The organism is Corynebacterium sp. KPL4035 (assembly GCF_037908325.1).
Lineage (GTDB): Bacteria > Actinomycetota > Actinomycetes > Mycobacteriales > Mycobacteriaceae > Corynebacterium > Corynebacterium kefirresidentii.
The window spans coordinates 169977-219141 of record NZ_JBBMGF010000004.1; the positions used below are offsets into that span (position 1 = coordinate 169977).

General features: G+C 59.0%; 50 protein-coding genes (1 of these 50 running past the window's edge). 31 read left to right on the plus strand and 19 right to left on the minus strand.

Translation table 11 applies throughout. The features are described from left to right. On the plus strand, positions 1 to 203 hold the 3' end of the coding sequence (locus tag WMP96_RS05775; RefSeq protein WP_239205074.1) for a hypothetical protein. Its footprint begins 334 nt before the window's first position; 203 of the gene's 537 nt are visible here — the last part of the coding sequence; its start codon lies off the left edge, out of view; the stop codon is at positions 201 to 203. On the opposite strand, the gene WMP96_RS05780 is transcribed toward WMP96_RS05775, so the two are convergent. The 3 genes from WMP96_RS05780 to WMP96_RS05795 form a co-directional block, all read right to left on the minus strand. After that, positions 200 to 1219, minus strand: coding sequence for an LLM class flavin-dependent oxidoreductase (locus WMP96_RS05780; RefSeq protein ID WP_340432336.1), 1020 nt, complete (start codon positions 1217 to 1219; stop codon positions 200 to 202). The genes WMP96_RS05775 and WMP96_RS05780 overlap by 4 nt on opposite strands. Positions 1220 to 1960: 741 nt before the next feature. Then, positions 1961 to 2782, minus strand: a complete 822-nt coding sequence (locus tag WMP96_RS05790) for a hypothetical protein (protein WP_301715954.1) — start codon at positions 2780 to 2782, stop codon at positions 1961 to 1963. Further along, positions 2782 to 3342: a hypothetical protein gene (locus tag WMP96_RS05795; RefSeq protein ID WP_239205080.1), complete on the minus strand. Its 561-nt coding sequence runs from the start codon at positions 3340 to 3342 to the stop codon at positions 2782 to 2784. Before WMP96_RS05795 ends, WMP96_RS05790 begins: the two co-directional genes overlap by 1 nt. A 133-nt stretch (positions 3343 to 3475) precedes the next feature. Between WMP96_RS05795 and WMP96_RS05800 the strand changes: the two genes are divergently transcribed. After that, positions 3476 to 4309 (plus strand): DUF1266 domain-containing protein, encoded by an 834-nt coding sequence (locus WMP96_RS05800; protein ID WP_340432339.1) that lies wholly within the window; start codon positions 3476 to 3478, stop codon positions 4307 to 4309. Between the two features lie 301 nt (positions 4310 to 4610). Here WMP96_RS05800 and brnQ read toward each other — a convergent pair whose 3' ends face one another. The 3 genes from brnQ to WMP96_RS05815 all read right to left on the minus strand — a co-directional run bounded on the left by brnQ (position 4611) and on the right by WMP96_RS05815 (position 9316). Then, complete coding sequence (brnQ, locus tag WMP96_RS05805) at positions 4611 to 5999, minus strand: branched-chain amino acid transport system II carrier protein (RefSeq protein ID WP_340432340.1); 1389 nt, start codon at positions 5997 to 5999, stop codon at positions 4611 to 4613. Between the two features lie 205 nt (positions 6000 to 6204). Beyond that, positions 6205 to 7335 carry a MalY/PatB family protein gene (locus WMP96_RS05810; protein WP_239205086.1) on the minus strand — a complete coding sequence of 377 codons (1131 nt, stop codon included), beginning with the start codon at positions 7333 to 7335 and terminating at the stop codon, positions 6205 to 6207. A gap of 91 nt (positions 7336 to 7426) precedes the next feature. Beyond that, a complete protein-coding gene (locus WMP96_RS05815; RefSeq protein WP_239205088.1) occupies positions 7427 to 9316 on the minus strand; it encodes an ABC transporter ATP-binding protein in 1890 nt (629 codons plus the stop codon). A gap of 181 nt (positions 9317 to 9497) precedes the next feature. Here WMP96_RS05815 and WMP96_RS05820 point away from each other — a divergent pair, with 181 nt between their 5' ends. Together WMP96_RS05820 and idi are read left to right on the plus strand one after the other, a co-directional pair. Continuing rightward, positions 9498 to 10046, plus strand: a complete 549-nt coding sequence (locus tag WMP96_RS05820) for a hypothetical protein (RefSeq protein WP_239205090.1) — start codon at positions 9498 to 9500, stop codon at positions 10044 to 10046. Further along, complete coding sequence (idi, locus tag WMP96_RS05825; protein WP_301715951.1) at positions 10043 to 10579, plus strand: isopentenyl-diphosphate Delta-isomerase; 537 nt, start codon at positions 10043 to 10045, stop codon at positions 10577 to 10579. The genes WMP96_RS05820 and idi overlap by 4 nt, the downstream gene beginning before the upstream one ends. On the opposite strand, the gene WMP96_RS05830 is transcribed toward idi, so the two are convergent. Beyond that, a complete protein-coding gene (locus WMP96_RS05830) occupies positions 10580 to 11878 on the minus strand; it encodes a carboxylesterase family protein (RefSeq protein WP_301715950.1) in 1299 nt (432 codons plus the stop codon). 38 nt (positions 11879 to 11916) lie between these two features. Between WMP96_RS05830 and WMP96_RS05835 the strand changes: the two genes are divergently transcribed. Further along, complete coding sequence (locus WMP96_RS05835) at positions 11917 to 12132, plus strand: hypothetical protein (RefSeq protein WP_049361586.1); 216 nt, start codon at positions 11917 to 11919, stop codon at positions 12130 to 12132. Further along, positions 12125 to 12364, plus strand: coding sequence for a hypothetical protein (locus WMP96_RS05840; RefSeq protein ID WP_301715949.1), 240 nt, complete (start codon positions 12125 to 12127; stop codon positions 12362 to 12364). Before WMP96_RS05835 ends, WMP96_RS05840 begins: the two co-directional genes overlap by 8 nt. 50 nt (positions 12365 to 12414) lie before the next feature. On the opposite strand, the gene malQ is transcribed toward WMP96_RS05840, so the two are convergent. After that, positions 12415 to 14538 carry a 4-alpha-glucanotransferase gene (gene malQ / locus WMP96_RS05845; protein WP_301715948.1) on the minus strand — a complete coding sequence of 708 codons (2124 nt, stop codon included), beginning with the start codon at positions 14536 to 14538 and terminating at the stop codon, positions 12415 to 12417. A gap of 94 nt (positions 14539 to 14632) precedes the next feature. Here malQ and WMP96_RS05850 point away from each other — a divergent pair, with 94 nt between their 5' ends. From WMP96_RS05850 to WMP96_RS05865, 4 genes are all read left to right on the plus strand, one after another. Then, on the plus strand, positions 14633 to 16465 hold the full coding sequence (locus tag WMP96_RS05850; protein ID WP_239205100.1) for an AMP-dependent synthetase/ligase: 1833 nt from the start codon (positions 14633 to 14635) through the stop codon (positions 16463 to 16465). A 251-nt stretch (positions 16466 to 16716) separates the two neighbouring features. After that, complete coding sequence (locus WMP96_RS05855; protein ID WP_301715947.1) at positions 16717 to 17397, plus strand: hypothetical protein; 681 nt, start codon at positions 16717 to 16719, stop codon at positions 17395 to 17397. Positions 17398 to 17762: 365 nt separating this feature from the next. Then, the gene (locus tag WMP96_RS05860) at positions 17763 to 18230 is read left to right on the plus strand and encodes a hypothetical protein (RefSeq protein WP_340432350.1); all 468 of its coding nucleotides are present in this window, start codon (positions 17763 to 17765) and stop codon (positions 18228 to 18230) included. 191 nt (positions 18231 to 18421) lie between these two features. Continuing rightward, positions 18422 to 19330, plus strand: coding sequence for a hypothetical protein (locus WMP96_RS05865; protein WP_340432353.1), 909 nt, complete (start codon positions 18422 to 18424; stop codon positions 19328 to 19330). Positions 19331 to 19571: 241 nt separating this feature from the next. Here the strand turns inward: WMP96_RS05865 and WMP96_RS05870 are convergent, their stop codons facing one another. The 3 genes from WMP96_RS05870 to WMP96_RS05880 form a co-directional block, all read right to left on the minus strand. Next, entirely contained in the window at positions 19572 to 20444 is an 873-nt protein-coding gene (locus tag WMP96_RS05870; RefSeq protein ID WP_301715945.1) for a hypothetical protein, read from the minus strand. 220 nt (positions 20445 to 20664) lie between these two features. Further along, positions 20665 to 21723: a CNNM domain-containing protein gene (locus tag WMP96_RS05875; protein WP_239205106.1), complete on the minus strand. Its 1059-nt coding sequence runs from the start codon at positions 21721 to 21723 to the stop codon at positions 20665 to 20667. Beyond that, positions 21723 to 23117, minus strand: coding sequence for a hemolysin family protein (locus WMP96_RS05880; protein ID WP_301715944.1), 1395 nt, complete (start codon positions 23115 to 23117; stop codon positions 21723 to 21725). The genes WMP96_RS05875 and WMP96_RS05880 overlap by 1 nt, the downstream gene beginning before the upstream one ends. Before the next feature lie 147 nt (positions 23118 to 23264). Between WMP96_RS05880 and hemW the strand changes: the two genes are divergently transcribed. The 8 genes from hemW (at position 23265) to WMP96_RS05920 (ending at position 31306) form a co-directional block, all read left to right on the plus strand. Next, the gene (hemW, locus tag WMP96_RS05885; protein WP_301715943.1) at positions 23265 to 24404 is read left to right on the plus strand and encodes a radical SAM family heme chaperone HemW; all 1140 of its coding nucleotides are present in this window, start codon (positions 23265 to 23267) and stop codon (positions 24402 to 24404) included. Between the two features lie 59 nt (positions 24405 to 24463). Next, positions 24464 to 25513, plus strand: a complete 1050-nt coding sequence (gene hrcA, locus WMP96_RS05890) for a heat-inducible transcriptional repressor HrcA (protein ID WP_049361576.1) — start codon at positions 24464 to 24466, stop codon at positions 25511 to 25513. 69 nt (positions 25514 to 25582) lie between these two features. Continuing rightward, complete coding sequence (dnaJ, locus tag WMP96_RS05895; RefSeq protein ID WP_200288779.1) at positions 25583 to 26734, plus strand: molecular chaperone DnaJ; 1152 nt, start codon at positions 25583 to 25585, stop codon at positions 26732 to 26734. Next, on the plus strand, positions 26734 to 27495 hold the full coding sequence (locus tag WMP96_RS05900) for a 16S rRNA (uracil(1498)-N(3))-methyltransferase (protein ID WP_301715942.1): 762 nt from the start codon (positions 26734 to 26736) through the stop codon (positions 27493 to 27495). Before dnaJ ends, WMP96_RS05900 begins: the two co-directional genes overlap by 1 nt. Positions 27496 to 27518: 23 nt before the next feature. Next, positions 27519 to 28499 (plus strand): PhoH family protein, encoded by a 981-nt coding sequence (locus tag WMP96_RS05905; protein WP_239205116.1) that lies wholly within the window; start codon positions 27519 to 27521, stop codon positions 28497 to 28499. Continuing rightward, entirely contained in the window at positions 28496 to 29113 is a 618-nt protein-coding gene (gene ybeY, locus WMP96_RS05910) for an rRNA maturation RNase YbeY (protein ID WP_200288782.1), read from the plus strand. The genes WMP96_RS05905 and ybeY overlap by 4 nt, the downstream gene beginning before the upstream one ends. Positions 29114 to 29164: 51 nt before the next feature. Then, positions 29165 to 30013 carry a pyridoxal kinase PdxY gene (gene pdxY / locus WMP96_RS05915; RefSeq protein WP_200288783.1) on the plus strand — a complete coding sequence of 283 codons (849 nt, stop codon included), beginning with the start codon at positions 29165 to 29167 and terminating at the stop codon, positions 30011 to 30013. A 276-nt stretch (positions 30014 to 30289) separates the two neighbouring features. After that, the gene (locus WMP96_RS05920) at positions 30290 to 31306 is read left to right on the plus strand and encodes a formamidase (protein ID WP_200288784.1); all 1017 of its coding nucleotides are present in this window, start codon (positions 30290 to 30292) and stop codon (positions 31304 to 31306) included. Between the two features lie 84 nt (positions 31307 to 31390). On the opposite strand, the gene WMP96_RS05925 is transcribed toward WMP96_RS05920, so the two are convergent. Beyond that, the gene (locus tag WMP96_RS05925) at positions 31391 to 31771 is read right to left on the minus strand and encodes a hypothetical protein (RefSeq protein WP_200288785.1); all 381 of its coding nucleotides are present in this window, start codon (positions 31769 to 31771) and stop codon (positions 31391 to 31393) included. Here WMP96_RS05925 and WMP96_RS05930 point away from each other — a divergent pair. The 4 genes from WMP96_RS05930 to WMP96_RS05945 all read left to right on the plus strand — a co-directional run bounded on the left by WMP96_RS05930 (position 31770) and on the right by WMP96_RS05945 (position 34625). Further along, positions 31770 to 31916: a hypothetical protein gene (locus WMP96_RS05930; protein WP_234288166.1), complete on the plus strand. Its 147-nt coding sequence runs from the start codon at positions 31770 to 31772 to the stop codon at positions 31914 to 31916. The genes WMP96_RS05925 and WMP96_RS05930 overlap by 2 nt on opposite strands. Positions 31917 to 32098: 182 nt before the next feature. Beyond that, the gene (gene era / locus WMP96_RS05935; protein ID WP_301715941.1) at positions 32099 to 33136 is read left to right on the plus strand and encodes a GTPase Era; all 1038 of its coding nucleotides are present in this window, start codon (positions 32099 to 32101) and stop codon (positions 33134 to 33136) included. Positions 33137 to 33142: 6 nt separating this feature from the next. Beyond that, positions 33143 to 33859, plus strand: coding sequence for a DNA repair protein RecO (recO, locus tag WMP96_RS05940; RefSeq protein ID WP_301715940.1), 717 nt, complete (start codon positions 33143 to 33145; stop codon positions 33857 to 33859). 10 nt (positions 33860 to 33869) lie between these two features. Next, positions 33870 to 34625: an isoprenyl transferase gene (locus tag WMP96_RS05945; protein WP_200288787.1), complete on the plus strand. Its 756-nt coding sequence runs from the start codon at positions 33870 to 33872 to the stop codon at positions 34623 to 34625. A gap of 26 nt (positions 34626 to 34651) precedes the next feature. Here WMP96_RS05945 and WMP96_RS05950 read toward each other — a convergent pair whose 3' ends face one another. Continuing rightward, positions 34652 to 34846, minus strand: a complete 195-nt coding sequence (locus WMP96_RS05950) for a helix-turn-helix transcriptional regulator (RefSeq protein ID WP_301715939.1) — start codon at positions 34844 to 34846, stop codon at positions 34652 to 34654. 3 nt (positions 34847 to 34849) lie between these two features. Further along, a complete protein-coding gene (locus tag WMP96_RS05955; protein WP_239205124.1) occupies positions 34850 to 35299 on the minus strand; it encodes a hypothetical protein in 450 nt (149 codons plus the stop codon). A gap of 138 nt (positions 35300 to 35437) precedes the next feature. Here WMP96_RS05955 and WMP96_RS05960 point away from each other — a divergent pair, with 138 nt between their 5' ends. Then, a complete protein-coding gene (locus WMP96_RS05960; RefSeq protein ID WP_239205126.1) occupies positions 35438 to 36100 on the plus strand; it encodes a CPBP family intramembrane glutamic endopeptidase in 663 nt (220 codons plus the stop codon). Positions 36101 to 36210: 110 nt separating this feature from the next. Here WMP96_RS05960 and WMP96_RS05965 read toward each other — a convergent pair whose 3' ends face one another. Continuing rightward, positions 36211 to 36630: a Fur family transcriptional regulator gene (locus WMP96_RS05965; RefSeq protein ID WP_049361563.1), complete on the minus strand. Its 420-nt coding sequence runs from the start codon at positions 36628 to 36630 to the stop codon at positions 36211 to 36213. A 70-nt stretch (positions 36631 to 36700) separates the two neighbouring features. Beyond that, the gene (locus tag WMP96_RS05970) at positions 36701 to 36991 is read right to left on the minus strand and encodes an ArsR/SmtB family transcription factor (RefSeq protein ID WP_049361562.1); all 291 of its coding nucleotides are present in this window, start codon (positions 36989 to 36991) and stop codon (positions 36701 to 36703) included. A gap of 184 nt (positions 36992 to 37175) precedes the next feature. Between WMP96_RS05970 and WMP96_RS05975 the strand changes: the two genes are divergently transcribed. The 3 genes from WMP96_RS05975 to WMP96_RS05985 are packed head-to-tail and all read left to right on the plus strand — an operon-like array spanning position 37176 to position 39513. Then, positions 37176 to 38555, plus strand: a complete 1380-nt coding sequence (locus WMP96_RS05975; protein ID WP_301715938.1) for a glycine--tRNA ligase — start codon at positions 37176 to 37178, stop codon at positions 38553 to 38555. Positions 38556 to 38557: 2 nt separating this feature from the next. Further along, positions 38558 to 39067: a hypothetical protein gene (locus WMP96_RS05980; protein ID WP_301715937.1), complete on the plus strand. Its 510-nt coding sequence runs from the start codon at positions 38558 to 38560 to the stop codon at positions 39065 to 39067. Next, positions 39067 to 39513, plus strand: coding sequence for a hypothetical protein (locus WMP96_RS05985; protein ID WP_340432375.1), 447 nt, complete (start codon positions 39067 to 39069; stop codon positions 39511 to 39513). Before WMP96_RS05980 ends, WMP96_RS05985 begins: the two co-directional genes overlap by 1 nt. A gap of 60 nt (positions 39514 to 39573) precedes the next feature. Here the strand turns inward: WMP96_RS05985 and WMP96_RS05990 are convergent, their stop codons facing one another. Then, a complete protein-coding gene (locus tag WMP96_RS05990) occupies positions 39574 to 41598 on the minus strand; it encodes a TPM domain-containing protein (RefSeq protein ID WP_301715935.1) in 2025 nt (674 codons plus the stop codon). Between the two features lie 54 nt (positions 41599 to 41652). Between WMP96_RS05990 and WMP96_RS05995 the strand changes: the two genes are divergently transcribed. The 4 genes from WMP96_RS05995 to WMP96_RS06005 all read left to right on the plus strand — a co-directional run bounded on the left by WMP96_RS05995 (position 41653) and on the right by WMP96_RS06005 (position 46118). Then, positions 41653 to 42240, plus strand: a complete 588-nt coding sequence (locus WMP96_RS05995; RefSeq protein WP_301715934.1) for a YdcF family protein — start codon at positions 41653 to 41655, stop codon at positions 42238 to 42240. A 202-nt stretch (positions 42241 to 42442) separates the two neighbouring features. After that, the gene (locus tag WMP96_RS11735) at positions 42443 to 43015 is read left to right on the plus strand and encodes an ABC transporter ATP-binding protein (protein WP_396130150.1); all 573 of its coding nucleotides are present in this window, start codon (positions 42443 to 42445) and stop codon (positions 43013 to 43015) included. Continuing rightward, the gene (locus WMP96_RS06000) at positions 43012 to 44775 is read left to right on the plus strand and encodes an FtsX-like permease family protein (RefSeq protein ID WP_301715933.1); all 1764 of its coding nucleotides are present in this window, start codon (positions 43012 to 43014) and stop codon (positions 44773 to 44775) included. The genes WMP96_RS11735 and WMP96_RS06000 overlap by 4 nt, the downstream gene beginning before the upstream one ends. Positions 44776 to 44825: 50 nt before the next feature. Continuing rightward, positions 44826 to 46118, plus strand: coding sequence for a deoxyguanosinetriphosphate triphosphohydrolase (locus WMP96_RS06005; RefSeq protein ID WP_239205140.1), 1293 nt, complete (start codon positions 44826 to 44828; stop codon positions 46116 to 46118). A 150-nt stretch (positions 46119 to 46268) separates the two neighbouring features. On the opposite strand, the gene WMP96_RS06010 is transcribed toward WMP96_RS06005, so the two are convergent. After that, entirely contained in the window at positions 46269 to 46502 is a 234-nt protein-coding gene (locus WMP96_RS06010; RefSeq protein WP_023021008.1) for a barstar family protein, read from the minus strand. 2 nt (positions 46503 to 46504) lie between these two features. After that, positions 46505 to 46966: a ribonuclease domain-containing protein gene (locus tag WMP96_RS06015; RefSeq protein WP_301715932.1), complete on the minus strand. Its 462-nt coding sequence runs from the start codon at positions 46964 to 46966 to the stop codon at positions 46505 to 46507. Between the two features lie 211 nt (positions 46967 to 47177). Here WMP96_RS06015 and dnaG point away from each other — a divergent pair, with 211 nt between their 5' ends. After that, positions 47178 to 49100, plus strand: coding sequence for a DNA primase (gene dnaG, locus WMP96_RS06020; RefSeq protein ID WP_301715931.1), 1923 nt, complete (start codon positions 47178 to 47180; stop codon positions 49098 to 49100). Positions 49101 to 49165: the final 65 nt, after the last annotated feature.

The window sequence follows — 49165 nt, forward strand, 5'->3', positions numbered from 1 at the left end:
TCTATTCGCTCGAGCCGGGCCAAAATTTCCTGGCCCTGATTCCGCGTGGGGTAGGCGTTTCTACCTTGGACGAAGCGCAGCAGTATTCGGTGCGACTGCCGGAACAGGCGAACCTGGGGCCGCGGGAGCTCGAGGGAAAACTCCGGGAACGGTTCCCCGAGGTCCCCATTGACCACCTAGGCCACCTAAGGGCCGAAGGCTAGCTCGGGGTGCCGGCTACGCGTGCCGGATCGAGCTGCCAGCCCTGCGCGAGCAGCTGCATATTCTTGATTACTTCCTCGTGTGAGCTGGACTGCAAGGAAACCATCAGCTCATCGGCCTTAGCGTGCTCTTGGAAGGTCTCGAGGTAGTTTGCCACCTCATCGGCAGTGCCGACGGCGGAATACTTCAGCATGTCTAGGATCTGCTGGCCCTGGTAAGAACCGATAATCTGCTCCACCTGCTCATCGGTGAGGTGCTTGCCGCGGCCGGCGAAGGCTTTGACGCGGTTGAAACACACGCGCTCGTATTCCTCCTGCGCCCGTTGGGTGGTCTCGGCGGCGGTGACGTTGACTCCGGCGATGAGGTAGGGCTTGCTGAAGCGCTCGGAAGGCTGGAAGTTCTCGCGGTAGTAGGTGGTAGCCTGCTCGAGGTGCTGCGGGGCAAAGTGAGAATCAAAGGCATAAGGCAGGCCGAGCTTGGCGGCTAGCGAAGCGCCAAACATGGACGAGCCCAAAATATAGATCGGCACGTTGGTATTAGCACCTGGAACAGCGCTGACCCCCGGGATATAAGACTTGCCCTCGAGATAGGAGTTGAGCTCTTTGACGTCTTCGGGGAAGCGTTCGGCAGAGTGGGAGTCGCGGCGCAGGGCGCGGCCCAGGGTATTCATATCCGTGCCGGGTGCGCGGCCTACGCCTAAGTCGATGCGCTTGGGATACATCTCCTCCAAAGTGCCGAATTGCTCGGCGATGACATAAGGGGAGTGATTGGGCAGCATCACTCCGCCGGAGCCTAAGCGAATGCGCTCAGTCTTTGCGCCGATATGGGCGATGAGCACGGCCGGGGAAGAAGACATGATGGACTTCATATTGTGGTGCTCGGTGTACCACATGCGAGAATAGCCCAGCTTTTCTGCTTCCTGTGCCAACTGCACGGAGCGGGCGATGGATTGTGCTGGGGTCTCGCCCTCATAAATGGTGCAGAAGTCCAAGACGGAAAGATGCGCGCGTTCGGTCACGGGGAGCCTTCCTTTTTGCTTTCGGTAAATCCTGTCTAAGTTCTCTTCTTCCAACGGTACGCGCCGCAGGACTATTCCGGGCGGGGCTATACCGCATCGCCGCCGGGACCTGTTGGCATAAAAATCCCCTCCGCCTCGGCACCGTGGTGAGGTGCGGAGGGGTGTGTTCCTATATAGGTTGTCGACTCCGTGGGTGGGGGCGTGAAGGGGTTTCTGCTTTGCCTTGTGGATGTTCTTTTCGGGCACCTTGAAGGGCTGATTGGGCTTGCTGCGCAATCGGCTTGAGGTGAGGTTCTGTTGGTTCTACGCTGCTGCGGCTTCCTGGATTATGGAGAAGACGTGGTAGGGCTCGCCGTTTCGCAGCATGGTGAAAAATTTTAGGCGTCGGCGTGCGAGTGCGATGACTTCAGCGTTGTGTCTTTTGCCTTCTTTGTCTTCATCGCTGGGGTTGGCTAGACAAGCTTGGTACTGGCATCCACATGGACTGTGAGACCTTTTGCCGCCTAGGCTGGGTCAGGTTCCTATTAGCAGTTTGAATATGTCGCCCCCGGATCATTTTCAAACGGGGACAGCATTAAGCCATACCGAAGCCAGTGACTAGTTCCACTGTCCTTTTTCGGACAGGTGAACGGAAAACATAGCCTGCCCAATCGGGTGGACAGGCTATGAATCTTCGGTGCCCCAAGGGGGAACTGCTAACAATGTAATGGGCTGTTCCTACGAGCGTGGGTAAGCATATTTCTACTTGGCCACGCCGAGGTTAACTAGCACTTTCTTTGCCACCTCAGGGTCGTTGCTTTGGATCGTGTACTCAACAATTCCCTGATTATCTGGGAGGATTTCCGCGACGGTCGTGAAAGACTCTAATTTTTGGGCCTTGAACGTTGATCCGCGCGTTGATTCTGCCGGAATCTCAACGGTATCGAGGATAGGCTTGCCGTCACGAACGGCGGCGGTGGCGGAAGGATCATCGGTAAAGAGTACGAAGCCGACCTCAGGTGCCTTCGCAGTATCCACGCCACAGTTAAAACCCTTCGCCATTGGAGCAGGTGAACCGTCCGCACCGTAATAGTTAAATTGCACGTCATAGTCCGTGCAGTACTTCGCGAAGTCAGCAATCGGTTCGGGAACTTGGTCAGCAGGAGTAAGGTCGCTCAGCGTGTCGCCCGTGGTATTTTCTCCGGTCTCTTTAGTAGCGCCATCGCCGGCGAAACCGGAATCAGCGGGTGCGTCAGCAGCGGGCTGTTCCGGAGGAGCGGACTCCTCGGATTTGGAACCAGAGAGCGCGTCTTTGGCTGCAAAATAGGCAATCGCTAACATCACGATGACGGCTATCACTACCGGAAGAAGCAATAGCTGCTTCTTGGTGCTGAGACCTGACGACCCGCCATTGCCGCGAGCGCCTGTCGCAGTCGCTGGAGACGCACCTTTACTTGGCAACGACCCGTGCTCGATGTATAAGCGATAGGTATACTCCGCTTTCGATGAGGAGCGCTTGATGTGTGACGTATCTTCTGCCCCATTAAGCCGGTCGGGCGAACCGGGGTATGCAAGTCGGTTCATTATTCAGTCCACCACCGTGAATCAATGTCGGAATATAGGGAACGCATCGACTCAACATGCTCTTCTAAGCTATTGCGATTGAGTCGATTCTTGTTTTCCTTCCATCGTTTGAAGAGGTCCGTGGAAGACACCGAGCGCGAGGCTTCCGTCCGTGCTTCCCTGCCTGCTGTCAGGGCCCACTGGGCAGCAAACTGCATACGCTCTGCCGCTTTTTCAGTGAAACCACTCCACACTTTGTACGTGGCGTAGAGCTGTGCCACGACGGCCCAACCGCCTTCGTAAGGCAGGGCAATGACGTTTCCGAGGTTGTCAAGCTCAAGAAATTCAAAATGAGATGGGTCTTTTTTGTTGCTGGATACTAGAATCCTTCGGTTGGTGACAAAAGCGGCACCGTCCACCCCACTGGCTTTCGTAGTGGCGGCTTCCAGCACGATCTCGTCGACACCAAGGCCTTCCACAACGGCCACGGCGGCAGCGCGCAAGATCTCGGAATCGCCGGCACGTTCAAGTGCAGCACCGAGGTCTGGTCGGTCGGTCAATGCGGTTTGGGGGTCTGTCATGCAATCGAGGTTAACAATCCAACTAAATTTGTGACTTGGGACTGTCAAATTAGCACATAAAATAACCCAAATATGGGGGTACTCTCGGAGGATCCACTGACTCTAGGTTAAATTCTCGGTACTTTGTTGGGTTATGAGCCCAACGTTCATGCCAGCAAAGTTTGATGATTCTACGCACTACATGCTTGCCAAATTCCCATGGCCGGAACCGGAGCCAAGTGCAGATGAGGTGCGCCGTCACTCATGGGGGATGGTGTATAAGGAAAATAAATCGTTTGCGACTCCGTTAGGGGGTAAGGAGATCGGCAAGGTGACGGCTGAGCAGTACAAAGAATTCCTTGAGCAAAGCTATGGGGTAACCGGTGTGCAAGAGGCTCATCAGGCTACTGATCATTTCCTCGCGGGTGGCCAGCATGTGGAAAATGATTTTCTATTACCGCTTGCTTACGCCGTGAAGGATGTTCCAGAACGCGAACTTGCGGCGGAAATCGAGGAAAAGGTCGAGTTTCTCAAAGATTTCTTCGCTGGAACGGGTGTAGATACGCGCGGCGCAGAACATAAGTTCCGTCATCTCGTTCGGTTATTGCGTTCGGAAAGCTTTGTCTCGGCAACAGCTCCGGCACTCCCCACGACTACTCGTGCATGGGACATTATCCGAGTTCACAACGTCGGTGGACCAGCAACGGAGTTGGGATGGATCTCGCCAGAAGAGTTTCTGCAGATTTCAGATAGGGCCGTGGCGGCGCTACAGCACCACTTCGTCTCGTGGGCCGACGTCGCCGCGAGCTTCTGGTGGGGAAGAATGATCTGGGCATGTGATGGCGAGCTCGACGTCGCCGCGGCGATGAAGAAACAAACAGAACGTTTCACCGAGCTACTCGCCAAAAGCAAATCGCCTTGGGTACGCGTGCCCTTGCATGGCAGCTCGACCGAGGAGCCATTTTCATCCTTAGACGAACTGCGCTAGCTTGTTGCCACTGTCTTGGGTGGCGGTAGCAGCCACCGGTGGCACGAGTTTGGCCCCGAGCTCAGAACCGGTCAGCGTCTCGACATCGGCGCCGAACGCGCGATGTAGCCGGCAACTACCAAGCGGACGCCGTGATTGTTAAACCTACTGTGAACGGGGCGCTCATAATCCAAACCCACTGAGGACATCAGCGGAGCACACTGTCCCCACACCCCGAGGCCGCGCGAAGCTGCTTAGGAATCTCCTCGACCGCGGGGTCTGGGTGCATGCGGCACAGTGGGGGTAGGGCAGGAATAAAAGACTAAGCCTCAGCGAGGGCGTCGGCCTCCGCCGGTGGGTTGGCAGCCTCGTGCTTCTCGCCTGCCTTGGTGGCGATATCGACAACGAGGCCGATGACTGCCGCGATGGCGGTAGGGACGATCCAGCCCAGGTCCACGGATTGGCCGGGTGCCCAGCTCAAGAGGGGATCGAGCGCGTCGGTACCCCAGCCCTGAGCTGCGATAACGGACAAGGCCGACCACAGCACCGATACCCACAGTGCCAAACGGTAGGTCCAATAAAAGACCACGGACTTTTTCACCACTGGCTGGATCAGGGTGAGGAAGATAAGGGAAATAGCTGGTGGATACAGGAAAGTAATGAAGGGCACTGCAATGGACAGCACCGTCTCCAGCCCCTGGAAGGCAAAGAGAATGGACAGTGCGGTAAAGAGACAGGCCCAGACGTGGTACTTGACCTTGGGCAGCAGCATTTCGAAGAAGGCAGAGGTGGAGGTGATAAGGCCCACCGCGGTGGTCATGCAGGCCAGGATGACGATGGCGGAGAAGACGACCTGGCCGATGGTGCCCATGGTGAGATTTGCGGCGTCGGCAAGCAGGGGTGCTCCTGACTCATAGGACTGGCCATTGGGAATGGTTTGGCCTACCCACGCCAAGCCCAGATAGATAGCGGCCAGCAAAGCGCCAGCAACCAGAGCGGCGGTGATGGTGCCATTGATCAAGGACTTCTTGGTCTTAAAGCCCTTGGAACGTAAAGCACCGACAATGATGATGGAAAAGGCCAGACCCGCAATGGCATCCATGGTGTTATAGCCCTCAAAAAGGCCGGTGACCATGGGGGAAGAAGTATAGTCCGCAGTAGGGGTCTGGGGATCGCGGGGATTGTTGAAAGCTGCCAAGGCGATGAGGATAACCAACAACGCCACCAAAGCCGGGGTGAGGAACTTACCCAAGGTATCGATAATGGAGTTCGGCTTCCAGGACAGTGCTAGGGCGATGAGGAAAAAGACCACATTGAAGATGCCATTGGCCATGGTTCCCTCCCAGCCCAGCAGTGGGGTGATGGCGGTTTCCATGGAAACGGCGCCGGTGCGCGGCAGGGCGTAGAACGCGCCGATGGCAAGGTAGGCCATTACAGAAAAGACGAGGCCGAAAAGCGCGCCGCCGTTGGAGCTCAGGTCGCGCACGGAGCGGCCCGAAATGGAGACGGCGACAATGGCTAGGACCGGAAGGAGCACGCCGGCGGCGAGGAAGCCGAGGACGGCAGGCCAAAAATTGGTGCCGGCCGAAACTCCCACCATGGGTGGGAAGATGAGGTTGCCGGCGCCGAAGAACATCGAAAACAGCATTAGCGACGCAATTACGATGGTGGCGACGGGCTTTGTAGTGCTTGACGCGACTGGGGTAGCCATGGTGGCTCCTTAATTTTCCATGTACAGCTAGAATGCGAGGAAGCTTTCCTTATTCCGCCGAGGGGTGATGGCGGGGTAGGGTGCGTCTACGCGGTCCGAGGTGGCGGGTCACGCCTGTTCGTGTAATGAGACATTACCGCCCACATGGTGAGAAATCAAAGTGTGGGGGTGACGCAGAATACATGGTTGACCCAGCCGGGCCGGCTTAATCGAGTGCGGCGAAGGCACGCTCCATGCGGTCGAGTGCCTCCTCCAAAATCTCGCGCGAGGTAGAGAAATTCAACCGCGCATGTCCCGGACCGCCGGTGCCAAAGGTATCGCCCTCATTGAGCGCGACCTTCGCATTCTCCCGCAGCCATTTGGCCGGCTGTGGATTGCCGCCGATGGCGGTATCAGCAAAGTCCAACCACAGCAGGTAGGTGGCCTCCGGCTTGCTGGTCTTTAAACCAGGGATGCGCTGTGGCAGCTCCTCCACCAACCAATCGCGGGTCTGCCGCAGGTACGCTATTTCTTCATCGAGGAAGTCGCCGCACTCGCGGTAGGCAGTCTCCGCAGCAAGCACACCCAAGGTGCCCGTGCCATCCTTGGCCACCCCAGTAAGGCCATTCCACGTGTGTACATCGGACGTATTGGAGAAAATAATCTGCGCGCACTTTAGCCCGGCAGTATTAAAAGCCTTGGAAGTAGCGGTTACCGTGATGGTGCGCTCGGCAGCCGCCGCGCTCAGCGACGCCACCGGGATATGCCGCCCCTCATAGACCAGCGGGGCATGGATTTCATCGGCCAGGATGCGGGCATCATATCTTTCCGCCAGTTCTACCAAGCCGGTGAGGTAGTCCTCGTCCAAGACACGGCCGAGTGGGTTATAAGGGTTGGCTAGCAAAATAGAGCCAGCGCCCTGCTGGAAGGCGCGCTCAATATCATCGAGCTCTAGGCTGGTCTCGATCTTTTCGCGGCCAGCGGTGCGCGGCAGCTCCAGCAGCGGAGGGTAGGAAGGCACTGGCACGATGACCGGGGAACCTTCGCGGGTAAAGTACTGCACTCCTAGCAAAAGACCCCGCACTACATCCCCAATCCAGAAAATGTGCTCCGGGTTGGGGCGCCAGCCATAGCGTGTGTCATAGAAATTAGCCACAGCCTCGCGCAGTCCTGAGGCCTTGGGTGCTGGGGTATAGCCGAAGGTTTCCCTATCCACCATTTCTTCCAACGCCTTCTTGATGGCGGGCGCGGTGGGGAAGTCGGACTCCGCAATCCACAGTGGCAACACATCTTCTTCGAAGACGGTCCACTTGCGGGTTCCGCGGGCTTGCAATTCTTCTAGGCTAGGAAACTCCATGGCCACAACCATAACGTGAAGCCCGCGGCCACCCCAGCGCATTTATGCGCTTTTATTCAACTGGCTTATCTTCCCTGAACGGTGCAGGCTCCTAGACATCTGCCTCCTCTTCCTCCTCGGATTCGGAGGCGTGGCCGGAGACAAAGCCATATTTTTTCAACCTGCGGCGGTCTGCGGCCGAGGTGGATTGAGTGAGTTTGAGCAGTTCAGCATAGATACCGCCGGACTGCGCCAGCTCGGCCGGCGAGCCCATCTCATCGATGCGGCCGCGGTCCAAGGTGATGATGGTATCGACGTCCGCAATGGTGGACAGCCGGTGGGCAATAATGAGCGTGGTGCGGTCCTTCATCAGCTCATCCAAGCCGGCCTGCACGGCGCGCTCGGACTTGGTATCAAGCGCCGAGGTGGCCTCGTCCAATACCAAAATGGGGGCGTCTTTCAGCATGGCGCGGGCAACGGAGACGCGCTGCTTCTGCCCACCGGAAAGCTTCAGACCGCGCTCACCAATAACGGTGTCATAGCCATCCGGGAAAGCCTGGATAAACTCATGGGCATTGGCGCGCTTGGCGACGTCCACGATTTCTTCCTCCGTGGCACCCGGCTTGCCGTAGGCGATATTTTCGCGAATGGTGCCGGAGAAAAGATAAGACTCCTGGAAGACCACGCCCACCGAGGCGCGCAGGCGCGAAGCAGTGAGATCGTCTACCCGGTGGCCTAGCACATCGAGGTGCCCCTCTGAGGGGTGGTATAGGCCCAAAAGCAGGTTCACCAAGGTCGACTTGCCGCCGCCGGACTCGCCCACGAGCGCTACCTTATGGCCCTCAGCGGCCGCGAAGGAAATATCCTCCACCACGGGTTTTCCCTCCTCATAGGCGAAGGAAACGTGCTCAAAGGAAAACACCGGCGCGCCGGGTGTAGGCTCCAGCGGGCGAACCGGCGTGAGATCCAGCTGCGGGGTATGCGAACCAGTGGTGGCGGCCACCAGTTCGCGCGGGGCGGTGGGCTCGAGCTCTTCTTCCATTACCTTGAAGTAGTCCTTCGAACCGGCTATTGCGCGCTGGGCGGTATCGACAATCCAGCTCATCATAAAGACCGGCTGCTTCGCACTGGAGACCATCTGCAGCAACATGACCATATCGCCCAAGGAAAAATGCCCCTCCAGCGTGCGCCAGAAGATAACGCCGTAGATACCTAGGAAGATAAACGCCATGGCCAGACCGCGGAAGGTATCCATCATGTGCCACCAGCGCGATTGCGGCTTAGTGGTATCCACCACGGTGCGGTAGCGCGTAGCAAAGTGGAAGAGCTCGCGGGTCTCGCTCACAAAGGACTTGGCCACCTTGACCTGGCCTATGACCTCGGCAAAGCGTCCATTAGCCTGGTCAATATTCTCATTTTTAATGGCCTCAAATTTCTGCCAGCGCTTCGAGGTCAGCGCCGTGAGCCACATATATACCGGGAAGAGGAGGGCCAGCAGGATGGCCAGCGGCCAGTAGAACCACGCGGTAATGGCTAATACCGCGAGGGTTTGAATGATCATCGTGAAGAAGTTATTGGCAAAGGACTGCACGAACTGCGTGATATTGGCAATCGAGCGATCCAACCGGGCGATAATCGTGCCGGTGACCTGGTTATCGTAATAGCCCTGCGGGAGGGCGAGCAGCTTGGCAAAGTAGCGGGTAGACAAAATCTCGCGCAGGCGCGAGACCATGACATCGCCGATGTAGCCACCAATATTGCGGAAGAGGGCATTGGCGGCGTCGGCAAGAAAAAGCGCCACAGCCAATAACAGCACTGTGCGCAGTGCATCGCCGGCCGGGGCGTCCGTCTGCAGCGCCTCTACGATCGTATCGGTAGCGTGGCGCGTCAAAAAGGGCGATATCAGTGCTAGGACTGCGGTGACCGTGGCAGCTAGTAGCACGCCCAAGTAATAGGGCCACAGGGCAGAAGCACTGCGAGTAATGCGCAAGATGGAATTCATAAAGCCACACTCAATTCAAAAAGGCGGGTAGTGCGCGATTTTAGGGGAGGAGAGATTTAAGCGACTGCCTAGTATGCCACATGCGGGGTTCACGAGAGTAAATGCCTAAGTTGCGAAAAGAGTAGGCTAAGGTACTTGTGCAGAAATACAACAATCTTCGCGTGCAAAGGATCCATCCACGGTGAAAAAATCTCACATACTCGGCGCAGGCGTGGTCAGCGCTCTCGCCGTGACCCTGACCGGATGTAGTGTTCTCCAGCCGGAAGAAACAGGGCTCGGGGACAATATCACCGTCTCCAGCTCCGAAGAAGCCCCGTACGAGGCCAAGGACACCGATGACAAAGAGGTCACTTCTAACCTTGCCGAGCCGGTAAAGGATAAGGGCTTGGGCGTGAGCTGGGAACTGCAGGGAGTGTATTCCGATAACAATTCCGGCGGCTCCGTAGTGACCATCCTGCTGAAGAATGAAAACGACGTTCCCTTGCCGGTCGACGCCTTTGAAGATCCCACCCTCGAACGCGCCGACGGCAATGGTGGCTGGGCCAAGATTAATTCCTTGCCCTATGACGAGCAGTCTGCCCCGGATGTGGAGCCACCAGGACTCGACCACCCGTTGGGAGCGGGTGCCTCGGTGAATCTGCAATACCGCTACGACGTCACTCCTGGCAACCTGTGGAATGCGCGCCTCCACGTAGGCAACGTGACCTGGGTAGGAGACCTTAATCTATGACGGAACTTGTAGTCTTGGCCTCTGCCGCGGGCGAACCCATCGGCACCGCTCCCAAGGCCGAAGTTCATACCTCCGATACCCCGCTGCACTTTGCCTTCTCCGCCTGGCTAACCTGCGGCGGCAAAGTGCTAGTCACGCGCCGCGCGCTGAGCAAACTCACCTGGCCTGGCGTGTGGACCAATGCTTTTTGCGGCCACCCCGCTCCCGGCGAGGAGAATACGGCTGCAGTACTGCGCCGCGCCTCCTTTGAGCTAGGCATCGCGCCTTCAGATCTATCCACCTCGCGGCTTATCCTGCCGGATTTTTCTTATCGCGCGGTGGATTCTTCAGGCACGGTAGAAAACGAAATCTGCCCGGTATATACCGTCGAGCTTGCCCCTGATGCGCAGTGGGAGCCCAATCCCGAGGAAGTAGATTCCTACCAGTGGGTCGAGCCGGCCCGGCTTTTTGCTGCCGCCGATGCCATGCCTGGCGTCTTTAGCCCGTGGATGATTGATGAGCTAGCGGACGAAAAGCTGCGTGCTGCGCTGTAATTACAGCTCCTCGTCGTTATAAAAGGCCGCGGCCACATAGTCCAAGGTGGCATAGGCTAGGCGACGCTCGCCCGTATCGAGGTCAAATTCCAGCACCTGGTGGTCATCGCCATATCTGGGGAATCCGGGCTCACCCGTGGTGGCAAAATGGCGTAGCCACTCGTTGAGCTCTTCGGCGGGGGCGTTGTTTTCCCCTTCGCTACCATTGCCGCCAAAAAGTGGGCCGAGCTCGGCGCAGTGCACTGCGGGGGCATTAGTGCGGGTAAATTCCATCATCCACGTAGGTCCTGGAGCATACTCGGCTACCTGGGCGGTCCAACGTCGCACTGCGGCATCACCGATGAGCCGGCCCATCGGCCGCTGCGGATCCACATAATGCGCCAGTTGCCGCCACTGCTTGAAGCGCCCCTGCGAAATCCCAAACTTGGGCGAAAGATAGCTGGTAATAAAGCCCGCCAAGGCCATCTTGTCAATGCGCTGGGCTGTGGGCATGTCATAGAACTCATCGCGGGTAGATGTCACGACGATAGGGATATCCGCCAGTTCTTCGGCCCGCAGTGGCGCGGGGCCCAAGGCGACATCGAAGCGATATTTCTTGCGGAATTTGGCATACCCTTTGGCCAGCGATTCTGGGTCCATTTTTTCTAGAGCCTGGCGCGTGACCGGCACGCCGAGAGCCTTGCGTAGGTCGGTGACGCGGTGCTCGAAGCGGTCGCGTGGGAATGCCGGCGAGAGCGCCAGCACGCGGCGGAAACCGCCCCGGAAGTGATCGCGGCGTGCGAGCCACAAGCTTATCGCCGCCCCAGCGGATTGGCCTACCAAAGTGATATTGGTTTTATCGCCACCAAAGGCCTCGATATTGTGCTGCAGCCATTCCAAAGCTAGGAGGCAGTCATCGATGCCGCGGTAGCGGTCCGCCTCATCGCCGTCAAAGCGTGCGAAACCAGCCAAACCGACCCGATAACCCACGTTGACCTGGATTACACCGTGACGGGCATTCTTAGTCCCCGAAAGCCGCGGATCCTCGTGCGATCCGTGCTCGTAGCGCCCGCCGTGAACATAGACCACCACAGGGCAGTCGTTGGCATCGGCAGGAGTGGTAATGGACAAAGCAATATCTTCTGGGTGCGGCTCGCGGGCATCCTGATCGACGCTGCGATCATATGGCTCGGCAGGAGAGTAGGGGCTGGGGATGTTGCAATAGCGCACCGAATGGAAATAGTGCAGGCCATCTCGGCGTACGCCGGTGATCCGGCCGGAAGCGGTGGCGACGGTAACAGGAATCTGGGCGCTCGACATGTCAGCCAGACTACCGCGAGCAAGTAGGATAAGTAGCCATGGAGTGGTTGACGAGCTTGGGCAGCACGCTATCGCAATTGTTGGTGCAGGCGCCCGTGTGGATTCAAATGGTCATCGTGGTGGCCATCGCCGTGCCGCTCATGGTGGTCGTAGCGTGGTGCCTGATGTGGGTGGTCGACTACATAGCCAACCGAGGCAAACGCATGATTTCCCAGCAACGCAGCCACAGCACTAAGGTAGACCACCATGGCTGAGGAAAATAACGAGCGCGCACGGCAAGAGCGCGCCGAGCTGCGCGCTAACCCCCGCGAGGGACTTTGGGACCCCGAAGCAAAGCGCGCCGGCCAGTCTTTCGCCTCGGCGGCCACGCCTGGTGCACAGCCCGTTAAACGCAAGCGCGCTCTGCCCAAATCCCGTGTCACGCTCACGTTGTGGACGATGATCGCGCTGGTGATAGTCGTCGCACTGATCGGCCTGTGGACCTAAACCTGCTCCACCCCACACCAGCGCCTAGGCCCGGCGTTAGGCCTTCCGCTTTATGCTTTCCGGCTGGTGGCCTCTAAGCGCTGGAAGAATTCCAGACTAGGAAGATCCTCAATGAGCAGGGGAGCGCCGTTGGTATCACATAGCGGCACGCACCAATTGGGATAAAGATCGTGCGTGGTACCCGGCTGATTTTGTGCGCGCACATCACCCACCATGTCCACCAAGCTGGTGCACGCAAGAGCCGAAGGTGTACCTACGATATAGCGATGCAGCGCTTCGCTTATATCCTCCTCCGCGCCGCGAGAAGCGCGCTCTGCCGGATCTACGAGGTAATCGCGCTGTGGCAAGAGACCACGGTCCGCCACGGCTTTGAGTACGCGGGCCTGCCACTCGATGTCATCGCGCTGCTCTTCTTCCACCGAGCGGGTAAGCACGCCTAGGTGCGCGCGTAGCGAGATATGATCGCCGCGCAGGTAGGCCAAGGTCGGCGGCAGATCGTGCGTATTGACTGAGGACAGCGCCAGCGGGCGGTACTTCTCCTGCGGCAGCGGGGAGTAATCATCATCGTCGTGTTCAAACCACACGATGGATGTACCCAGCACCGCCTTCTGGGCGAGCACGTCTTGTACCCACGGCTCTACCGTGCCGAGGTCTTCCCCAATGACCACCGCACCGGCGCGTTGCGCTTCCAGAGCCAAGATGCCCACCATGGCCTCAAAATCATAGGAGACATAGGTGCCCGTCAGCGGGCTGGCCATGCGCGGGATCCAGTACAGGCGGAAAAGCCCTAAGATGTGGTCCACGCGCACGCCGCCGGCATGGCGCAGCACGGTGGAAAGCATCTCGCGCCACGGGGCATAGCCGGCGGCGGCCAAGCGCTGCGGGTGCCACGGCGGCTGCGACCAATCCTGGCCTTGCTGGTTATAGTCATCCGGCGGAGCGCCTACCGAGCACTGCGGTGCCAAGTATTCGGTGAGATTTACCGCGTCGGCGCCACCCGGGTGCACGCCCACCGCCAGGTCAGTGACCAGGCCTAGGCGCATGCCGGCATCGAGCGCACGCTGTTGGGCGGCGGCCAGCTGCTCATCGCACAGGAACTGCAGCCAGGAATAAAAGCGCGTGAGCTTGTCCGTATCCAAGCCCTCGGCATGGCGCTGGCCCGATTGCGCTGCGGCGTCTTGCTGCGCGCACCAGGCAGCGAAATCGCGCAGGCCACGGCCCTCTTCGCGGGCGTAGCGCACGAAGGCCTCTTCGCGCTCCGGAGTGGGCTGGTAATTAAAAAGCTCGCGCAGCACCTGCAGCTTGGCCTCAAAAATGGTGTCGCGCTCAATCTCCTCCGCGCTGCGGTTGCGCTGGCGAAACTCTTCGGCCAGTTCGCGCACATCATCCTGCAGGTCCTCGGGCAGGAGCTGGAGTTCCGGGATGGATTCGATGTGCAGGTAGAGCGGGTTGATAAAACGCCGCGTGGTGGGCAGGTAAGGAGAATCCTCAATCGGCGGCAACGGCTCGGCCGCATGCAGCGGGTTGACCAGCAAAAAGTCCGCGTGCGGCGCGAGCGTTTCAGCCAGCTGCCCCAAATCCTGGAAATCACCTATTCCCCAAGAAGACTCCGAGCGCACCGAATAAAGCTGCGCCATCACGCCGCTAATCGGGTGCTCGACAAACTCATCGGCCGTGGTGAGGCGCGCCGGGGTAATACTCAGCGAGCAGGCATGCTTGCCGATGCCCTCTGACTCCAGCACCAGCTCGTGATAGCCCAGCGGCAGATCGCCAGGGATATGGAAGCTGGCCTCGCCCCATAGCGTGCCATCGACGTCTGCGTCTGGGGCGTCGTTGCGATCTTGGTAGACCTCGCGGGTGCCGCCTTTTTCCAATTCGATGTGTACGTTGGCGGCAGCGCCGGCGTGTACATGGACAACGAACCCGCGCTCCTGACCCTGGGGTGCGACGACGCAGTGGGGAAGGGGCTGGGAGGAGCGGGTGAGGTAGTCGTCGTAAAGCAGCTGCGTTAGCGCCGCATCGTCCGGATTGTCATCGATGGCCACGCCCAAAGCGCGCAGGGTATAGGTAATAGTGTCTTCAGCAACGTGGACGGGGAAACCAGACTGGGAGGTATAGCTGGTGGCCACGCCGTGGCGCTGAGCGAGTTCTTCAAGCAAGTCGCGGGTAGTCACAGGCCACATTGTGCCACGGGTGCAACGCGCCTGCTGCGAAACAGATTGGTACAGTAGGCGGAGATTAATAATTAGCTGTTCGAAAGGACACCGCGTGACCCTGCAAGAAGTGCATACCCCGGCGCAATTTACTATCGAGCCGGGCGAAACCTGCCTGACCGCCCTGATGGACACCGTGAAGAAGCGTCCGCACGGCGTCATGTTTACCCGCCCAGCAAATTACGAGTGGGTCAATGTAACGGGCAAAGAATTCATCGATGAGGTCTTTGAAGTAGCCCAAGGGCTTATCGCCCTTGGCGTGCAGCAGGGGGACCGCGTCGCTCTCATCTCTGCTACCCGCTATGAGTGGTCCCTTTTGGATTTTGCCATCTGGGCCGCGGGAGCCGCCTCCGTGCCGGTCTACCCATCTTCCTCCGCCTCCCAGGTGCGTTGGATTATTGAGGACTCCGGCGCAGTGCTGGCCATTACAGAAACCCGCGAGCACTCCGAACTGGTAGAAAACCTGGTTTTGCAAGAAGATGGCGAGCCCAACCTTAAGGGCTCTCCTTCGCAGCTGCGCCGCGTATTGGAAATCAACTCCTCTGCCATTGACACCCTCAAGTTCGAGGGCCGCGGCGTGGCCGCGGAGGAGGTCTACGCCCGCATCAAGGCCACTTCCACCGATGACCTGGCCTCCCTGGTTTATACCTCGGGTACCACCGGCCGCCCCAAGGGCTGCATCCTCACCCACCGCAATTGGCTGGCCCAGACCCGCGGCCTGTGCACCAATCCCATTGGTATCTTTGCCGTCCCGGGCAGCCATACCTTGACCTTCCTGCCACTGGCGCACGTCTTTGCCCGCGCGGTATCCATTGCGGTGGCCATGCGCGGTGCCTCCCAGAACCACTGGTCGGACTTTTCCACCATTTCCATCGAGTTCGCCCGCTCCCGCCCGAACGTCATTTTGGGTGTGCCGCGCGTCTTTGAAAAGGTGCGCAATTCTGCCGCTGCTAAGGCCGCCGATTCTGGCATCAAGACCCTGCTCTTTGAGCAGTCCGAAAAGGTCGCCATCGAATACTCCAAGGCTTTGGACAAGCCGGAGGGCCCGGATCGCCTGCTGAAGGCCAAGCACAAGGTCTTTGACAAGCTGGTCTATTCCACCATCCGTAAGGGCGTGGGCGGCAACGTGAACTACTGCATTACCGGCGGCTCCGCCATGGGCCATGACCTGCTGCACTGGTACCGCGGCATTGGTATCCCGGTCTATGAGGGCTACGGCCTCACCGAGGTCGCCGCCGCGGCCGCGGTGGACTTTGTGGACCAGTCCATCGGCACCGTCGGCCCGCCCATGGGTGGCGTGACCTTCCGCATCAATGATGAAGGCGAAATCTGCATCAAGGGCGATATCGTCTTCCACGGTTACTGGAATAACCCGGAGGCAACGGCCGAAGCCCTCGAGGATGGTTGGTACAACACCGGTGACTTGGGCGAGATTGATGAAGACGGCAAGCTCGTTATTACCGGCCGCAAGAAGGATCTGATTGTTACGGCCGGCGGCAAGAATGTTTCGCCCGGCCCAATGGAGGATATCCTGCGCGGGCACCCGCTTATCTCCCAGGCCATGGTGGTAGGCGATGGCAAGCCTTTTGTCGGCGTGCTGCTGACCCTGGATCCGGATATTTTGAAGCGCTGGAAGCTGGACCACAATATTCCGGAAAACCGCTCGATGCGTGAGCTAGCCACCGACCCCACCCTGCGCGCGGAGTTGCAGGACGCCATCAACCAAGTCAATGCCACCGTCTCCCACGCGGAGGGCATCAAGAAGTTCTACATCCTTGAGTCTGACCTTACTGAGGAAGAAAATGAGCTGACCCCCACCATGAAGGTCAAGCGCAACGTGGTAGCGCAGCGTTATGCCGCGGCCATTGAGCATTTGTACAAGCGCTAGTCTGCGCGATGGGTACACCCGAGGACATGTCCTCGGGTGTTTCTTTTTGCCCTGCTTGGCGACGCCCCTTGTGCAGCTCACCCCGCCGCCCTCTGCTCTGGGCGGGCGAACCTGCCATAAACCTGTGAATGGCTTCGGAGTGTCGCGCGCCCGTGGCGGTGGATCTCGCATAGAGTCGTGAAGCGTTACAGCAAACCTCAACCTCTACTAGAGGTTAGAAATGGGACCGTGGAAGGAGTGGCTCGAAGCCAATGCACAAAATCGCCGCCGAGCTGCGCCACCGCGAGCTTACGCAAGAGATTTATAATATCGGCGACGAAGTCGCAGAATATCTCGAGCACCTCATTGAAGCCATCGAGGATTGGGACGAAGAGCTGTGCATGGATTGCCTGGCTGAGCTGGGCGATATCGTCGAAGATGCTCGCGTTGATTCCGGCCGGTGTGTAGGCGAGCTGATGGGCCTGCGCCAAGCATTGGTTTCCGGCGTGCGCTCCGGCACGATTTCCGCCGCTTCTTCCGGTGTGAACGACGTGGAAGAGCCGGAACAACTCACCCCGCGCCTGCTGGATGAGCGATTCCCCATCTCCAAGCCCATTGTGGTGCACGAGCTGGCCCAGTCCCTGCGTTACCGTACCCAGGCCGTGGCGGATTACCTGCGCGAGGTAGTCGAGTACGTGCTTGCGCAAACCGACGCCGTGGCCCGCAACCTCGACATGGTCTCCCTGCCGCACCTGTACAAGCGCACCGGCGAGTCCGCCCTCATCGCGGTGCAAGCGTGGAAGCACACGGTGCTTGATACCCACCCGGCCTATGTGCGCACGATGCGAGGGCATAACCCGCCGCAGTTCTTGGAGGAGCGTGCCCGCGTAGCGGCGGTGGTGGAAAGGGTTCGCGCCAAGCGCGAGGCGGCTCGCCGGGCTACAACTGCATAAATTATTGAGGCTTCCTTGTTTTAGACAAGGGGATGTTCACGGCCACCGAGATTCCCTCTCTCGGTGGCCGTTGAAGTTTCCAGTGGATTTATGCGTGGATTTCCGGAGGGATCTGCCCCAATTCGGGTAGGCATTTAGGAGAATTTTAGGTTAACAGCCGTTTCAGATGGTCCACGTTATGCCTGTTCAGCTGGTTGGTCCTGTGGCCAGCCATGTTGTTGCTAGGTCACCCTTAAGATTTAAGTAGAAAATACTCTTAGTGCGCTGTAAGGTATTTTCCGTCCACGCGAACGCCGTGCCCTAGCATCATCCACACGCGGCGCGCGCAATTAAATTCTTCAACCATATCTACAGGGAGTCAAACCATGGGCGCACGCCGAACTTCTCGCCTCATTGCCAGCGCAGTGGCCGTAGCCACCTTCTCTTCGATTACCGTTGTTCCTACCGCCGTCGCTGCCGAGGACACTACCTTCGTCGAAGAAAAGACCACCGACGATACCGTAAGCCTCAATGGCATCGAATTCGATGAAGAAGGCAATCTGCTCGAGAAAAACAACGCCGGCGATAAGGCGATGAAAGAACTCGACGCGGAAGACGATGCCGCCGATTCCATCACCCCATATGCTGTAGATGGTGCCGAGGAAGCCACCGAGACTCCGGCCCCCGAGAAGCCTGCAAAGCCGACCTCTCTTGATGAGCTCGCACAGACCGAGGCCTCCAATGGCGACGTGAACGTCAAGGTGGTTAAAGACGAAAAGAAGGACCAGCTGGTCTGTGAGGTGACTGATGCCCCTGAAAGGAAGGCAACCTGCTCGACCTCAAGCTTGCCCTAACTAAGGCCTTCTACGATGGCGGCGAGAAGATTATCAAGACCGTCTGGGAAATCATCCCGGTAGTCGGTGACCTGGTTCCGGCCGATTTCATCGATAAGATTTCCGGTAAGACCTGGGATGGCATTGCCAAGCTGGTCAAGGAAGGCGAGAAAGACAAGACCGTTACCTGGGACCTTTCCCGTGCCCAGGGCATGGCCATCGGACGTATCGATAATGCCGATGCCGATGTTGATATGAACAACCCGGATGCCGCTAAGAAGACCGTATCCGGCCTGCTCAAGTTCGCAGACGGTACCTTTGGCAAGGGAACCAAGGTTATCTTGAAGCTCTTTAATGCAGCCGTTACCATCGCCGGCTTGGTTCCAGGTGCGAACGTCGCTGGCGACCTGAAGCTGAGCAAGGATCAGCAGAAGAGCATCGAAGACTCCCTGAACAATATCTCCACCGCAGCTTCCGATCTGGCGGCCGTTAATGCTCCGGCCGGCCAGCTGTGCTCCGATATGCTCAACGGCAAGAAGACCAAGGATCAGCCTGCCGAGGTCGATCCTTCCGAGGAACCTTCCTCCGAGGAAACCACTTCTGAGGCACCAGCATCCGAAGAAGCTACCTCTGAAGAGACCACCCCTTCCGAGTCCGCACAAGAAACCTCCACCGAAGAGACCTCTGCTGAGGAAACTTCCGCGGAAGAGCCGACTTCTGAAGAATCCGAAGAGTCCGAGGAGCCTACCACAGAAGAAACCACTCCTGAGGAGTCCACCGAGCCTTCTACCAGCGAGGCTGTCGTTGTTCCCGGCAAGGATGGCCAGGATGGCGTAGATGGCCAGGACGGCCGCGACGGCCGCGATGGCCGCGACGGCCGCGACGGTGAAGATGGCCAGGACGGCAAGGACGGCCGCGACGGCCGTGACGGACGCGATGGTCGCGACGGTATCAACGGCAAGGATGGTAAGGACGCAGACCTATCTTCCGTAGCCGGCTTCTCTTTCCTTGCGGCACTCGTAGGCGGCGGCACGGTACTGGGCATCCTGTCTGCCGTTGACTACCTCTACACCCACGGTATGCTGCCGAAGAACAGCGTCCCATGGCGCATCAACCAGTAAGACCATTCTCTTAGGTCTTTAGCTGGAATCGGTAAAGCCTCCACGAGCATGTTCTCGGGGAGGCTCTTTCGATCTGTAGTCATTGTTGCGTCGCATCCCGAGAAATATTCTCGCACCCTCCCTTCGCGCTCACCGGCGCGGCAGATTTCGTCGCGAAAGTGCTGCCGGTGAGCGCGAATGGCAGGGGAGGGAAAGATAGGGGAGAGGAAGTCAGATGTGGCGGCAGGTAGAAACCGCGGACTTAAGCGGAACGGGCGGCCTTCTGCCCAGCGGAGACGGTGGCGGTGAGGTCGGACAGAAAACGGTCGGGGTGGTCGACGAGCTGTCTCGGGGAATAACAAAGGACGGTGAATCCCGCCTTTCGTAGGAGCTGGTGACGCTCGCGTTGGTGGGGCAGCGCCTTCGCAGAGACGATGTCAACGAGATAGGCGTTGTTGATACACAGAGCGGTCGTGATGCCGGGAAGAGCTTTGAACTGTGCTTTGAAGAAAATAGGCCACGGGAAATCAGCCTCAATGATAAGGGCGCGGGCAAAGGACTCATACGGAGAACGGGAAAGCTCAGAGGCGTGGTGGATCACAGCGCGAACGATGCGGCTATTGCGCACCCTTCCCATGCCGGCGAATTCTTGAGTGAGTTCTTCCCGGCTTACCCCGGCGCGTAGCGCCGAGTCCGCAGCGATGAGGCCATCGCGGAAGCCGTGGTAGCGGGCGATATCGATAACCGCCCGGGCTTTGGAAACACAGCGGGTGCCGTCCACGAGGACAGGTTCAGGCAGGGAAGCCTTGCGGTAGATGCGCTCGGGGCGGCGGCGGTCTTTGTGGGGGAGCGTATTGGTGGGAAGTGCCATCTCAATCTGTTCCTCGGCCGTGGCGATGACCCACAGGCCATGTACTCGGGCGGCGGATTTGGAGATGAGTACTGCGGTATAGGCGCTGCGAGCGGCGGCGATGGCGCGCAGGCGCAGTTGGGACGGGAAATCGAGGCAATGATAGTGATCGCGCCGGACAGCGATGCGCGGTGCGAGCTTAAGGTAGGTGCCGTTTTTCAGGTCGGTCCAAAAGGTGGGGTGGTTGGCGCGGATGGAATCGATATTGGTCAGTGGTGTTGTCATGCCTTTAAGCAAAGGGCACGCTTCTGGCCGGCGCGAGGAAGTAACGGCCGGGCTTGTGGATAACGGGGAGGCTGCGATGGGCAAGTGCTCAAAGTGGCAGCTGAGGCAAGCCGTGGGCGAACTTGTCCACAAGGTGGAGAGGCTGCACTTACGCGAGGGCGGGAAATAGGAAAGCCCGCGCCGGCAAAAAGGGGCGGGCGCGGGCGGGGACGAGCGGGACTTAGACGGCCGGGGGAGGGGTGACCTTGTCTAGCTGCTCGGTAATCTGCGGCCACAGCTGGCCCATGATGTCATCCCAGGTAAGGATCCACACGGCATTGTCCTTATCGGCCTTACCCACCATGACGAGCTGCTCGTTGCGGGCCCGCATATGGTCCAAGGTCTTTTGCACGGTAGTAGAAGAAGACACGGACAGGGCGGGGCGGGAGAACTCGAGGACCGGGGTCTCCGGAGCTGCCAGCAAGGTATCGCGCACGTGGACTACGCGGGGAACGCGGGAGTCCTTAGGAAAGACCAGTACGCGCATGATGTTCTTGCGCACGACGAGGTCCTGGAGATCGTCCACGGTGGCGTCGGAAGGCAGGGGCACTACCTCGGAGCCATGGGCGCGGGCCATGGCGCCAACGGTGGAGTTTTCCAACTCGATGACATCGGAAATCTGGTTGGCGGAGTCATCATCCAATGCGCCGGTTTCGCGGGAATGCTCGACCAAGGTACGCAGGGTCTCGGCATCGTAGCCGGCCGCACCGGCACGATCGACGGGCTCTTCGCCCGCCATGGCCACGAGCTTATTGGCCATGACATTGATCCATTTCAGCAGCGGGCGGAAGATCCACACGAAGCCGCGCGCGGGAACTGCGATGACCTGCAGTGCGGTTTCAGGGTGTGCGATCGCCCAAGACTTCGGCGCCATCTCACCCAGCACTAGGTGAAGGAAGGTGACGACGAAGAGGGCGAGGATAAAGCTAGCGACATCGGCAATGCCCAGTGGTAGTCCCACAGCTTTTAGCGGGGCCATGAGCAGGTGGTGGACCCACGGTTTGGTCACAGCACCCAGCACGAAGGTAGCGGCGGTAATGCCCAGCTGCGCGCCGGCAAGCATGATGGTCAGTTCATTGAGCGAGCGCAGGCCGGCCCGGGCAGTACGGGAATTTTCCGCATACTCTTCCAAACGGTGACGGCGAGCGCCCATCAAGGAGAACTCGATAATCACAAAGAAGCCGGAAGCGGCGATGATAAGTAGGGTAACGAGGAGGTTAAACCACCAAGATTCGGTCATTATGCATCCTCCTTCTCATCGTCATCATCGGACTGGTCGGGGTAATCCTCCACCAGCTCGATGGCAAGGACGGAGGGCACGTGGCGGTCCACCTCTTGCACGCGCAGGCGGATAGAGCGCACGGGCGCCTCATCGTGGTCCACCCAATCATCGGGCTCGGCCTCGAGCTGAATGGCGTGTTCCTCACCGACCTCTGGCAACGCGCCGGAGTGGGCGATGACGAGGCCAGCGACGGTTTCGAAGTCGCCCTCAGGCAGGTCGTGGCCGATGGCGCGCTCGATTTCATCAATGGGCGTATCGCCATCTACCACCCAGTGGGAATCGTCCTGCTCGGTGATTTCCTCGGTTTCTGCGATATCGTGCTCATCGGTGACATCGCCCAAGATTTCCTCGGCCAAGTCCTCCATGGTCACGATGCCTACGAAGCCGCCGTATTCATCGATGACGCAGGCCATCTTTTGCTCGCTATCGCGCAGTTCTTCCACGACATCTGGTAGCGGCATCAGCTCGGGTACCACGACGGGGTCCTGCATGATGCTGGTGGCCTTGGTGGCGGCGGGAAGGTCGCTTCCCAGGACGTCGAAAAGATGCACCACGCCCACCGGGTTATGTTCGTCATCGATGATGGGGTAGCGGGTGTGCTCGGACGACATCATCTCGCGAACCTCCCCAAGGGTGGTGTCCGGGTCAATGACGTCCACGCGGGAGCGCGGGATCATGGCGTGCTCTACGTCGTGCTCAGGGAAGTCCAGCAGGCGGTCGAGCACCATATAGGTATTTTCATCCAGATCGCCAGCCTCATGGGAGGAATCCACGATGGATTCCAAGTCATCGGCGGTGGCGGAGGAGTCCACGTCTTCTACCGGTTCAATGCCAAAAACCTTGAGGATGGCATTGGAAGAGTACTCAAAGAAGTGGATGAGCCAGCCGAATAGCCGCAGGTAAAGCTGCGTGGAGGAGGCCAGCCAGCGCGCCGTCTTCATAGGAGCGGCGATGGTGTAGTTCTTGGGGAAAAGCTCCGCGAAGAGCATGGTTGCAATCGTGGAGATGAAAAGCGCCGCGATGGTGCCCACGGTAATAGACACTGCGCTCGGCACACCAACGCCGCCGAGCAGGACGCCCAGTCCTTGGCCCACGAGCGGCTCGGCCACATAGCCGATGAGCAGGCCGGTAATCGTAATACCAAGCTGCGCGCCGGAGAGCATGAAGGAGGTCTGCTGGGTAATAGCCAGCGCGCGCTGCGCCGTCTTATCCCCCTCAGCAGCCTGGGACCGCAGCTGTGTGCGGTCCACGGACATAAAAGAAAATTCCTGGGCCACGAAGTATGCATTCGCGACGATGATGAGGCCGATGACTACAAATCCGGCCAGGATCATCAAAATAGCCGATAACATGATTTACTCCCCACCGCCTAGAAGGAGGTAGGGACATCGACTGGGAGGTTCCACTGAGGGTGCCTTTCTACTTGGGAAGATGCAAACATACTACATGCTTAACCCCCCTTTCGGCCATTTTGTTCCCGCCCTATTAGGGTTTTATCCATGACTGAACCCTTCGGGCTGTATATCCACGTTCCTTTCTGCGCCACTCGTTGCGGGTATTGCGATTTCAACACCTATACCCCAGGAGAGCTCGGCAGCCCGCGCGATCTCACCGGGCCTTATCTGGATGCCTTGGACCGCGAGCTGGAGTTGGCGGCCGCGCGCGTAGGCCGCCCGGCCGAGACCGTCTTCATTGGCGGCGGCACGCCTTCTTTGCTGGGCGGGCAGGGGCTGACCCGGATCCTCAACACCGTCCGCTCCACCTTCGCCTTGGAACCAGGGGCGGAGGTCACCACCGAATCCAACCCGGAGTCCACCTCTCCCGAGTATTTTGCCCAGCTTGCCGACGCCGGCTATACCCGCATCAGCCTCGGCATGCAGTCCGCTTCCCGCGGCGTTCTCCAAGTCCTAGAACGCGCTCACACCCCCGGCCGCGCCTTCGCCGCCGCTCGCGAGGCCCGCGCCGCTGGCTTCGAGCACGTCAACCTGGACATGATTTATGGCACGCCCACCGAAACGGATGACAATGTACGCGAAACGCTAGACCGCGTATTAGACACCGGTGTGGACCACGTCAGCGCTTACTCACTCATCGTTGAAGACGGCACCCGCATGGCCCGCAAGGTCAACAAAGGCATCTTGCCCGCACCGGACGAGGACGTACTGGCCCGGCGCTACGAGATGATTTCTTCCACCCTCGAAGCGGAAGGATTTGAGTGGTACGAGGTCTCCAATTGGTCCAAGCCGGGTGGCGAGTGCGAGCACAACCGCATCTACTGGGTAGACGGCAATTGGTGGGGCGCAGGCCCCGGCGCCCACTCGCACTTAGGCAACGAGCGTTTCTTTAACGTCAAGCACCCCTCGCGCTATATCGACGCCCTTGGCCGCGGCGAGCTGCCCATTAAGGAAACCGAAACGCTCACTGAGGCCGACCGTCACATGGAAAAGATCATGCTCGGCCTGCGCCTGCGCGAGGGCATCCCGGAGACCTGGCTCGATGCCCACGCCGCTCCCGCCCTCGAGCGCTTTATAGGCCGCGGACTGCTCGAGCGTGCCGGCGAACGCGTACGCATCACCAAGCCCGGCCGCTTGCTGGCCGATGGCATCATCACCGATCTCCTCGTCGCCGAAGAATCCTAAACCTCGTCCCAGCTAAACTCGAAAGCACGTGAAAGAGCCAAGCGAATAGGAGTGACAACGTGTCTACCTCAACCGATGCCCGCCGCAAGGAAGTCCTGCGCGCCATCGTGGCGGACTATATTGCCTCCCAAGAACCGGTCGGTTCTAAAACGCTGCTGGAGCGCTACCAGTTAGGTGTTTCCTCGGCCACGATCCGCAATGACATGGCCGTGCTGGAATCACAGGGCCTTATCGCCCAACAGCACGCCAGCTCCGGCCGCGTGCCCACCCAGCAGGGCTACCGCCACTTTGTCGACTCCCTCCATGAGGTCAAGCCGCTTTCGACCCCGGAGCGCCGCGCGATGCTCAGTTTTTTGGAAGGTGGCGTGGACTTGGAAGACGTGCTGCGTCGCTCGGTGCAGCTATTGGCTCAGGTGACAAAGCAGGCGGCCGTCGTCCAGCTGCCCAACCTTAAGGTCTCGCGCGTAAAGCACTGCGAGGTTGTGGCGCTGTCCCCGGTGCGCCTGCTGCTGGTGCTTATTACCGATAACGGCCGCGTGGACCAGCGCAACGTGGAGCTCGATGAAATCATTGACCAGGATCAGACCTTCCGCCTGCGTGACATCGTCAATAGTGCGCTGGTGGGCAAGACGCTTAGCGACGCCTCCGTGGAACTTGCCCACCTCGTCGATGACGCTCCCTTGGATATCCGCCACCATGTGCTCAAGGTGGCCACCACGCTCATCGAGACCCTAGTGGAGCAGCCCTCCGACCGGCTGATTATGGCCGGGGCCTCCAACCTGACGCGCGTGGCCCGCGAATTCCCAGAAGGTTTACCCAAGATTATTGAAGCGTTGGAAGAACAGGTCGTCGTCCTCAAGCTCCTTGCCCGCGTGCCGGATCTAGGCAACGTCTCCGTGGTCATCGGCGAGGAAAACGAGGAAGACCAGTTGCGCCAAGCCTCCGTTGTGGCTACGGGCTACGGCCTTGGCACCGGCGATGAGGTGGCCACTCTCGGCGGCCTCGGTGTGGTGGGGCCTACCTTTATGGATTACTCGGGAACAATCTCTAAGGTCTCTGCCGTTGCACGGTATGTGAGCGAAATTTTGGCCGGCGAGCAGTGCGAGTAAACTAGCTGGCCGCGCATTATTTTTTCAAGTTAACCCCAACAAGACGAATTAGAAGGAATATCTCTTACAGTGGCTCGTGACTATTACGGCATCCTCGGTGTTGATAAAAACGCAACTGACCAGGAGATTAAGAAGGCTTACCGCAAAATGGCCCGCAAGTATCACCCGGATCTCAACCCGGATGATGAAACCGCGGCTGAGAAGTTCCGCGATGCCGCGCTGGCTCAGGAGGTCCTACTGGATCCGCAAAAGCGCCAGATCGTGGACATGGGCGGCGACCCCATGGAACAAGGCGGCGGTGGCGCCGGTGCGGGTGGATTTGGCGGCTTCGGTGGCGGCGGCCTCGGCGATATCTTCGCCGAGTTCTTTGGCGGCGGTGCTGGCGGCTCCCGCGGCCCGAAGTCCCGCGTCCAACCGGGCAATGATGCCCTGCTGCGCACTCGCATTACCTTGGAAGAGGCCTATACCGGCTTGAAGAAGAAGGTCACCGTGGATACCGCCGTGCTGTGTGATACCTGCGGCGGCACCGGCTCTGAGTCCAAGTCCAAGCCGGTTACCTGCGATAATTGCAATGGCATGGGCGAAATCCAGGAGATGCAGCGCAGCTTCTTGGGCAACGTGATGACCACCCGCCCGTGCCCGAAGTGCCAGGGCTTTGGCGAGGTCATCACCGATCCATGCAACCACTGCGCCGGCGACGGCCGCGTGAAGAAGCGTCGCGATATTACCGTTAATATCCCGGCCGGCATCAACGACGGCATGCGCATCCGCATGGCGTCCCAGGGCGAGGTCGGCCACGGCGGCGGCCCAGCCGGTGACCTCTATGTTGAGGTCCACACGGAGGAGCACCCCGTCTTCCAGCGCAATGCCGATGACTTGAACCTCACCGTGCGCGTGCCGATGATTGACGCCGCCTTGGGCACCAACTTCACCATCGACCAGCTCAATGGCGAAGAGCTCACCATCGATATCGAACCAGGCACCCAGCCGGGCGAGTCCATCAAGGTCGACGGTGCCGGCATGCCCCGCCTGCGCACCGATGGCTTTGGCAACCTCTTTGCCCATGTGGACGTCGTCGTGCCAAAGGACCTGGACCGCAAGACCCGCGAGTCCCTGGAGAAGATTCGCAACTCCCGCGACGAGGGCGCGCGCGTGCGCACCACCGGCGACGGTCAAGAGGAATCCTTCTTCAGCCGCATCCGCGATAAGTTCCGCCGCTAATGTCGCTCCCCGTCTTCATCCACCCGGACCTTTCCGCCGCGCGCACCGGCGAGGCCTTCAGCCTCTCCGGCCCGGAGGCCCGCCACGCCGTGACGGTCAAGCGCATGGGGGAGGGCGAGCGCCTCGAGCTTATCGACGGCACCGGTATCCGCCTCACCCTCACCATCACCGCCGCCACGGGCAAGGACTCCCTGGAGGGAATGGTCGAGTCCATCGCCACCACGCCTGAGCCCACCCCGCGGGTGACCGTGGTACAGGCCATCCCGAAATCCGAGCGAGCCGAGCTCGCCGTGGATCTGGCCACCCAGGCCGGCGCCGATGAGATTATCGCCTGGCAGGCAGACCGCTGCGTGGCCAAATGGGATGGCAAGAAGGCACCCAAAGCGGTGGCCAAGTGGCAGGCGGCCGCAGATTCTGCGGCCAAGCAATCCCGCCGCGCCCGCATCCCCCAGGTGCGCGGCCCGTTGACCACCCCGCAGCTCGTCCAAGAACTCAGCCGCGACCGTGCCGCCGGTGATGCGGCGGCTGCACCCACCGTGCTTGTCCTGCATGAGGAAGCTACTGCTTCCATCAAAGACGTGCCGCTAGCAGACGACGTCGTGGTGCTCGTAGGCCCCGAAGGCGGCATCGGTGACGCTGAGCTCGATCGTCTCAAGGAAGCCGGCGCCATGCCCATCAAGCTTGGCCCGGAAGTGCTGCGCACCGCCAGCGCGGCGATGGTGGCGCTAGCGGCAATCGGCATGCGCACCCAGCGGTGGTAGCCGGCGCTGGTAGCCTAAAGCACGTGCCTATCATCACGAAGAAATGTGAGCTAGATTCCGCCTACGTCAGCATCGTGCTGGGTAGCGCGGACGATAACTTGCGCGTGCTCAATAACCGCCTGGATGCGGACCTTTTTGCCCGCGGCAATGTCGTTACTATCACCGGTCCCGATTATGAGGTGGCCCGCGCCGCGAAGATCCTCGACGAGCTCGAAGCCATCGCCCGCCGTGGCCACGCCGTATCCACCGATACGGTCAAGCACACGATGGACATGGTGGCGGTAGAGGCGCCGCAGTCGGTTTCGGCGGCGCTGGCGGCGGACATCGTCAAGCGCCGTGGCAAGGCCGTCCGCCCAAAGACGGTGGGCCAGTCCGAATACGTGCAGGCCATCGACGATAATACGGTGGTCTTTGGCATCGGCCCGGCCGGTTCCGGCAAGACCTACCTCGCGGTAGCCAAGGCGGTGCAGGCTCTGCAAACCAAGCAGGTCTCGCGCATTATTCTCACCCGCCCGGCTGTGGAGGCAGGGGAGAAGCTGGGCTTTTTGCCGGGCACGCTCAATGACAAGATTGATCCGTACCTGCGCCCGCTATACGACGCCCTGCGGGACATGCTCGATCCAGAGATGATCCCTAAGCTCATGGAGGCCGGCATCATCGAGGTCGCCCCGCTAGCCTATATGCGCGGCCGCACATTGAACGATGCGTTTGTCATCCTTGATGAAGCTCAAAACACCACGCCCGCGCAGATGAAAATGTTCCTCACCCGCTTGGGCTTTGGCTCCAAGATCGTGGTCACCGGTGACATATCCCAGGTAGACCTCCCACATGGCCAGGTCTCCGGCCTGCGCATCGTGCGCCGCATCCTGCGCAACGTGGAGGATATTCACTTTGCGGACTTGGGAGCGAAAGACGTGGTGCGCCACCAGCTGGTCGGGCGCATCGTCAATGCCTATGAGACCTTTGATAATAAGAAAGCCGCAGAATACGAGGGAATGGAATGAGTATCGAGTTTCTCAATGAATCCGGCTTCGAGGGCGTCAACGAGGAGATGCTGATTGACGTCGCTTCTTATGCCTTCGGCGCCATGGACATCAACCCCGATGCCGAGTGCACAATTACCTGCGTGGATTTGAAGACTATCGAGGATCTCCACGTGCGCTGGATGGATCTGGAGGGCCCTACTGATGTCATGAGCTTCCCCATGGATGAGCTCACCCCCGGTGCGATTGCTGGTGGCGGCCGCCCGGATGCCGCCGATCCAGGCCCGGCCATGTTGGGCGATATTGTGTTGTGCCCCGAATTCGCATTGCGCCAGGCCGATGCCGCTGGGCACTCCCTAGGTCACGAGCTTGCCCTGCTTACGGTCCACGGCTGCCTGCACCTGCTGGGCTATGACCACTCCACTCCGGCCGAGGAAAAGGAAATGTTCGGCCGCCAAAACGAGCTGCTTGCGGATTGGTACGACGATGTGGCCGATCGTGGCGTGGCTTATCAACCCAAGCCTTCCGGGCCGAAGGCTTTTCCCGATGCCGCCGAACGCGCCAACCTGGACAAGCAGGTTCCTGGTGGGGGCATCCCTGCGGTGGGAGAACCACAAGATCGCCCGGAAGAATAATTTTTCGCTTTCTTTTGTGAGCGCGTGCGCCGCGTAGCACAATGGAAACCTATGACTATCCTTTCCATCCAGTCCCACGTCACCTACGGCCACGTTGGCAACTCTGCGGCCGTCTTTCCTCTGCAGCGCGCCGGCCATGAAGTATGGCCGGTCCACACGGTGAATTTCTCCAACCACACTGGCTACGGTGACTGGGGCGGGCCGATGATTCCGGCCAGCGATGTCACCTCCATTATCGATGGCATTGAAAAGCGCGGTGCCTTCCCACAGATTGACGCCATTCTGTCTGGCTACCAGGGCGGCGCCGACATTGCCGACGCCATCGTGGAAACCGTCCGCCGCATTAAGGCCGCTAACCCCAAGGCGCTTTACGCCTGCGATCCTGTAATGGGCAATGCTAAGTCCGGTTGCTTTGTCTCCGATGAGATCCCGCCGCTGCTGCGTGACCGCGTTGTGCCCGTTGCCGATATCATCACCCCCAACCAATTTGAGCTGGGCTACCTCACCGATTCCGAGGTCGGTACCCTCGATCAGACCCTCGCCGCGGTGAAGAAGGCGCAGGAAATCGGTCCAAAGACCGTTCTGGTTACCTCCGTCAAGCGTCCCGAAACTCCAGAGGGCCAGATTGAGATGCTCGCCGTTGACGGCGACCGCGCCTTCCTAGTGTCCACGCCACTATTGCCGTTTAAGCGTAACGGCTCCGGCGATGTCACCGCCGCCTTGTTTACCGGCCACTACACCGAGACCAGCGACGTTAAGGAGTCCTTGCGCCGCACCGCCTCCTCTGTCTACGACCTGCTGGAAAACACCTATGAGGCCGAGACTGCTGAGCTTCAGCTCATCCAGTCTCAGGATGTATTCGCACACCCGCGCATGCAGTTCCACGCGGAGGAGCTTTAGGCCTGGGCAATCTCTACGGAAAGCCCATTGTTGCGGACTCTATCCAGTGAGAGGTTAGGTTGCCTAGCGCAACACTGCGGCGTAATGCCACGCTAGGTCTAGCTTGATTTGGCCGAGCTGAGGATGCAGCCTCAGCTCGGCTTTCTTTATCTGCTCCTTGTATTACTTTCCGAGTCTCTCATATGAGACACCCACGCCTGCTTAAAAGTGGTATGGCGCATTATGCCCTATTAATATGGCGGAAGTCACGTTCTCATCAAGTAGAAGGAGCTCACCATGTCTAGTACCGGAAGCATCAGCGCCTCTCCCGACGGCCTTTTGATGGCACTCATTCAGTACCCCGTCCCCGTGGTTAACACCCCAGAGGACGTCCAAGCCAGCGTGGATGAAATCTGTCGCATGGTCGCCTCCACCAAGGCGGGCTACCCAGACCTCGATCTCATTGTCTTCCCGGAATATTCTTCCTCCGGTCTCAACACTAAGATTTGGTCCTATGATGAATTCCTCATTGGTCTCGATGATCCCAAGGTAGATCAGTTCAAGCAGGCTTGTAAGGAAAATGACGTTTGGGGCGTCTTCTCCATCATGGAGCCCAACCATGAGGAAGGAAAGCCACCATTTAATACCGCCATCATCATCAACTCCGATGGCGAAATTGCGCTGCACTACCGCAAGCTCCAGCCATGGACTCCTATCGAACCGTGGTACCCAGGCGATTTGGGTATGCCGGTATGTGACGGTCCCAAGGGTTCCAAGCTCGCCGTGAATATCTGCCACGATGGCATGTTCCCCGAGCTGGCACGCGAGGCCGCTTATAAGGGCGCCAATGTCTATATCCGCATTTCTGGCTACTCCACGCAGACCCAGGATCAGTGGATCATGACCAATAAGACCAATGCCTTCCAGAACCTCATGTTCACTGCTTCGGTGAACCTGGCTGGCTATGACAACACCTTCTACTACTTCGGTGAGGGCAACGTCTGCAACTACGATGGCCACATGATTTCTGAGGGTCACCGCAACCCCGGTGAAATCGTCACCGCCGAAATCTTCCCAGAACTGGCCGATAAGGCGCGCATCAACTGGGGCCTTGAAAACAACATCTTCAACCTGGGCAACCGCGGCTACGTTGGCTACCCCGGCGGCAAGACCGAAAACTATCTCACCTGGGTCGAGGACCTGGCCAAGGGTGAATACAAGCTTCCTTGGGCTGACGACGTCCGCATCAAGGACGGCTGGAAGTACTACCCGGACGGCCCGCAGCTTGGCCCGCTGCCGGACGAGTTTAAGTAAGCTTCACTAATTTAGCGGCAAGCCCTGCACCCGTTTCGACGGGCGCAGGGCTTTGGTGTTGTCCAGCGTGCGGTCTTTTTGCTGCTAATACTCGTCGCCTTCTACCGCACCTGTATCGGCATCGGCTGGCGTATCTAACACTGCGTCAGACTCTGGTGTGTATCCGGCATCTACGTCGCCATAGTCATTAAGCGAATCTGAAGGCGGAAGGCCTCCATTGCACAGCTCGGCCCATTCTTCGGGGTACTTATATTGTCCGCCTGGACCACCGCAGACTTCTTCAGCCCGAACAGCTCTTTGTAGCTCTGGAGTGTTGCAGAGCTCAGTTGGGTGCCAAGAGCCATCGGAAAAATGGCCAAACGCGCCTAGCCCGTCATCGCAATACAGCAACTCTGGCTCCGCAGCTGCAGCCTCGGCCTGGGTCTCTGGCTCTGCAGCAACGCTATTTGCAGGTTCTTCAGGCATGCTCTCTTCGCCGCTGCTGGTAGCAGCAGAAGAGGCCGTACTCGAAGAGCTGGTGGCGGACGAAGAAGAGGTCGTCGCAGAGGTAGTGCTCGTCTCTGCTGATGGCTCGGAATCGGGGAGGAGCAGGCGGAGAGGAAGAGGGTAAGAGCAGCGCTCAAAATGAGCGCAGGAGAGGTGCGGGGCATGGAGGAGCCTTTCCGGGGAGGCAGCACGGTTTGTGCTGGGGAGAAGAGGTTTCTCCATAGATTAGCCCTATTCTGTACCGCTGGTAGAAATTGGCCGTGAACTAATCGGAGATTTTGGCTCTGTGGGCTATTATTGCGGGTAATGAGTTCTGATTTTGATGCACAGTTTGATGCGGCATTCGAGGGTCTTCCAGAAGACCCCGATGATGCCGTGCCGGAAGGCGCCGAGAATGCGGCCGCCCCGCTTGACTATTCGCAGTACACCGACACCCCGGAAGGATTCCGTTCCGGCTTCGTGTCCTTTGTCGGCCGCCCGAATACCGGTAAATCGACGCTGACCAATGCCCTGGTAGGTCAGAAGATTGCGATTACGGCTGACCAGCCGGAGACCACCCGCCACACCATCCGTGGCTTGGTACACCGCGAAGATGCCCAAGTAATCGTCGTGGATACGCCGGGCCTACACCGCCCGCGCACCCTGTTGGGTGAGCGCCTCAATGAGGTAGTCAAGGATACCTACGCCGATGTGGATGTCATTGGCCTGACCATCCCGGCCGATGAGAAGATTGGCCCGGGTGACCGCTGGATCCTGGACAACGTGCGCTCCATTGCGCCGAAGACGCAGATCATCGGCATCGTCACCAAACTGGATAAAGCCAGCAAAGACCAGGTAGGCGCACAGCTTTTGGCCCTGCACGAGCTACTTTCCCAAGATGACCCGAATGCGGTAGTCATCCCGGTGTCCTCCAAGGAAGGTGTACAGGTTGATGAGCTGGTTCAGGTCATCGTGGATCACCTGCCAGAAGGCCCGAAATTCTACCCGGATGATCACATCACTGATGAAGGTCAGGAAAAGCGCATCGAGGAACTCATTCGTGAGGCTGCATTATCAGGCCTGAAGGCGGAGCTGCCGCACTCAGTAGCGGTGCAGGTGGATGAGATGTTGCCATCGCGCACCCGTGAGGGTGTGCTGGATATCCACGCCATTTTGTATTTGGAGCGGCCTGGCCAAAAGCGCATTATCGAAGGCAAGGATGGCCTGCGCTTCCGCCGCATTGTGGGCAATGCTCGCAAAGAAATCATCGAGTTGCTGGGCCAGAACGTATACCTAGACTTGCGCATTAAAGTGCTGAAAAATTGGCAGTCTGACCCGAAGTCGCTGGGTAGGCTCGGGTTTTAAACCACTATGCGCGAGAACTATCGTGACCGCGCAGTGGTCATCCGCACCTACGATTTTGGTGAGGCCGATCGCGTCATTGTCCTACTCACCCGCGATCACGGCCTCGTGCGCGCGGTGGCCAAGGGCGTGCGCCGTGCCAAGTCGCGCTTTGGCTCGCGCCTGCAGCTCTTCGTTAACCTTGATGTTCAGCTGTACGTGGGCAAGAACCTAGCCACCATTTCCCAAGCGGATACGGTGGATTACTTTGGCGCGCGCCTCATCGAGGACTATGAGCGTTACACGGCGGCCTGCGCGGTGCTGGAGTCAGCCGAGCGCCTGGCTTTTGCCGACGCAGCCCATGACCCCTACCTCTACGAATCCGTCACCGCGACCTTGGAGCGGCTGCAAACTGCGGACCCAACCATGACTCTGGATGCCTTCTTGCTGCAGGCGATGGCGCATGCCGGTTGGGCGCCGAGCCTTTTCAACTGTGCCCAGTGCAACCGGCCCGGCCCGCACCACGCCTTTCACCCGGCAGTCGGCGGGGCGGCGTGCCACGAATGTCGACCGCCGGGTGCTGCGGAGGTGGATCCCGAAACGCTGCATCACCTGTGGCTTTTAGCGAATAACTACCCAACGAATCCCACGAATGCCCAAAAGCAGGAGGGGCACCGCCTAGCGCGGGCGCACCTGCAGTGGCACATGGAGCGCAATGTTTCCGCATTGCAGGTAATGGAGCAGTAGAATATAGCCCGTGATTACGCCAGACCCGAACCGCACTTTGACCCCACCGAATATTCCGGATGAGTTCATGCCCCGCCACATTGCGCTGGTCATGGATGGCAATGGCCGCTGGGCCCAGGAAAAAGGCATGAAGCGCACCGAGGGGCATAGGCGTGGCGAAGCCGTGCTGCTTGACGTCGTCGATGCCTGCCTTGCTGCCGGCGTTCCTTATCTTTCGGCATATGCCTTCTCTACGGAGAATTGGCGCCGCAGCCCCGAGGAGGTCCGCTTCCTTATGGGCTTTAACCGCGATGTGCTGCGCCGCCAGCGTGAGTGGCTCAATGAGCGCGGTGTGCGCGTGGTGTGGGCTGGGCGCCGCCCGCGCCTATGGCGCTCGGTTATTAAGGAGCTTGAGGCTGCCCAGGAGCTGACCAAGGATAACACCAAGATGACCTTGGCCATGTGCGTGAACTACGGCGGTAGGGCAGAGCTGGTGGATGGTTTCCGGGACATCGCCAAGCAAGTTGCAGCCGGCGAGCTCAACCCGCGCGATATAAAGGAAGAAACCATAGCGCAGCATCTCTATGATCCGGGCATGCCGGATGTGGATCTCTTCCTGCGCCCGTCCGGGGAGAAGCGCACCTCGAATTTCCTGCTGTGGCAGTCGGCTTATGCGGAGATGATTTACCAGGATAAGCTCTTCCCAGATTTCACCCCGGAGGATCTCTTCGCCGCCATCGAGGAATATGCGCGGCGCGACCGCCGCTTCGGTGGCGTCAAGAAGTAAATGCCAAGCGGCGAAGCGGTGTGCGTTTATAGCTCGGGGATAAAGATATCCTCGATGCGGCAGGAAAAGTAGCGTGCGATTTGAAATGCGAGGGGGAGCGAAGGATCGTAGCGCCCTTTTTCAATGCTGATTATCGTTTGGCGCGATACGCCTAGCTCGGTGGCCAATCCTTGCTGCGAGAGACCTTGGCTCTCGCGAATCTCTTTGAGCCGGTTGTCCATGGTTTAACTCGCTGCCCGCTTGTGGGCAAAGTAGCTAATGCCAAAGGTTCCGGTGACAAAGACTCCTAGGATGAGCGTGAGCATGGAGCCCGAAACGTGGAAATCCCAAAAAGTAGAGACAACGCCCAAGCCACCGATGCCCAGGAGCATGGCGTGCAAGGTGTTTTCGGAGGCCTGCGAATACCAATGGGATTCGATGGAGTTTTCCGGATCGGGTGTTGCTCCGCGGATGGTGGACCGATCCACCATGAATCCCCAGCTAGCCGCCGTAGCAACAGGAAATAGGCACAGTGCGTACACGGCAAACGCTAGTAGCGGCGAATCATCGTGTACGAATGCGGCCACGATGGCGCCGGCGGCTGCAGCGAGGCCCGCGCCAGCCGCAACGGATAGTGTGAGGAGTTTGGTTTGGGTGCCACCAAACTTGGGGCGGCCAAAGCGGGTGGTCTGCAAGGAGGCCTCCTGAAATAAGTGGTTGTAAAGCGTGCTTGACACTCATCTTATGTGAAGCGTCCTTTACTGTAAAGGGTGCTTTACTTCTTGGGTGAGATTCGTTCTTAAGGATGAGTGGCAGCCTTTTAGGGTGGAGGCATGGCAGAAGACGACATCAGACTAAAAGACGCACTTATCGGAATCGTGGCCATCAGTGCCATGGATGTTTTATTGGTAGTGACAGTTTTTGTCATGATGAAGTCTGGCTTGGCTGCGGGCGGACTGGGCACGATTATGCCCGCTGCGCTTGCTCTTTCGGTGGCGGTGCCGACGGCTGCGTTGGTGTACTACCTCAAGCATCGGGGGATTGGCCTGGGCTTTCTGCCTTTGGGTAGGCGTGGTTGGCACTTGCTGTGGCAGGTGCCCCTTGTGATTCTGGCGGCGGGGGTCGCAGCCGCGATTGTGGGGCCACTGTTGGGGATATCGCCCTCGGACAATACATCTGCAGCTGATGGGCGCGGTGTTATGGTCGTCGTGTCTTTGGCGTGCTATCTCTTGCTGGCGCCGCTGGCGGAAGAGATTGTGTTTCGCCGCTTGCTGATGGGGTATCTAGATCGCAGCGTCCCAGCCTTTGCCAGCGTGATCCTCAGCTCGTTGTTGTTTGGTGTCGCCCATATTGCGCCGCCGGTCATTGTGTATGCGACTTTTCTGGGGATGGGGTGCGCGCTAGTGACCCGCTTCCACAATTCGCTGCGCGCAGGCTTTATTGTGCACTTGGTCAATAATGTGGTCGTGCAGTTGATTGCGGTCTCGGCGCTATAGTCTTGGCGTGGAAGGCGCTGCCACAGTCGGGCCGCGCAAGAAAACCCCAGGCTCCGGAGTGGAGACTGGGGCTAGGGGAGGAGCGGCTTCACTAGGCGGAGTGGGGATGCTTAGGCGGAAGCGGCGCAGTTGCTGCAGATGCCAAAGACCTCGGCATCGTGGCCGGTGAGCTCGAAGCCGTACTCCTTGGCCACGGAGGTCGCCCACTTTTCAATGGGGCCACCGTCGATTTCCTCGGTGCGGCCACACTTGGTGCATACCAAGTGGTGGTGATGGGCGTCGGTCTCGCAATGGCGGTAGAGGGTTTCGCCATTGGGCATGTGGAGCGCGTCCACTGCATCGATATCGGTTAGGGACTGCAGGGTGCGGTACACGGTTGTCAGACCCACTTTTTCCTCCCGCTCCTGGAGTTCGTGATAGATCTCCTTGGCGGAGGCGAATTTCTCCATATCCCGCAGCACCTCGACGACTGCGGTGCGCTGCTTGGTATTGCGCGCTCCTAGTTTGGGAATACTGTCGTGTAAAGCCATGACCTTTATATTATCAATTCTTTTTCAACAACTGCATAGTCGGGCGGCTTTATATGCAAGGAGGGAAGGGCTAGGAGGCGATCCTTGCGGCGTCGGCAAGCAAGTCCAATACCTGCGGCGCAATGAGTGAGTAGGTCACCTCGCGCCCGCTGCGCTCGGAGTCAACAATGCCCGCTTGCTTGAGGACGCGCAGGTGCTGGCTAATGAGCGGCTGGGACTTGCCGGTGGCTTTAACGATCTCGTGTACAAAGTGATCGCGCTCAGCCAAGCGGGAGATGATGGCGATGCGTAGGGGCGAATCGAGGGCAGCGATCACGCCGGCAGCCGCAGAAGTATTAATCGCCGTATCAGTGGTCGTCATAGGGAATGTCACCTTCAATTAAATACCTATTACCTGTCGGTCACCCTTATATTACCCGATGTGTGCAATAGCTTGTATATATTTCAAATTAAATTCATGCCCCAATCCCACCGCCGGCAAGCGCTTAGGGTTAGACTGAACGAGATTGTCAAGACTGTCCCCTACCAGAGGAGTCCGAAAACTTATGGCATCCGTCATCGATACCGTTGTAAACCTGTGTAAGCGCCGCGGCTTGGTCTACCAGGCAGGTGAAATTTACGGCGGTTCCCGCTCCGCGTGGGACTACGGCCCTCTTGGTGTGGAACTGAAAGAGAACATCAAGCGCCAGTGGTGGCGCCACATGGTCCAGTCCCGCGCAGACGTCGTGGGTGTCGATACCTCCGTCATCCAGCCGCGCCAGGTCTGGGTATCCTCCGGTCACGTTGAAGTATTCTCCGACCCGCTGGTGGAATCCCGCCACACTGGTAAGCGCTACCGCGCCGACCACCTCATTGAAGCTTATGAGGAAAAGCACGGCCACGAGCCGGAAAACGGCCTGGCAGATATCAATGACCCGGAAACCGGCCAGCCGGGCGATTGGACCGAGCCGAAGGCCTTCTCTGGCCTGCTCAAGACCTTCCTGGGACCAGTCGATGATGAGCAGGGCCTGCACTACCTGCGTCCGGAAACCGCACAGGGCATCTTCGTCAACTTCAAGAACGTGATGACCTCCTCGCGCATGAAGCCGCCGTTTGGCATTGCGAATATTGGCAAGTCCTTCCGCAATGAGATCACCCCAGGTAACTTCATCTTCCGTACCCGCGAGTTCGAGCAGATGGAGATGGAGTTCTTCGTTAAGCCAGGCGAGGACGAAGAGTGGCACCAGTACTGGATTGATGACCGCTACAACTGGTACGTAGATCTGGGCATCAAGGAAGAAAACCTGCGCCTATACGAGCACCCGAAGGAAAAGCTCTCCCACTATTCCAAGCGCACCGTGGACGTGGAGTACGCCTTTGGCTTCAAGGGCTCCAAGTGGGGCGAGCTGGAAGGCGTGGCCAACCGCACGGACTATGACCTGTCCGTACACGCCAAGGGCTCGGGCGAGGACCTGTCCTACTACGACCAGGCCAATGACGAGCGCTGGACCCCGTACGTCATCGAGCCGGCTGCCGGCCTGGGCCGTTCCATGATGGCCTTCCTGGTGGATGCCTATGACGAGGAAGAAGCTCCGAACGCCAAGGGCGGCACCGATAAGCGCGTGGTTCTGCGTTTGGACCGCCGCCTAGCGCCGATCAAGGTAGCCGTACTTCCGCTGTCGAAGAAGGAAGAACTTTCTGAGCCTGCCCGCAAGCTGGCCGATAAGCTGCGCGCTTATTGGAACGTGGACTTTGACGTCTCCGGCGCCATCGGCCGCCGCTACCGCCGCCAGGATGAGATCGGTACCCCGTTCTGCGTCACCTTCGACTTCGACACCCTCGATGATGATGCCGTAACTGTGCGCGAGCGCGACACCATGGAGCAGGAGCGCGTGAAGCTCGATGACCTCGAGGCCTACCTCGCCGCTCGCCTGATTGGGTGCTAGGGATGCATTACACCAGCTGGGATCGCTCTGACCGCGCAAAACCCGTGCTCTTGGCCGAAGACGGCCCGGAGCAGCTGGGCGTATTCTCGGAGCATTCCGCGGAGGTCGACGGCCACTTCTGGCGCACCGAGGTCAGTGATCTAGGCGCCTCTGCCACGCTTGCCGATGGCTCCATCTACCGCCTCGCTGGCCGCCCCGGCCGCGATAAGCGCCTAGAGGCATCGCTTAACGGCCGCACTTTTCACTTCGTTAATGAAAATAGCGGCGACTGGATCATCGATGATGTCGATGATGACAAGGTAGGCCAGTTCTCCTCCCGCAACTCTGGGGTGCGCAAGTCCATCCTCGAATTCGAGCACGATGCCGAAGGACTCACCACCGCCGAAGTCGCCGGCTTGAGCTGGTTTACCCGCGTCATCCTTGATGCCAATACTCAAGGCAAGGCCTGGGCATGGATCATCACCTTGGTCCTCGCCTCCATCGCTGCCATACTCGCGCTGTTCATCTTCTAATGACTGCGCAGTGGACTTGGCGCGCGGATGCGCTCACCAACGCCGCAGGGGAGCAACTGGCTTTCGTGCGCGACGGTGTGCTCATCACAGCGGGCGGGGAGCGCCTTTCCCTAGAATCCTCGCTGGATTCTTCCTCCCCGCGCTTCTTCTTGCGCGCGCGGACCGCGGTGGGCGAAGATTTCTCGGTCTCCCAGGCCGAGATTACCGTCACCCGCCTGCGTGCGGCCTGCGGGGAGCGCGAGTACCTGCTAGAACGCCGCAACCCCTTCCGCCGCGAGCGCCGCATCGTAGCTCGCCGCTCGGGCGCCGAGGTTACCAGCACCGCCCCGGCCGGCGCGGGCCTCCGCGTGAGCGTGGGCGTCGGCGAGCTTCCGGAGCTAGACGCCATATTTTTGAGCTATGCCTGCGCGCTTCTCGACGCCACCCCGCGCACCCTGCGCGCCTAGTCCGGCGCAATCAACGAAGGCGCCGCCCACGGAGAGTGAGACGGGGCGGCCTTTGCTCGGCTAGAAGGAGCCGCCGCGGAAGCCGCCTCCGTCGCCGCCGCCGAAGTCTCCGCCGCCAAAGCTGCCTCCACCAAAGCCGCCGCCTCCGAAACCGCCACCAAAGCCGCGGCCGCCGCCGAGCATTTGGCCCAGGACCATACCGGTGACGATATTGCCGGCCGCGTTGCCCATCTGCTGGCGCTGCTGGCGGCGACGGTGTTCGTCGATGTCATCCTTGGCGCGCTGCAGCGCTGCCTGGGCCGCGGCTACCGCTTCGCGGGAGGACTGCAGGGCGGCGCGGATATCGCTGCGCTCGGTGTGGAGGGCTTGGGCGTGGAGACGTTTGGCGTCGGCAAGCGCGGTGCGTGCGCCCGAGCCGATGATGCGCCCGCGGGAGGAAATGAGGTCCTCCGCAGCCTGGATATTAGATTCCGCCACGGAAATCTGCTGGCGGAAGAGATCAAGTTGGCGCGCGTGGGTGGAGGTCTTTTCCCGCACGCGGTCAAGCGCCTCATCCAGCTGCGTGTCAATAGAAGTAAGTGCGGTGTGCTGGCCCAATGGATCCTGCTGGCCTTGGGCCTTGGCCTCAGTGACTGCGGAGCCAGCGCGACCGAGCAGTTCCTCGAGCGCGTTCCAATCCGCCGTGGTTCCCTGCGCCTTGCCTTGGCGCTCGAGCTCGCGGGCCTCGTCGATTTCGCCTTCGACTTCGGCAATGAGGGACTCGAGGTTAGCGCGGGCGGTGGCGATATTCTCCTCCGCGTTTTCCACGCCGGAAATTAGGCGATCCGTCATCGCGCAGGCATGTTCACTATCGCGGATGAGCCCCACCAGCGGGCCCTGCTGACCGGCCGGCTGGGCCTGGACCCCGCGGGCCTTTTCTAGCAGTTTTTCTGCTTCATCAAGCGAAGCGGCGGCAAGCTCCGGGTTATCGGCAATGGAGGACAAAACGTGCTCGTCATAGTTGCCTTTCAACCGAGCCAACGTGGATTCGGCCTCCGGTAGGCGGGCGCGCAGGCCCACAGTGCGCTGGGTGAGCTCGTCCAGTTTCTCATCGGAGTGGATAAGTAGGTCGCGCATCTGGGCAAATTCCGCGGCCTGCGCATCCAGGGCATCATCGGCCTGACCACAGGAAGAGACGATGTCCACGAGCATCTGGCGCCGTTCGGCCGGGGACTCCGGAACGGCATCATCGAGGCGCTGGCGTAGGTGGAAGGCCTTTTGCAGGGTAGAAGTAGAGTGGTTCATCGCCTTGGTAAACGGGCGCACGCGCTCTGGACCAAACTCCGAAAGCGCGATATTGAGCTCCTCCTTGCCGCGGCGAATGGACTCATCGGTCGAGACCAACTCTTCCTGCGCCAACTGGTCCAAGGTCTCAAGTGACAAACGGTTGAGCTGATCGGTATCGCCCGGGGCGATTTCGCGGGCCGACTCGAGCGTTTGCGCCTTATTCTTCTTAGTATTGCGGCGGGAGTAGTACATGATTCCGCCACCGGCGGCGACAATGGCGGCCGCGCCACCGCCCAGCCACGCTAGGCCGGAAGAATCGGAAGAGTTGGAGCTGCTGGTGTTGCCCAGGGCGGCGTCGGCAAGCGCGAGGGCGGAAGCACCGTACTCATCGCTGGTCAGCTTGTCATAGGCAGCGTCATACATCTGGTCGAGCCGGCCTTTGGGCCAAGCTTTGCCGGTCTGCACGCCCATTTTGCGGTCATCGATGGACAGGACATACACCGCAGAGTTTTCCCCCTTGTCCTTAACCACTTGGGCGGCATAGCTTTCCGGATCCGTATCTAGCTTATTGGTGATGTAGACAAAGAGGACCCGGTGCTCATCCTTTTGCAGCTGGCCAATCTTTTCTCTCAGCTCAGCCTTTTCTTGGGTGCTTAAAACGCCCGCGTCATCGGTAACCTTCTCCGTGAGGGTGGCCGTACCGGTGCCTTGCGCCACGATGGTGGTCTCTGCGGCAAAGGCAGGCCCCGCACCGATGGAGGTGCAGCCCAAGATGAAAGCGGCGATGGCCGCGCGGCCCAAACGTGCACTCAAATTCATGCCCACCACTTTACCGGCTCCACTTAGCTCTTCGGCGGGTAGTGTAATGGGGCAGTGAAGTACGTAATTGTTTTAGGCACCGCCCAATATGACGGCCGGCCCTCCCGCATCCTTGCCGGACGCCTGCGCCACGCCGGCGAGCTAGCCACGGCCGAGGGCCTGGAAGTCATTACCGTGGGCGGCAAGCTGCCCGGCGATAGGTTTACCGAGGCCGGCGTCGGCCGCACCTTTCTGCGCGAGCATTTCCCGCACCTGACCGTCCACGCGGTGGAGGAGGGGATGGATACCCGCAGCTCCCTGAAGGCGGTCAAGGAAGCCTTCGCGCTTGCCGACGCCACCATCATCACCGATCCCCTCCACCGCCTGCGCACCGCACTCATCGCCCGCCAGGAAGGACTAAAAGCCACCGTATCCGGCACGCCGTATTACCCTGCCGCACGCTTTTCCACACCCTGGTGGCGCTATCTTGCCCACGAAACCGGTGGCGTGGCCTACGCGCTGGTAGCAGGACTTTTGCCCCCGCGCGGTGCCGCCGCACTGCGCAATGGGTTCTACCGCGTGGAGCGGGTGTTGCGCCCGAATCAGAAGCTGCGGCATCAGACGATTGAGCAGGAAGATAGGGATTCTTTTCCCCGGCGATAAGAAGCATCGCATGATATTTTTTAAGCAGCCGATGCATTTCTAGGGGAGAAGGGTTTCTTTTCCACTACATCAGGAAATAACACCGAGCCATGTTGGTCAGCGCTGAAATGCTACGAAGCCTCAGGAGGAAAGCGTGTTAAAACTGGAGAACCTGTCTGTAAAGCTAAGCAGGAAAAGTAGCCCGCTATTCTCTATCGACTCTGTGCATGAGCCAGGTACCCTCACTTGGATTCGAGGCGCCTCTGGGTCCGGCAAATCCACGCTGCTTCGCGTTATCTCTGGACTCCAGAAGCCAACATCAGGAACCGTCAGTATTTTCGGACATGATTTATGGAGCTCTTCTGCTCGAAATAGAGATAGGCTTCGAGCTAAATCGATGGGAATAGTGTTTCAAGATTCCGGCGTAGTGCCCTGTTTGACAATCGACGAAAACCTTTCCTTCGCACAAGGGCTAAGCGGAGCCACTGCGGACTCGGACGCTAATAGCTCTTTGCTAGCTCAACTCAATATGAGTGAATACGGAGCCTCTCTACCGCACGAGCTTTCAGGGGGACAACGCCAACGCGCGGCCATAGCAACGGCAATGTCCAAAAAGCCCCAACTCGTTTTCGCAGACGAACCGACGAGTGCCTTGGATGAGGACAACACATATTCAGTGTTGCGATATCTGCATAATTACATAGTAAGAAACCACGCAATCGCCTTGGTAGTTTCCCACGATGATCGTTTAGCGCAGTTTTGTGATCAGGTTTTGGAAATCGGGGTAAACCAATGAATTTTCGCGCTGTGGAAGCGAGGATCCGTAAGAGCACTTTTGTGGAGAGTATCCCGTTACTAGCTTCCTCGTTTGTGCTTTTCTTCTTTGTCTGTCTGTTAGTCTCCACAGTAGCGGCGGACAAGGTAGCCGAATCTATGTCAATGGGGCTGATGTATTCGGCTTTCATATCGATCATTCCCTTTGCTCTGGCGCTCAAATACTGCTTTAGGCATGTGGTGGAGGGGAGGCGCCACCACTATGAGGCGCTTCGTTTATTTGGGTTAACATTAAAACGAATTCGCCGAGTGCTATTCCTTGAGCTACTTACGGTTTATTTTTTCTTTTCAATAGTTAGCGCGGTTCTGGTTCCAGTGCTGATGAAGCCAATCTTCCTGGTTCTGTATTCGGGTTTTGGCATTGATCTTCCTCAAGGACTCCCTTCACCACTACTCGTCGCTGTGATCTCATGGTGCGCTATCGTTTGTCTGAGCTTCGTTCCTTTCCAACAGGAAACGAGAGTTTTGGAGGATTTGAGCCAAGGCCCAACTCGCATAGATCCAACTCCAAGGAATCCGCGGGCTGCAGAACTCCTTCGATATCCGCTGGGGATAGCAGCCTGTGTTGTATTGCTAGTGGGATTTGTGGCGATGCCCCAAGCGGATCCATCTAGTAGGTGGCCGTTTATTTTCGTCTACTGCGTGCCCTTCTTGGTGAGTGCTGCCTCTGTATTTGTCTACGCGGTTGTCTTATATTCCGCCGAATACCTCTCCCTCAAGTTTGGGGGATGGAATCCTCCGATTTTGGGAGTCCGATATGCGCGATCTTTTATCGCCACCACTATATTGCGGGTCTCTTGTATTTTTATCTTGTTTCCCATCATTCCTTTTATTGCGAATGATTCGGCACTCTACTCAGCAAGGGAAGAATTAGCTGACAATGTGAAGAACGTGTATGTAGGGTCGCCGCAGGATGAACAAACTATCAGCACATCCACTGCCCAAAACATTTGTCAGGATCACGCCGCAGATTGCCTAGGAGTTCTTAGCTGGGTGCCTGCTGACCAAGACTCGGAAGAGCTCCAACCTTCCACCATGGAAGAAGGCGCTGTCTTTGCGCTGGTAGAAGATCGGGACGGAACAGTAAGTTCCTTGGTTAATGACCGAGAGGTAGTTGAGACGGAACCCCGATCGCCGTTTGACCAAACGTGGATGCGGCCATGGGATAAAACCTTTAATTCTGAAGCAGATCCTTCTTGGGGAACGGGCGAAAGGCAAGACGAAGGTTATGCTGTAGCCATTTTTTCGAAGCAAGTGGAATTGAGCGACAGCCAAGCGATGGAGGTTGTAGGCGCTCAGCAATGGGCAGAAAACCTACCTTCAACGTTGCTTTACGGTCCAAACGGTACCGGTACAAGCGAATTTATTCCGTTGTTTGCCTACGTGATTGTTGGGGGAGCAGTTCTCATCTTCGGACTGGCCTTAGCACAACAAGGTCGGCTTATCCACTTCACTAAAACCATTTGGGAACAAGGCGTCTCAGTTGCAGAAGCGCACAGAAACAGGAAATTGGCCAATTGTTTGCCTTCGGCTTTTGCGTTGGCTTTGTCGCTAGGAGCAGCTGCTCTACTGAGCACGTATATGGACTCTTATATAGCGCATAAACTTGTATTGCACTTTCCGGATGTCCCATTTGGACTCATATTTTTCTTGGTGGTGGTTGTGGGCCTGGCAGCGGTGGGCAGCAACTTTGTGAAAGGCCCGCGGCCTGCTAAAAACTAGGCGGCCACGTTGCTCACCCAAAAGGCCAGTTCACGGAATATGCTTGGGTCGTGTCCTATTCTTATTCCGCCGCCGACTTCGCCCGCCTGGCCGATGAAAAGCCGAAGGGCTCAGCCTTCCATACCGTGGAAGAACATCGCGGCGTCTTTGCCCGTGACCGCGCCCGCGTGCTGCACTCGGCAGCCTTGCGGCGTCTGGCCGATAAAACTCAGGTCGTCGGGCCGCGCGATGGCGATACTCCACGCACCCGTCTGACCCACTCGCTGGAGGTGGGCCAAATTGCGCGGAGCATCGGTGCTGGACTTGGACTCGATCCTGATCTGTGCGACATGGCAGGGCTGACCCATGACATCGGCCACCCGCCCTACGGGCACAATGGCGAAAACGCACTCAATGAGGTCGCCCTCAACGGCTTTGAAGGAAACGCGCAGACCCTGCGCATCCTCACCCGCCTAGAGCCCAAGATCATCGTGGACGATGCCAGCGGCGTGCCGCGCAGCTTCGGCCTCAACCTCACCCGCGCCGCCCTCGACGGTGCCTGCAAATACCCCTGGACCAAAACCAATCCCGATGGCAGCGCCAACCGCAAATACGGTGCTTATGACGAGGACGCGGATCTGCTCGAGTGGCTGCGTGAGGGCCATAGCGATAATCGCAAATGCATCGAAGCTCAGGTCATGGACTGGTCCGATGACATCGCCTACTCCGTGCATGATGTGGAAGACGGCATTATTTCCCGGCGCATCTCCCTCAATGTTCTGTGGGACCTAGTTGAGCTAGCCCAGCTGGCAGAAAAGGGCGCTAAAGCTTTTGGCGGCACCGCCGATGAGCTCTTGGAGGCGGCCGATAGCCTGCGCAACTTAAGCGTCATCAACGCCATCGGCGATTTTGATTACTCCTTGCGCGACTATGCCAATTTGAAGAAGATGACCTCTGAGCTCGTAGGCCGCTATGTCGGCGCGACCGTCGGTGCCACCAGCGAAGCCAATGCCGAGCTCATCGCCTCCAATACCCTTGGCCGCATGCACGGTGACCTCGTCGTGCCTAAAAAAGCCGAGGCCGAGGTCAAGCTGCTTAAAACCATCGCGGTCCTCTATGTCATGGATGAGCCCGCCCACCTTGCCCGCCAAGACCGCCAGCGCGAGCGCATCTACCGCGTCTACGATTACCTCGTCGCCGGCGCCCCCGGCTCCCTCGATGCCACCTTTCGGCTGTGGTGGGAGCAAGCCGAAACTGACGCCGCCCGCGACCGCGCCATCATCGACCAAATTGCGTCCATGACGGAGTCCCGCCTCGAGCGCTTGGCCCGCCGGAGCGCGGAGCTGTCTGGGTTCCTCAGCTAAACCTGGCTTGCCCACCACCGCGCTAGAGTTAGGTCGAGAGTCATCAGGCCGATCTGAGCGCGAAAAGGCCGAATTGAGAGCTCAAAAACTTCAATTCGGCCTCATATCTATGGACCTAACGCCTCAGCTCCAACCCCAGGGCCCGAGTCGCTAGCGCACCAACGCGACACCTTGGTCCTCGAGCACGCTAGCTACCGCCGCTAGGTCCTCGCCTTCGATATCCATATTGGAGGCAACGATGACGCTGGTGCGCTGCTCGCGTAGGAAATCCGCTAGGTCATCGAGGTTGCGCGGGCCGCAGTCTTCGCAGCCGCGGGTGCGGCCGAGTGCGTTAAAGAAGTCCGCGCGGGTGCGGATGTGTTCAGTAATGAGGATGCGTCGCATGATTACTCCTCTGCGTCCGGAATAGAACAGAAGCTTTCATAGTGGTCATCGGTGTAGTACCACACGTCTGGGTCGGTCTCGCTGCCGCCACCGGTGATAATGCGGCGGGCGCCGCGGTTGTGGCTGCCTGGGGTTTCTACCGTGTATTCGCGGTAGTAATTCTTGTCCTGCTGGGGCAGCCGGCCCTCGTAATTGCCAAAGCGGGCGTTGTCATTATCCGGGTAGTCGTAGGGGCCACCGGCCAAGATATCGTCTGCGGTGTCTTTGGCCTCGGCGGGTAGGGAAGACATCGTGCAGGTATCGGCGTCGCCAGTCGCGGCCGCTTGGGTCGACTCAGAAGTGGAGGAAGCAGCGGAATCACCATCGCCGCCGAGATCGAAGCCGAAGTAGCTTGCTACGACGACAAGCGCAAGGCCACCGAGGGCAACGGGGAGCGATTTCTTGGACGCTTTGGACTTGGGCATACCTTTATTGTTGCAGGTGCGGCGCTAAAAGTATAAATCGCCCTGGGCCAATAGAGAGGTCAAAAATTCCCCCGTCACGGGGGTAGGTAACAGCGTGGGTAAAGTACCCCAACAGAGGGTAATTTGCGCCCAAACTGTGAACCCTGGCGAAGGGCACCTTCCTGTCCTAGGCAGTTAAGCGTTCCCACCGCGCGCGGGGTAGTCTGTACGCATGGCAAAAGGCAGAATTCCGGACAGCGATATCCAAGCTATCCGTGAACGCGCGCCTTTAGAAGAAATCGTCGGCGAGTACGTGCAGCTCAAGCCCGCCGGGCACGATTCCCTCAAGGGCCTTAGCCCTTTCAAGGATGAAAAGACCCCGTCCTTTCACGTGCGCCCGCAGCGCGGCTACTACCACTGCTTCTCCACCGGCAAGGGCGGCGATGTATTCAGCTTCCTGATGGAAATGGAGCAGGTCTCCTTCCCAGAAGCGGTTGAAGCGGTAGCGCAGAAGATCGGCTATCACATCAACTACCAGGGTGGTTCTACAGGCGCACGCAATGAGAAGCCGGGCACGCGGCAGCGCCTCATCGCTGCCAATAAGGCCGCCCACGAGTTTTACCGCCAGCAGTTGGAGACCCCGCAAGCGGCTACAGCCCGCGATTTCCTGCTGGATCGCGGTTTTTCCCGCGAGGTCATCTATGACTTCGAGTGCGGCTATGCCCCAGAGGGATGGGATACGGCTACCAAACACCTGCTGCGCCTAGGCTTTTCCTTTGAAGAGCTGGAAGCAGCTGGCATTTCCAAGATGGGCAAGCGTGGTCCCATCGACCGCTTCCATCGTCGTTTGCTGTGGCCGATTAAGGACCTTTCCGGCAACGTCATTGGCTTTGGCGCCCGCAAGCTTTTCGACGACGACAAGCTCGGCAAGTACATGAACACCTCTGAGACCATGCTCTACCGCAAGTCCAAGGTGCTCTTTGGCCTCGATTTGGCCAAGCGCAATATCGCCGAAAACCACCAAGCCGTGGTGGTAGAAGGCTACACGGATGTCATGGCCATGTATGCCGCAGGCGTCAAGACCGCTGTTGCTTCCTGTGGTACCGCCTTTGGCGGCGAGCATCTGCAGGTGCTGCGCCGACTCATGCTGGATGATTCCTACTTCAATGGCGAGCTCATCTATACCTTTGACGGCGATGAGGCAGGGCAGAAGGCCGCCATGCGCGCCTTTGACGGCGAGCAAAAGTTCACCGGTCAATCCTTTGTCTCCGTAGCGCCCGACGGCATGGATCCGTGCGATCTGCGTCTGCACAAAGGCGATGCCGCCGTGCGCGAGCTCATCGCGGACCGCATCCCCATGTTCGAGTTCGTTATCCAGTCCGTCATCGCGGAATACAGCATTGACAGCGCCGAGGGGCGCCTGCAGGCCCTGCGCCGCGCGGTACCCGTGGTCGCACAGATCCGTGATCAACCTTTGCAGCGTGAATATGCCCGGCGTCTAGCAGGTTGGGTGGGCTGGCCGGATCCGGAAGAGGTTCTCCGGCAGGTGCGCGCGGAGGCACGCAAGCCCAAGAAAGCCGAAAAGCCCACCATTCGTCGCTTCGACAATACGAAGCAGCAGCCGGCACAGCAGGACGTGCCGATGATCCATCCGCCGAGCCCGAAGGAGACCCACCTGTGGCCTCAGCGCGAGGCCCTCAAGCTGGCCTTGCAGATGCCGCAGGTGGCAGGTTCCTATTTCGATGGCATTACTGCCGACGCCTATACCAACGACGCCTACCGCCTCGTGCGCCAAGCCATTTCTACCGTGGGTGGCGCAGCTCAGGGCGCCACCATGCCGGCCGTGGAGTGGATCGCCGCGGTGGCCGGCGAAATGCAGGACCTTACCGGCCGCAACTTCGTCTCGGAGCTTGCCGTAGAGGCCATTTTGCCAACCGACGTCGGTCCCGAAAAATACGCCGACTCCGTGCTCTCCCGATTGCAAGAGACGGTGGTGGGCGATCAAATCGCCCAGTTGAAGGCTCGTCTTGGCCGCATGCGTCCCTCCGATGATGAGGCTAGCTATAACTCGCTTTTTGCTGACCTCGTCGCTTTAGAGCAAGCCCGTCGCGATCTCAATGACCGCGCCTTCCGCGGCACGCCTGGCAGATTCTAGTGGTCGTGGAAACACTTCCTATGTTTCGGTTGAGTTTATCAGTGCGGCCATTTTCTCGGCTGGTG

Excerpts from the sequence above, each read along its gene's own strand:
- WMP96_RS05790 (WP_301715954.1), bottom strand. The coding sequence starts at position 2,782 with ATGAACCGACTTGCATACCCCGGTTCGCCCGACCGGCTTAATGGGGCA.
- WMP96_RS05795 (WP_239205080.1), bottom strand. The coding sequence starts at position 3,342 with ATGACAGACCCCCAAACCGCATTGACCGACCGACCAGACCTCGGTGCT.
- WMP96_RS05800 (WP_340432339.1), top strand. The coding sequence starts at position 3,476 with ATGAGCCCAACGTTCATGCCAGCAAAGTTTGATGATTCTACGCACTAC.
- brnQ (WP_340432340.1), bottom strand. The coding sequence starts at position 5,999 with ATGGCTACCCCAGTCGCGTCAAGCACTACAAAGCCCGTCGCCACCATC.
- WMP96_RS05810 (WP_239205086.1), bottom strand. The coding sequence starts at position 7,335 with ATGGAGTTTCCTAGCCTAGAAGAATTGCAAGCCCGCGGAACCCGCAAG.
- WMP96_RS05815 (WP_239205088.1), bottom strand. The coding sequence starts at position 9,316 with ATGAATTCCATCTTGCGCATTACTCGCAGTGCTTCTGCCCTGTGGCCC.
- idi (WP_301715951.1), top strand. The coding sequence starts at position 10,043 with ATGACGGAACTTGTAGTCTTGGCCTCTGCCGCGGGCGAACCCATCGGC.
- WMP96_RS05830 (WP_301715950.1), bottom strand. The coding sequence starts at position 11,878 with ATGTCGAGCGCCCAGATTCCTGTTACCGTCGCCACCGCTTCCGGCCGG.
- WMP96_RS05835 (WP_049361586.1), top strand. The coding sequence starts at position 11,917 with ATGGAGTGGTTGACGAGCTTGGGCAGCACGCTATCGCAATTGTTGGTG.
- WMP96_RS05840 (WP_301715949.1), top strand. The coding sequence starts at position 12,125 with ATGGCTGAGGAAAATAACGAGCGCGCACGGCAAGAGCGCGCCGAGCTG.
- WMP96_RS05855 (WP_301715947.1), top strand. The coding sequence starts at position 16,717 with ATGCACAAAATCGCCGCCGAGCTGCGCCACCGCGAGCTTACGCAAGAG.
- WMP96_RS05860 (WP_340432350.1), top strand. The coding sequence starts at position 17,763 with ATGGGCGCACGCCGAACTTCTCGCCTCATTGCCAGCGCAGTGGCCGTA.
- WMP96_RS05865 (WP_340432353.1), top strand. The coding sequence starts at position 18,422 with ATGGCCATCGGACGTATCGATAATGCCGATGCCGATGTTGATATGAAC.
- WMP96_RS05870 (WP_301715945.1), bottom strand. The coding sequence starts at position 20,444 with ATGACAACACCACTGACCAATATCGATTCCATCCGCGCCAACCACCCC.
- WMP96_RS05875 (WP_239205106.1), bottom strand. The coding sequence starts at position 21,723 with ATGACCGAATCTTGGTGGTTTAACCTCCTCGTTACCCTACTTATCATC.
- WMP96_RS05880 (WP_301715944.1), bottom strand. The coding sequence starts at position 23,117 with ATGTTATCGGCTATTTTGATGATCCTGGCCGGATTTGTAGTCATCGGC.
- hemW (WP_301715943.1), top strand. The coding sequence starts at position 23,265 with ATGACTGAACCCTTCGGGCTGTATATCCACGTTCCTTTCTGCGCCACT.
- WMP96_RS05900 (WP_301715942.1), top strand. The coding sequence starts at position 26,734 with ATGTCGCTCCCCGTCTTCATCCACCCGGACCTTTCCGCCGCGCGCACC.
- ybeY (WP_200288782.1), top strand. The coding sequence starts at position 28,496 with ATGAGTATCGAGTTTCTCAATGAATCCGGCTTCGAGGGCGTCAACGAG.
- pdxY (WP_200288783.1), top strand. The coding sequence starts at position 29,165 with ATGACTATCCTTTCCATCCAGTCCCACGTCACCTACGGCCACGTTGGC.
- WMP96_RS05920 (WP_200288784.1), top strand. The coding sequence starts at position 30,290 with ATGTCTAGTACCGGAAGCATCAGCGCCTCTCCCGACGGCCTTTTGATG.
- WMP96_RS05930 (WP_234288166.1), top strand. The coding sequence starts at position 31,770 with ATGCTCTCTTCGCCGCTGCTGGTAGCAGCAGAAGAGGCCGTACTCGAA.
- WMP96_RS05925 (WP_200288785.1), bottom strand. The coding sequence starts at position 31,771 with ATGCCTGAAGAACCTGCAAATAGCGTTGCTGCAGAGCCAGAGACCCAG.
- era (WP_301715941.1), top strand. The coding sequence starts at position 32,099 with ATGAGTTCTGATTTTGATGCACAGTTTGATGCGGCATTCGAGGGTCTT.
- recO (WP_301715940.1), top strand. The coding sequence starts at position 33,143 with ATGCGCGAGAACTATCGTGACCGCGCAGTGGTCATCCGCACCTACGAT.
- WMP96_RS05950 (WP_301715939.1), bottom strand. The coding sequence starts at position 34,846 with ATGGACAACCGGCTCAAAGAGATTCGCGAGAGCCAAGGTCTCTCGCAG.
- WMP96_RS05960 (WP_239205126.1), top strand. The coding sequence starts at position 35,438 with ATGGCAGAAGACGACATCAGACTAAAAGACGCACTTATCGGAATCGTG.
- WMP96_RS05965 (WP_049361563.1), bottom strand. The coding sequence starts at position 36,630 with ATGGCTTTACACGACAGTATTCCCAAACTAGGAGCGCGCAATACCAAG.
- WMP96_RS05970 (WP_049361562.1), bottom strand. The coding sequence starts at position 36,991 with ATGACGACCACTGATACGGCGATTAATACTTCTGCGGCTGCCGGCGTG.
- WMP96_RS05975 (WP_301715938.1), top strand. The coding sequence starts at position 37,176 with ATGGCATCCGTCATCGATACCGTTGTAAACCTGTGTAAGCGCCGCGGC.
- WMP96_RS05980 (WP_301715937.1), top strand. The coding sequence starts at position 38,558 with ATGCATTACACCAGCTGGGATCGCTCTGACCGCGCAAAACCCGTGCTC.
- WMP96_RS05985 (WP_340432375.1), top strand. The coding sequence starts at position 39,067 with ATGACTGCGCAGTGGACTTGGCGCGCGGATGCGCTCACCAACGCCGCA.
- WMP96_RS05990 (WP_301715935.1), bottom strand. The coding sequence starts at position 41,598 with ATGAATTTGAGTGCACGTTTGGGCCGCGCGGCCATCGCCGCTTTCATC.
- WMP96_RS06000 (WP_301715933.1), top strand. The coding sequence starts at position 43,012 with ATGAATTTTCGCGCTGTGGAAGCGAGGATCCGTAAGAGCACTTTTGTG.
- WMP96_RS06010 (WP_023021008.1), bottom strand. The coding sequence starts at position 46,502 with ATGCGACGCATCCTCATTACTGAACACATCCGCACCCGCGCGGACTTC.
- WMP96_RS06015 (WP_301715932.1), bottom strand. The coding sequence starts at position 46,966 with ATGCCCAAGTCCAAAGCGTCCAAGAAATCGCTCCCCGTTGCCCTCGGT.
- dnaG (WP_301715931.1), top strand. The coding sequence starts at position 47,178 with ATGGCAAAAGGCAGAATTCCGGACAGCGATATCCAAGCTATCCGTGAA.